The following is a 56,904-nucleotide window of genomic DNA, read 5'->3' as shown; positions in this document are numbered from 1 at the left end:
AACGGCCTGATGAAATCCGGCTCGATCTCGGGCGAGCTCACCGCCATGGACGCTGACAACGCCTTCACCGGCTACATTGCCAACATGATGTTCGATCTGGAGTTCATGCTGATCGAGAACAGCTACAAATCCGAGGAGACCCACCCCGATTACCGGATCGAGGTCAGCTCGCCCCGGGGCACACCGATCCGCGTCGGCTCGGCCTGGATGGCCAAAAGCAGCCGCACGGGCAATGACTACCTGTCACTGCTGATCAACACGCCCGATGGCGACCTGCGCGTCAACGCCGTGCAGAACGAAGAACAGCGCGGCGGGCAGACCTTCTCGATCATCCCGTTCATCGACAGCGGTGAGCAGCCGCAGGACGCGGGCGCGGGGCTCTCCTTGGTCGCCTAATCGGCGCGCGAGGGGGAGACGACCTGAACCGAAAGGGGAGCCGTGGGACCACGGTTCCCCTTTTTTCATGTCCGTTTGCGTAAAGGACGCCACCCGCTTGCGATCATGTGCAAATGCGATACAATAATATATTATCGCAACATCGAGGGCGGGCGCGTGGCGGCTAGATCAGGGACGGTTCTATGGTTTGACAACTTTGATGTTGAGGCAGAGGTTGCAGATCTCCTCGCCCATATCGAGCGCTGCACCGGATTTGCGCTACCCGCCCGACAGCGCGCCGTCATCATGTCCCATGCGACGGCGAAGCTCGACAAGAACCGGCAGGCGTATCTGGACCCCAAGGCAGCAGGAAAGTCGGTATCCACCTCGCGGCGTGCGTATCTGACCGACCTGCAGGACACGATCTTCATGGCGATCCCGGAGGAAAACCTCGCGCGGATGCCGCTGAGCGAGCAGGTTCTCAACGACCCGTCATTTTACGCTGACGCCATGCACAGCGCCGCTGCGATCAGCGAGGATGAGCTTTTCATGGCGCTGTCCTCTTCGCTGAAAGACATGACAGTCCAAGACGCCCGCGCGTTCGTCTCGAAGCTTTGGCACGGCACGATTGACGACAACGCCCGCAAATATGCGGAAGCCCTGAAGCGCCCCGAGCGTGAAATCATGCCTCTGCGGCCGGGGAACACTGTGTAAGATCGAAGCCATTCTCTTGGCTTGAGCCGTACCGAGGTTGGCTGCCTCAAACCCCCTTTCCCAAAGGTGGCACCCTGTGCAGCGCGCGAAAGCCGTTGAAGGCTCTGTGGGGACGTCTACTGTCGCCAACATGATTAACCGGGATCACATGCGCGCCTTCTTTCGGCGCACCGCAGCGCTTGTCGCTTTTGTCGCCGTGCTCTGGGCGATCCAGGTCGTCAACTGGATCACCGGCTACAGCCTGAACCCGGCGTTCGGGCTGATCCCGCGTTACCTCGGTGGCTTGGATGGTGTCATCGCAATGCCCCTTCTGCATGGAAGCTTCGGTCACCTGATGGCCAATACGCCGCCGCTGCTGGTAATGGGTGGGCTGCTGGTGGCCACGACCACGCGGGCCTTGCTGCCGGTGAACGCCGTGGTGATCGGCCTCGGCGGCGGACTCGTGTGGCTGTTCGGCGGCTCGGCGATCCATATCGGTGCGTCGGGGCTGGTCTTCGGCTGGTTCGGCTTCCTCGTCGTGCAGGGCCTCGTGGATCGCTCACTGATCACTTTGAGCGCTGCACTGGTGGTCGGTGCGCTTTATGGCTCCATCCTCTGGGGCGTTCTTCCGGGCCAACCCGGCGTGTCGTGGGAAGCGCACCTCTTCGGTGCCATCGCCGGCGCGGTCGCTGCGTTCCTGATCCGAACGCATGTCCATGCGCCGCGCTTGGGCGGCGTCGATCTGGACTGAAGCAATGCACTCGGCCAAAACCGGACATCGGTGACGGATACAGCGAAGGTCCGGAAGCGACCTTCTTGGACTTTCAGGGCCTCGGTGACGGCGTCTTCGTTCGTAACGGTGTCCCTTAGGGAAGTTGCGAAAAAATCGCCTACAGCGATCTTGTATCGCGCAAGGAAGATCCTATCTATGTCTTATCGGTATGCCGGGCTTCGGTTCGGTTCGGAATAAAATCGCTGTACTTAGGGTCGGTTCACCGATCCGTGGAGGGGCTAGTTCCCTCTGACGCCTACCCCCCAAGCGGCCCCTGTGGCGGCGGCGGGGCGGCGGCCCCCCGGGCGACCCCGGGGGGCCAGCATAAGGGATAAGGACGGTCTCTCCGTTCCTCGCGCTGGTGGCGACACCCTTCCGCAATCCTGCGGCAGGGCCAGCAGAGGAGGCCATAACATGGCTTACGACACCGACGAGATCAGCCAGCGTGGGACACGCGAGACAAAACGGAAGCGCAAGCCGACGTGGAAGTCTCGCCTGTTAAAGGGCGCATTCTGGGTAGCCTGGGGGATGGGGAAACTCTTTGACCTCATCGAATGGCTGTCCCGGTTGTCCGGCGACTAACCGCGCGACCCTTAATGTTCGCATTTGGCGAAAGGAGGACCGAGAATGCTAGGTGAAGCACTGAGATTGATCCGGGTCTTCCATGACCTGAAACAGAACGAGTTGGCGGAACGCCTCGATATTTCCCAATCGCACCTTTCTGATATCGAACGATGCCGGAAAGTGCCAAGTCAGGAAATCGTTGCACGATACGCCGAAGAGTTTGATCTGCCAGTCAGTTCGATCTGGTTTTTTGACGAGAAGCTGACAGAAGGCACGACGCCGGGCGCTATCGAGAAAGCGCGTGGGGTTGTCGCTGACAAGATACTTGATTTTCTGAGGATGATCGAGCGGAAGCGAGCGTCATCATGACGAAGCGCCGCGACAAGTCCTATGCCCTCGATCAATGTGCCCTTTATCGGTGCAGCACACGCAAAAAGTTGTTCAAACTATTACAGACCAGTTCTGAGAAGTTTGCTGAGTTGAAGGCCGCACCCGATCTCTACAAGCCTCTGCGCAAGAAGAAAAAAGACGGAACATTCCGTCCTGTCCTTGCACCACGGGGCGATCTGAAGCGTATTCAACGGCGGATCGGAGAGTTGCTGCTGCGGGTGAAAACTCCGGACTACCTGATGTCGCCAGTGCGCGGTCGCTCGAACATCGACAATGCCGCACGGCATCGCGGTGCAGCAGCGTTCCATCTTCTCGACATCGAAGATTTCTATCCGAGCTGCACAGCCAGCAAGGTAGCATGGTTCTTTGGAAAATATCTTGGGTGCCCTCCCGACGTAGTGAAAGTCCTCCTTGATCTCACAACGCTGAACGGGGTTCTGCCAGCCGGAAGCCCTGCCAGCCCATCGCTGGCCTTCTGGGCCTACGCCGACATGTGGGACGAGATTGATCAGCTGACCCGTGATGCAGGATGCCAAGTTAGCGTGTATGTCGATGACATAACAGTTTCTGGGCAAAACGTTCCCGGGGTGCTGGTTCATGCGATCAAGGAGCGGCTTGCTCACCATGGTCACAGCTTCAAAGCGTCAAAGGAAATCGGTCAGATTAATGCGCCGGTAGTCGTAACGGGCGTGGTGGTGCGAGATCAAACGCTTCTCATGCCAAACGTTCAGCACCTAGAACGTCATAAACTTAGGGCAGAGATCGCGAAACTTCCCGAGGGATACGAGAAGGCTAAGAAGATGGCCTCTCTCATGGGGCGTGAAGGCACCGAGCAGCAAATCCTGGCGCGCAACCAGGCAAACTGATTTTCAATGATGGGTTAACATGACGACGGTTTTCTTTTCCTACTGCCACGCTGACGAGGCACTACGAGACCAGCTGGAACGCCAGCTCAGAATCCTTCAGCGTCAAGGCCTGATAGAGACTTGGCACGACCGCCGGATTGAGGCGGGGCAGGACTTCGCCGGTGAGATCGACGCGCACATTGAAGCCGATGAGATCATCCTGCTGCTGGTAAGCCCGGATTTTCTAAACTCTGACTATTGTTATGAGATCGAGATGACTCGTGCACTGGAACGGCATAAGGTGGGAGAGGCCATCGTGATCCCGGTCATTCTGCGCGATTGCCTCTGGCATGGCGCACCCTTCGGCAAGCTGATGGCCACGCCAACGGACGGTCGTCCGGTCACGCAATGGCCGGACATCGACCATGCGTTCCGTCTCGTCGCCGAAGCCGTTCAGGCGGCAGCAAAGCGCATCGGTAGTCCACAATCGGTCACCAAGCAGTCAGCGGCACCTGCCATCATGCAAAACACGCAGTCAGTCAACAGATCGACACCGGCTCAAGTGATCCGGTCAAGTAATCTGCGGGTGGCCAAAACGTTCACAGACCGTGATCGTGATGCTTTCCAGACCGAGGCGTTTGAGTTCATGGCAAAATATTTCGAGAACTCGCTTTCTGAATTGTCGGCTCGCAATCCCGAGATTGACGGGTCGTTCCGCAGGCTTGACGCAAATCGCTTCAGCGCTGTTGCCTACCATAACGGTCAGTCTGCTAGCCGCTGCACCGTGTTCATGGGGGGGCGGCATATGGGGGGCATTGCTTACACTGCGACCGAAAATGCAGACACCAACGGGTTCAATGAGAACCTAACCGTCGAGGCCGATGAGCAAACCCTGTATCTGCGGAGTATGGGGATGGCACACTTTGGCCAAAACAGAGACCAGAAGCTGACGTTCGAGGGTGCGGCAGAAACTTATTGGCACATGTTTGTGAAGCCACTTCAGTAACCGCATCAGCAACTTTAGGGGTGTCTGGTTTTGTTTGACGATGCGTCCATCAAGGTTGCGAAATCTTCTTGGCAGAATGGCGGAAGATTACGGGCGCGAGACCAGTCTCGGGATCATTTTCGTTGAGGACAATTTTCCATGACCTAAATACTGCTTCGATGGGTGACCTGTCAGGCTTGGTGCCTGTCAGCGGACAGTTGACTTTGCTCTTCATGGGCCCCCGGGACTGAAATGCGCATAAGCCATAGGCACCGTTCCACATGATGATGTCGCCAATTTCAGGTGAGGCATAGCCTCCCATTTGGATATCCCCAGTGGGGTCGAGCACCAGTTTCCAGTCTTGGCCATACGAGAGGCAGAGGTCAGGTCTGTGATCTACATAGTGAATACTGAATAGGTCGTCGCCTTGGCCATTCAGTGTCGCGAAACCAAGGTCTTCATCGAGTTTTACAACAAGCATGGCGAGTTCTGCCCCTCTGCCAAAGTTACAGAGACCGATTTCTCCCACTTCCAAGTCGGCCATTGGCTTGAGATTTGTTGAGAACAGAACTTCCATGATACTACGTTACTTTCTATCTACATGCGGCATCTTGAGTCGATTCTTGAGACCAATTCATCCTACTGGCCGAACGCACGTAGAGAGAACTGACATAGTGCGAATGGTAGCCGACCAACTAAAAATGCGTGGCTTACCACCTACCCTCTATTGCCCCTATATCTCACGCCAATGCCTCGGCGGCTAGGTCTGATTCAGCGGATCCAAATCCTCGAGCGGGCGCCGCGTGAGAGGAGGTTGCCAGGTACTTGCGTTAAACAGACTCGCGCAGATCGCAACGAATGACCACAATTCGCCCATCACGTCGAATGCTTGGAAAAGTAATCCTTATAGTCGGCAGCGGCGTCGCCAGCACATCAACCTTGGCTTATGCCTTGCGGCCTCCCCAGCTCGGCTTCGCGTGTCGCAGGGGAGAACGGCCCTTCGGTCCGTCGCGCATTCGGCCATGCGGCCTCACCGCGGCGTTGCGCTTGGCGTCCCGGTTTGCCCGCCTCGCGAGCACGTCCCTCCCCGGCCGCTCCGCCGGATTGCGCTCTGGTCTGTTTTGCTTGAGAGCAAAACGATCCCGCCACTCCATCCGTCTCCCGCGTCCGGTCGGGCCGTTTGCCTGCTCGGGTCGGTCAAACCTACCGTCAAAACACACACACATGAGAGCGGAAGCATATCCTCCGGATGGCCCCCAAATCAGCCCGCGTCAAGGATCGCAAAACTTTTCGGCGAGGGCGGGGCCGGTGGCTTGGGGTGAACCCTTGCGTGAGCGCGCGCATGTGTGGGGTGTTGCGCGCGGAAAACTTTTGCGCCCGGCAAGCCGGCGGCTGCGCCGTCCCTGACCCGGGCAGATTCGGAAACCAGGCATTCGGCCATGCCCCCACACTCACGTGGTGGCCTTGGAACCGAACACTGGAGACCAAACATGGCTTACGACACCGCAAACACCTACGAGACCATCGAACTTTTCGGACTGACTGAAAAGGACGCGCAGCTGCCGATCCCGGAGGATCACGTTCTGACCGACCACATCGTCCGCGAGAGCTTCGAGGCTTTGCTCGGTCAGCTGCGCGGGACCGGGCTTGAAGCGGAAATCGAACCGCTGGCCCATGGGCTCGCGACGATCCTCCAGCGGCGCAAGGTGGCGCTTGGTAAGGAGGTCGACCGCACCGCCGACAAGATCGGCGCGCTGGCAAAATCCCATGACGGATCGGAGATCGCCGAGACCGCGATTGAGGAGGCGCAGGCGCGCTTTGTGCAGCTGCGCGAGATTGTCGGCGCCATCGAGGTGATGAGCGAGGCAGCGGCGGAATGCTACGAGATCGAGACGGGCCACGCCTTCATCCCGGCAGCCGGGTCCCGCGCAAGCGTCCGGGCGCAAGAGACCGGGGCGATCTTCGAGGCGCGGCAGCTCCTGGAGCAGCACGACCGCGAGACTGCCGAGAAATCGAAAGTCGAGGGGGTGCCCCTGATCGTCTCAGGCGCCACCGACTGGACCGATGTCGATGTGATCTTCAACACGCTCGACAAGGTTCGCGAACGGATCAAGCAGAACCGCAATCAGGAGATCTTCCTCTGCCACAAGGGTGGCAAGCACGGGGCGGAGATGATTGCGGCTCGGTGGGCGCGCGCACGGGGTGTCGCACAAGCGCGCTTCGATCCGCGCTGGTCCGCGCATGGGCGGGCGGCACCGTTCAAGTGCAATGACGAAATGCTGGACGACAAGTTCGCGGCGACGGGGGTTGTACTCTTCGGCGGCAACGGGGTCGCGCTGAACCTCGGGCAGAAGGCGGAAGCGAAAGGTCTGACGGTCATGCGGGTTGCGGACCCGGCGAAGAAGGCGTCGCAGGATTGAAGAGAGGGGGTCGCGCTTGGCGCGGCCCTTTCGTCATGTCTCATGGCGCGTGCGGTCGGTCACGCGTGATCGGGAGCTCGCGGCGGCCAGCACCGTTATCCCTCTACCAAGTCCGTCAGCGTGCGGCCCATCCGCATCGGTACGGGTTGGGGATGGTGCGCACCTCACGCACATCGTCAGCATCGCAAGACACGAAGGCTCGAAACGTCGCACTTGAGGCTGAAGACTTGTGCGTCCCTCGGGTGGTGTTTCGGAATATCGCATCCACGCGGGCGGGCTCCGTCAGCACCCCGGCCAGGCTCGGCGGGACGCGGACGCGGATGATGGCGGCTGCGTGATGGCAAAGATCATCCGGATCACTCCTTTTTGCTCATCGATGTGGATCGCACGGGGTCGGCCCGTCCGTGCCCTCAGCTCACGCTTCGGCAAGCACAAATACGGCTTCCACGGCGGAGCCGCGGACCCTCCGCATTTGCGCTTGCGACCGGGCCTCTTGCCCCCATGCCGGGTGATCCCCATCGCAACAAGGAGTAACCCAAATGACCAACCACTACGTCGCCACCGTCCCCGTCAAGTTCACCGACACCGATGGCCAGGAGCGCACCCGCTTCCAACGCGTGGGTGCGATGTTCCGCAACACTCGCAACGGGGACGGCTCGGAGTTCTTCAGCCTCAAGCTCGACTTCCCGGTCGCGGTCTCGGAGCTGGTCATGTTCCCGCCGAGTGCGAAAGATCCCCAGGACTAAATCCTCTGACGAGGATGGGCCGCCCCAGGATGATCTTGGGGCGGCCCGATCCCTGTTCCAGGGATGCCGTGTCCGGCGGTCAGATCGCCCGAGGCGACTTCACGAAGTTGCCGGTCGCTGCGCATTCATCAGACGCACCTCCCCCGGAATGATCAGGTAGCGACAGACCGGCCAGTCAGCCTCAAGGGGGCCATCCACAAAAACCTATCGGCCAGGGCCTCCCGGTTTTTGCGGCAGAGATTTGGGGGCCCAAATCTGGCCCTCCTTGACCCTGCCTGTCCGCCCTGTCGGTGGGGTTTGCGCCCGCCCGCGGTTCCGTCCGAACACGTGGTGTTCGGCCAGACCCTCGGGCGGGGCTGGTGGACGGGACCCCTAGGACAGGTGGGTCGCCCGGTGGTGAGGGCGGCAGAGCCGCGTCCCTGCGGGCCGCGGCGTGAAGCGGACACCAAGGCTGCCTGAGACTGAAAGCGACGGAAGTATATAATTGACAGCTAGGTATATTATCGTAAGGTAGGGGCAGCCTTGGTGGAAGGTGGCAGGAAATAGGGGGCCTTTCTTCGCATGTCGCGCTCAAAACGTCTCACAGATGCGGACCGCATGGAGATCGTTCGCGAAGCCGCGGAAGGCGTTTCCACTTCAGTGCTGGCGGAACGGTTTGGCGTGTCGGTGCGGGCGATCCAGTACACGCTCAAAGCCGATGCCGAGCGCCAGACGGATGCCGCAATTCCGGTCTCAGCGGTCAGTGTGAAGGTCACGGCGGCGGAGCTGGCGGCGCTCGACGAGGTGCTGGCGAAGGCGGGGATCGAGAGCCGGGCCGAGGGGCTGCGGCGGCTCATTCAGGCGGCAGGCGGGGTGTTCGTTCCGGACGCGCAGATGGCGGCCGAGATGGCGCGCTACCGCGCTTCACTGCACGAGGTCGGCAATGGGGTCACGCAAATCGCCAAGCAGATGACGCAGGCCAACCGGCGGGGGCAGGGGGCCGTGGGGGGCACGAGTGCCGAGTTCACCGAATTGCGCCTTGCCCAGATGCGCGGGTTGGCGCGGTTCATTCTGGATTCTGCTGACGAGATCGATCTGCTTCTGCGCCGCCGTCGTAACGCGATGCAGCTGCAGGCCACGGCCGCGCTGAGGGAGTTTGCGCATGCGGCTGAATGATGCCGTCCATGCCGTCACGGGCGAGGTCTTTCGGGATGGCTGGAGCCGCGTTCGGGGCTCGATGCAAGGGCTGCACGTGGCCAAGCAGACCCAGCTGACGCGCGCGGCAGCAGGGCACCGTCCGGCGGTCTTCAAGGCGATCCGGGGCGGGGGCACGCATACCAAATCGCAGCTCGCAAACCAGCTCGACTACCTTACCACCAAGTCCACACATATCGTGGACAGTAGCGGGTTCCTGGATGGCAAGACGAAGCTCGAGGCGGGTGACATCAAGGACCTGACCGAGCGCTTTGCCAAACGGTGGGATGCGGGCTTCAAGCCCAAGCTCGGACAGACCACCCACATGCTCATGTCCTTCCCCATCGGCACGCGTGGGGAGGATGTGCGCGACATCGCGACGGATGTGGCCGAGCGGTTCTTCCAGACCGAAGAGGGGCATTTCGATTACATCCTCGCGGTGCATGAGGACCGCGATCACCCCCATGCGCATCTGGTGCTGAACCGTCGCTCGCAGGAAGGCGAGTTCTTCTTTCTGGGGCACAACCATCGCTTCAACTATGACGACTTCCGCCTCGCCATGGTCGAGGAGGCGGAGAAGTACGGCGTGCGGCTGGAAGCCACGCGCCGGGTGGATCGCGGGGTTGTGCATTACCCAGCCCGGACCAGCGAGGTCTACGCGGCCAAGGACGAGGGTCGCGCGCCCCGAGAGCGCGAACGTGTGGGGCAGGACCTGGCGCGGACGCTGGCGGAGATCGCCAACACCAGAACCGTCTACCATTCGCTTGCCGCGGAAGCCTCCCGCGAGGCCCGCGAGGATATTGCCGCAGCCCTCTTCCGCGCGGGCGAGGTGCTGGCGCGGGGCGGGCAGGTGGATCGAACAGGAGATGTCTATATGGCCGAGGATCAAAGTTTCGAGGATCTGAGAAGCCTCTATGCGGAGAAGCTCGCACGGGTGCAGGGCATGATCGCCGAGAAGTCTGACGCCGAACGTCCCGTGCTGGAAAAACGCCTCATCGAGATCCAGACGCAGGTCCAGCACATGCAGCCACTCGGATTGCGATCATCCACGCTGTCAGAGACCCCCTCAGAGGGCGGGATCTATTCCGAGGCCAATATTGACGCCAGCCAGCGCGAGCGACTGGCAGAGCCCGATCTGAGATCGCGCATTGACGCGGCACTACACGGCACCGGGATCAGCACATCGGAAGTGGTGGCCCGGATCGAGACGGGCGCCTCAAATGCAGCGCTCGAGCATCAATGGATCGCCAATGATCTCTCCAAAGTGGCTGAGGCGCGCGATCTGAACCTCGAGCGCCGCGCCGATCTGGAACAGGCGCGCGACATTCTCAACGATGTGCATGTCGCGCTTGGCACGCTGCTGGAACGGGAGAACGTGCTGCGCCGGGATGGTGTCATGGAAGCGGAACCGGTCAGCGAGCAGTTCCATTATCATGAGGGCGCGGTCCGGGCGATGGAAGGGACAATCCGTCAGGAGATGCGCGCAGAGGGCCTGACAGCGCAGCAGATCGAGGACCGGGATCGGGAGGTTGTCTCAAGGGCGGAGCGCCGGATCGAGACCGAGCAGCGCGCGTATCTCGAAGCACACCCGGACTTGCTCGCACGCCCTGGCGATGTGATTGACCGGTCTGAGCCCTACAGGGAGACCATCACCGATGCGGCCCGCGCCAGTGAGATCACCCGCGAGGTCGACCGGATCATGGAGGGACGCGACGTCCGCACGCCCGTTGCAGATGCTGTCACGGATGACTTACGCGCGCGCTATCCGGACATGCCGTCCCACCTCGCCCGTGGGCTTGGCGCGACCTATGCGGCCGTCGTCGAGATCCGGGACACGGAGGCCATCAATCAGGTCCGCCGCGAAAACGAGATGCGCGACGGGCTTGCGTCTGGCACGCGCGACGCGCTCCTCGCAGCCCGCGGTGAAACTGCGCCGCAGTCTCACCGTGCCGACCGCCTTGCAGACGAGATTGCGCGTGTTCTGGACCATGAGCGGGCCGGGGAGTTGTCCGCGCCCTTCGAGACCGAGGCGGAGCGGGACGCCTTCCGTGGCGAGATCGCGCGGGTGCTGGACGTTCGCCAACTCGACCGGCTCACATCTGGCGATGCCGATGCGCTGGACAAGGTTCTCGAGGACCGCCTCGACCGGCTCTATGTCGCCAAGGTCTATCTGCAATCGGATGCAGCGACGGCCAACACGGAGGCCTTGCGCCAGGTGGTCGATGATCTTGCCGACACCGAATACGAAAAACACCGCGCGACAGATGTGGATGGCGAGACCGAGCGGGGTCAGGTCCATTGAGCGCCTCCATGGGAAAAGCGCGGATCGCCACGGGCGTCCTGCTTGTGACGCTGTTGACCGGGGCCATAGGCTATACCATCGCCTCGGCGGTGCTGACCTACCAGGATCTCGGCTTCGGGGCCGAGATCGACTTTGCATATATCGCGCAGAACTATCTGGCGATCCTGGACCGCCGCCCGGAGGACGCGCAACTTATTCACCTGATCATCGGCAGCTTCGCCGCCGCCGGCCTGATGCTGAGCCTCGCCCTCTCGGGGTCCGCCCTGACACGGTTTGGCCAGACCCATTGGCAGACCGCGCGCGAGATGAAGGCCAATGGGTTCTTCGGGGCGCCAGGGACCGGGTTCATCCTCGGCAAGCTGGGGCCGCCGGGCTCCCGCGCCAACTACATCTGCTCCAAGGTCTTCCCCCATGCGCTGATCGTGGCGCCCACGGGCCGCGGCAAGACTACGGGCTTCGTCATTCCGAACCTGCTGACTTGGCAAGGCTCCGCCGTGACGCTCGATGTGAAGGGCGAGTGCTTTGAGGCCACGGCCCGGCATCGCGCAGCCCAAGGTGACAAGGTCTATCGCTTTGCCCCCACCGATTGGGAGGGCAAGCGCACGCATCGCTACAACCCGCTCCTGCGCATCTTTGAGCTGAAAGATCCCGCGCGACAGCAGATGGAATTGCAGCTCCTGGCGACGCTCTTCCTGCAGAGCGACAATGACCGGGTGCAGGGTCTCCTCAAGGGCGGGATCGATCTCTTCGTGGCAGCAGGCCTGCTGGCCTTCCAGCGCAAGCGCCCCACCTTGGGCGAGATCTATCGCATCGCGGCCTCGGGCGGGAACAAGCAGAAGGAATACTTCGCGCGCGGCCACGAGGTCGACAACAGGGCCGCCAAGCTGATCTTCACCCGGCTGGCGTCCACCAACAATGACACGCTGACCTCTTATGTTTCGCTCCTGATGACCTCGGGGCTCGACCAATGGCAGAACCCGGCCATCGATGAAGCGACGGCAGTCTCGGACTTTGATTTCCGCACGATCCGGAAAAAGCCCTTATCGGTCTATCTCGTGGTCCAGCCGCTGATGGTAAAGCCACTCGCACCGCTGATCCGGCTGTTTTTCTCCGACCTGCTCTCGGCCATGCAGGAAAAGGACCCCGGGCCGGATGAGCCATGGCCCGTGATGATCATGCTCGACGAGTTCAATCGCCTCGGCAAAATGCCCATCGTGGTCGAAAGCATCGAGACACTGCGCACCTATCGTGGTCACCTGGCCGTGGTCACCCAAACCATCCCCGCCCTCGATGAAATCTATGGCGAGAACACCCGCCGCGCCCTGCAGGGCAATGCGGGCGTGAAGCTCTACCTCACGCCGTCAGACGAAAAAACCGTCGAGGAGCTGAGCAAGGCGGTCGGCAAGACCACGAAGACCGTGGTCACGCGGTCCCAGTCCATCGGCAAGAACCCCTTTGAAGGGCGCAGCCAATCCACACGGACCGAAGAAAGTTCGTTGTTGCCTGAGGATGAGGCGCGCCGCTTGCCGCTCGACGAGATCGTCATGGTGATCGATGCCCAGATGCCGGTCCGGGCAAAGCGGATCCAGTATTTTGACGATCGGCTGTTCAAGGCGATCCACGCGGCACAGACGGGCGAGTTGCCGTTTCCGGAGCCAGGGGGAGGGGGGTCGCAGGGCAATCTGCCGCTGAGTGTGCGGGCCATGCCGATGTCACCGCCTTCGAACGGACCAGGTGGGTCTGACGCCGTTGTGGAGACCGCACACCAAGATGCTGGCAGCCAAACGTCAAAGCAAACCGACGTCGCTCCAAAAAAGACCGCGCCTGTCGTTCAAACCGTTATCGCCGAGGAACAGCGCCAGATGGAGATGGATTTTGGAAGCCAGGTCGCCGATGCAGAGGCAGCGAGCGTAGCTGATGAGGCGCAGATGCGCTCTGCAGTCGATGGCTTGGAGGACATGGAAGCGATGCTGCGAGAGGAGGATGGTGAAAGGCTGGTTGCGCGATAGGGTGGCGGGCATGGCGACCTGCGCGTAGCTTCCGTAACGCTGAATGTCACAAACGATGCTTTTTGACGCCGAAAAAAGGGGCTGGTTTGCATGACCGTTCGATCTTTCGCTCGGAACGTCGTGGGCAGGGTCCAGCCATCTCCACCTTGTTCAGATTATGCCCCGAGACGGCGCAGCCGCTTGTCGATCTCGGCGGGGGGTAGGTAGACCGCCTCATCCGCCCGCCAGATTTGCAGGGCGGAGACAAGAAGCCCGACATCGCAGGCTTCGGCGGCGTGCAGCTCGTCGATGATCCAGAGGACGCCATGAACGCGCACCGCGCGAGCGGTGGCGACCTTGCGTAGAAGGTTGTCGCCGGTCAGGAGGATGCCGTTTTCCTGGCAGGTTGTCGTCACGAGGGCGAAGCAATCATTGGCCGACAGGCGGCTATGTTCCCGCTTTAGAGCGAAAACCCGCGCGACTTCTTCCCCCGGCAGATCGTAGGTGGCGAGGCCGCCGTCTTCGAGCATCCGCCATTCCTGCGCCGTGAAATCGAGCAGCTCCTCCTCACGGATGGGCAGGGGCACGATGAAGCGATAGGGCAGCCGCAGCAGGACGTGCAGCAACTCTCCCTTCTTCAAGTCGATCAGACAGGACGCATCATTGACGACAACACAGGTCACTGGTCACGAGGCCCCCTGATGTCGCGTTCGACAACGCTCAAGGGGAGCCCGAGCATCTGCGCCGCCCGCACGGGGGAAATCATCTCCTCGCCGAGCGCGCGCCAGACGAGGCGCTCGAAGCGCTGCGGCTTCTCGAAGGCCGCAAAGCCCTCGCCTGGACCGATAGGCTCCGGCTCCTCGCGCCGCCAGCTTCGCGCATAGGTCTTGAACGCATATTCCACAGCGCTCTTCGACAGGATGCCCACCTGGCCGAGCCGCACGAGCATCGCGGCGGCGGAGACGCCATAGGTGCGCTTGAGCCGCATGATCTCTATCCAGGTCATGCCGTGACGGTTTCGGCCAGCTTCCTCTTCCAGATGCTCACGCGGAATGAGGAACGCCCCCGCGAAGCGGTGCATCGAGGGCTCCTTTTTCAGTGCGGCATTGCCGGTTTCGGTGATGATCCGGTGCGCGAGTTCGTGGGCGAGGTTGAAGCGCTTGCGTTCGACATTGGTGTGCCGCGAGACGACGATCACCTCAGTCGGTGCGCCCTCCGCCCGTTCGACATGACAGGCCAGCCCGTTGATGCGTTCCGGGAGATCGGCCTCGATGACCTTGAGTCCCTTGTCTTCGAGCAGGGCGGTCATACTCGGGATCGGGTCGATCCCAAGCTGCCACTCGCGCCGCACGTCCCGCGCCTTGGCGTCGATGGCCTCTTCATCGGCCACCATGTCCACGCGCAGCGCGGCGAAGGGGTCTTCAGCGGGGTGCATATCGAGGATGTCCTCGATGGCGAGATAGTCTTCGAGCTTCTCGATGACGATGGATTCCGCCATCGCGCGATCCTGCGCCGAGGCGGTCGAGTTCTTTCGCCACTCGACGCTTTCCAGAGCTTCGACCTGACCGCCGAGCAGGAAGTCCAGTGACACGCCGAGCGCCTTGCCGAGGCCGACCAGCACCGACGAGGACGGCATCATCTTGTCCGCCTCGTATTTGCTGATGGCCTGCGCTGACACGCTTGGGGTTACGCGCTCCGCGAGCGCTTGCATGGATAGACCCGCCCGCTTGCGGGCAAGCCTGAGTCTTTGTCCGAACATGATCCTCTCCCGGCGGTTATTGTTGTGGTTGATAAACGCCATTTCTTCCTGTATATTTAAACACAAGGTTGTCGCATCGTCAACCGAAATCGACACGTGAGGCTTGAAATGTCTAAGAAAAATCAGCATGTTGTGCCGCATGAAAGCGGTTGGGCAGTGAAGGGGGCGGGTAACTCCCGCGCGTCTTCCGTCCACGGCACGCAGCGCGAGGCCATCACGGCCGCGCGGGAATCCGCCATTCGTCAGGGCAGCGAGATGCTGATCCACGGCGAGAACGGTCGCATCCGCGAGCGCAACACCTATGGCAAGGACCCGTATCCGCCGAAAGGCTGAAGGGCATAAGCGGAATGGATGTCAGGATGAGCAACGGTGGGAACAACAGGCAGATACGTCGCATCCTCTCCATCGACGGGGGCGGGATTAAGGGCACGATGCCCGCTGCATTCCTCGCGGGGCTCGAGGAAGATCTGGGCCAGCCCATTGGGCGCTATTTCGATCTCATCGCAGGCACATCGACGGGTGGCATCATCGCACTCGGCCTTGGCCTCGGCCGCACGGCAAAGGAACTGCTCGAGCTTTACGAGCGTCGCGGGCCTGTCATCTTCGGTCAGGACAATGCGGATGATGAACCGCTGGGGAGGATACGGCAGGCATGGCGCACCCTCACCGCCACAGGTCGGCACGTAGTCGGTCCAAAGCACGATGCGGCAATTCTTGCCCGTGAACTCAAGGCCGTTCTCAACAACGATCTGATCGGGCAATCACAGACCCGGTTGGTGATCCCGGCGTGGGATGCCGATCTCCGCAGCCCTTATATCTACAAGACCGCGCATCACACACGCCTGCAAACCGATTATCGCAAGACTGCGCTTGATGCCGCCCTGGCTACGGCAGCGGCACCTACGTATTTCAAGCGACATCGCACTGCTGATGATATTGGCCTGACCGATGGCGGGACATGGGCCAACAATCCCACAGCCATTGCTGTCGTCGAAGCCATCACTCTTCTGGGGTGGCATCCGTCAGACCTGCGCATTCTGAGCCTGGGGTGTCTGGACGAAGTCTACATGCTGCCCGAAAGTCCAGGGTTTGCCGGACTCGGCCTCAAAGTCCTCAACCTTTACGCGGATGGGCAATCACATGGCGCCCTCGGCATGGCAAAACTTCTGACGGGACATCCTTACGATGGGGATCGCATCTACCGCATTTCGCCGTCTGTCCCGAGCGGGTTTTTTACCTTGGATGACACCACGAAGATCGGCCGCCTCAAGGGCCTCGGTATGTCAGAAGCCCGAAAAGCAAAGCCCCACCTGACCCCGATCTTTTTCACCCAGCCTGCCGATACCTTCGTGCCGGTCTATCAACTCAAGGAGAAAGCGGCATGAATCAGATGTTGCGACAGCCGCTGACCGACAGTGATATTCGGCGGCGCACGCAGATATTCACCATCCTGGACGAGATAGGCGAGGATCTGGACCTCACCGAAACCCAGTTTGATCGTGCGCGCCAGAGCTATGGTGCCGTCGGAGACTGGCTGTCCGGTTCAACTGATCCCCTACTCGTCAGTGTTCTGGTCTATCTCCAAGGGTCCAGTGCGCTTGGAACGGCCGTGAAGCCAATCGGGCGGCGGGAATTCGATGTCGATCTGATCTGCTTTTGTGCAGGTATCGCGTCCGGCATCTCACCAGCGACCCTGAAGGCGGCGGTTGGAAACCGGCTCAAGGAACACGCCACCTATGTGCGCATTCTCGAAGAAAAAAAGCGTTGTTGGCGTCTCAACTATGCGGGGGACTTCCACCTCGACCTATCCCCGACGATAGCAAACCCGGTCTGCGGCAACCGGGGCGAATTGGTGCCCGACCGGGCTCTGAAGGAATGGCATCCGACAAACCCGCGGGCCTACAAGACCCTGTTCGATGAGCGCGCCGCACTCCGGCCTACCTTTGTGGGCAAGTTTATCGCCATGCAGCGGGACGAGGCGACGGTGGAGCCGTTCCCCGTCCGAGAAGCAGTGAAAGGCATCCTGCGCCGCATCGTGCAATTGCTCAAACGGCACCGCGACGTTTTTTATCAGAACAACACGCAAGACGTGGCCCCGATTTCCGTTATCATTACCACCCTTGCGATGCAGTCCTATGCCTATTGCGTGCGCAACCACGTCTTCCATGACGAAATGGATCTGTTGGTCGAAACGATCCGGATGATGCCGCACTTCATCGACCGCCCCATTCTGGACGGACGGCGGGGCTATGCCATCCTGAACGAGACAACCAACGGGGAAAACTTCGCCGACAATTGGAACAAGGATGAACGCCGGGCACCAGCATTCTATGCGTGGCACGCACAAACTCTGTCCGACTTTGAAGTCCTTCGCGATGCTGTTGGTCAGGACCGTGTGTCATTGAACATGGAGCGTTCGTTCGGTTCCGGTGTCACCGGACGGGTTCTCGGCAACCGCGTCAATGCGGTGTCGGATGGTCGCAAATCGGGTCTGCTTTCTGTCGCACCTGTGGTCGGGCTGACGACATCGAAGGTCGCAGCATCAACGACCGTGCCCACAAATACGTTCTTCGGTGATTGATGATAGGACGAGGCGGGCAATACGACCTGACCCTGTCGCAGCAGCTGCTGTTCCTGAAGGCAAGCCCGGCTATCAGTGGTGTGGGGCAGGTCCGCGCAAACAAATTGACATGGCAAGAGCCTATACAACCGACCGCCTTGGCGCGCTCCTACCTTGCCACTATCACGCTTCAGCCGGGTCAAACGCCCGGTGTTCAGATAGACGACCCGGATCTGGAGTTGCTGGCGGCAGGGCGTCCTTTGCCTCACGTCTACAGAGATCCGCTGCGCCTTTGTCTTTATCTTCCAGGTGCCAGGGAATGGGACGCGCGGAAGCGGATCGACCAAACCATCATTCCGTGGACTTACCTTTGGCTCTATTATTTCGAAGATTGGCTTTGGTCAGACGACTGGAAAGGTGAAGGGCAACACCCCGGCGAAGAGCCTGAGCCAGTTGGCAATCGGGCGATGCGCAGGGCCGTGGCACGGTGCTAAAATTGTCGATTCCGCCTGTGGCAGAAACGGTCGTGTTTGGCCACGTGCCTTGTGTCGCGAGGGATCAACCGTTTAGCAATGACAAAAACCCGCGGCGAAACCTTTGCAGTTTTGGCAAGTTTTTGGCACCTGGCTGTCACCGCCTGCCCAACCTACCAAGTCTCGAAAGCTGTGCCAGCATTCGGGCGCCTGTTCCGGTTGCGTCACCCGGACGAGCCGCAGTTGGCCCTCCAGCAGTATTTGGCCGGCTCGGCAAGGCTTGCACGCCGAAGAATTGTCGCGCTCGCAGGGCTGCGTATTCAGCCCCAGTTGCGCCACCGATGGCATAGCGATTGTAAACTTGTTGGCTACCTGCAAGCCCTCTGGCGAAGGCATAGCTTCCCCCGAACCCGGCTGAGAGTGCTGGCATCATGATGTTTCCGGAAATCGCCCGAACCAAGAAAGGCGTTGCTATGATGAAACCCTTTGCCATCAGCACCATCATGAAAAATGGGATAAGGGCCCCTATGTTCGAGGCTCCCTCCGGGTCGCCAAGCTCGGCAAGAAGCGCCCGAGAGACCCCCGTGATCGTCGCGAACACTCCGGCGACGACGATCGGATACATCGCGAATGAAATGAGCGCGGATAACCAGCGCGCGAAATAATCCTTGGTCACCTCGAACAGGGTCAAGAAGATCATCACTGGCGCAATGCCAATTAGCAGAGCGATCATGAGCCGGGACGCCACAACAATGAACGCCGCCAACCCGCCAAGAATCGAGAGCAGCAGAACCCCAAGTGTGTCAAGCAAGGCACCCGCCATCCAGTTCAGCTCAGATCCCGCAGCATTCAGATAGTCCCCGAGCGCTGCAATCAGTTCGTCAAATTCCTCTGCAAAGGTACCGGACGGACCAGGTGATCCGCCGCCGACAGAAGCCACAAGTGCCCCGGCAATGCTGTCAATTCCGTTCAGTATTGCTGAGGCAAGCGCATTGAACTGGACCCAGTTGGCCGCGAAGACCCCTATAAGTCCGACCTTCACGGCCAGCCAAAAGGCAGTTCGGCCGTCCATGGCGCGATACTGGTAGATCATGTTGATGAAGACCAGAATGACAACCAGTGTTGTGCCCAGAACCAGCAACGTGCCGACCGTTGCTGCGACCGCACCAAACTGAGTTTCGGCAGCGGTATCTAGATACCCTTCGGACGTTTCCACGAAGTAGGTGACGACACTCATGGATTGCTACCAGTTGCCAGCTGCTACGCAGATTGGCATGGCGGCGCGGCGCAGTTCATTTGCCTGTCGTCGGTATTCGGACGTCGCTTCTACAACGTCCCAGTATTTAGATGAAGCATAGCGCTCTGTGTAGAAGCGTACGGCGTCCTCCCAAGTTGGATACCGTGTGGGACAGTCGCAGTTTTGCGAGTCTACGACGCGCTCCATGCTTTGAGCCCGATATATCTGTTGGATCAAAAGGCGCTTATAGGATTCGCGCACATTGATGTTCTGCATCCACTTCGGCTCAGGTGGCTGGTCTGGGCAAACATTTGGGTGGTTGTCGAGCGTCGGGATCAGGTTCCGCTCGGCTACGCCAGCAGTTGTGCCAAAGATCAAGAGCAGGCCAGCGACTGCAATAGCCCGTGTCATTCCGATGCCGCCTTCATTGTACCAGTCTCACGCTTCAAGAAAGTGGTGTAGCCGTAGTCGCCGGCTTCGGCGGTGATAACCTCCCACCCTTCCGCGCCGCGCTCATTCAAAGCACGTCGCACCTCGTCGTAGTCCTTTTGCTTCTTCACCGGAAAGAACAGGATGTCATATTCAAAGGTTTTCATGGGGAAGTTCCAATCTCAGTTGCGCCGGGGAGGTAGAATTCGGTGATGCCGCGTTTGCCGTCATGGCGACCGGCCTGGATGATCACGTCAATGGAATTTTCGATGTACTGGATCATGTCGGCATAGGTCATCGGGATTTCGGTCTTGAGTGCAGCGATCGCGAGCCGCTGCACGGCCAATTGCGGGGTTTCGGCATGCAGCGTGGTCATGGACCCGCCATGGCCGGTGTTGATGGCTTCCAGAAAGGTCATGGCCTCCTTGCCGCGCACCTCGCCCAGGATGATCCGATCGGGGCGCATGCGGAGCGTCGCAGTGAGAAGCACATCGGCGGTTTGGAACTCCGCGTCGCGATTGGCGATGAGGGTCACGGCATTGGGCTGGGTCGGCAGAAGCTCGGAGGCTTCCTCAATGGTGACGATGCGTTCCTCGGCCGGAACGTGCGAGAGGATCTTGCGCGCGGCCACGGTCTTGCCGGTTGAGGTGCCACCCGAGACGATCATGTTGAGTTTGTTCTCGACGCAGAAGGCAAGCGCATCATCGATCAAACCCGCGGCCACCACGGCGCGCAAGGCGCGCTTCTTTTCCACGCGCAGGTCTTCGAGCTTGCGCTCTTTGCCATAGAGAAAATCGAGCGCAATGCCCTCGAGTGGCAGGCTTGAGAAGAACCGCAGGCTGATCGACATGGCCGAGAGCACTGCGGGCGGGGTGATGACCTGTGCGCGGATCGGGCGCCCCTTGTAGGTGATCGAGACCGAGACGATGGGGCGGTCCTTGCTCATTGTTGTATTGGCCGAAGAGGCGATCTGGTTGCCGAGGTCCCTGACCTGAACGCCCGTCAGCCTCTGGTCCAGCGCTCGCATGAAGTGATCGCCCTGGAATTCGCCCCAGCAGGTGCCATCAGGGTTGATGCAGATCTCGATGACATCGTCGCGAGCGGCGGCGTCGATCCGGTCGAGCGAGGTTTCAAGATAGCTCAGCGACATGGCCTCAGAATATCTCCAGATCGCGGTCGACCATGACCGTGACGCGTGCGCCCTGGTCGACATAGATGACGGGGCCGATGGAGAGGTAATCGCCAATGACGCTGTCCGTGGCATCTGCCAGATCATCGCCCACGTCTTCGAGAACGTCGGCTGCAGTCTCATCCTGGACCTCGGAGGCGGCGGCACTTGGTGCGGCCGAGATCAGCGAGATCAGGGCGGCCGACCCGAAACGCTCGGCAAAGCGTGTGTCCACAAAGCCGGTGACACCGGAGCGGCCCAATTCATCGCCCCCGAAGGAGCTGATCTGGACGGTCTGGCCCGCGGGCAGGATGATCCGGTCCCAGGCGATCGTGACGCGGCGCTGCGCGATATCGACGCCAGCGCGGTAGCGCCCGATGAGGCGGGAGCCGCGCGGGATCAGGAGGCGGGAGCCATCGACGCTGTAGACATCCTCGGACACCACGGCACGGGTCTGGCCGGGCAGTGAGCTGTCGAGGGCAGTTTCCATGACGGCCTGGATCATCGTGCCCTGTAGAATCGTGTTGGACGGGTTTGCGATGATCTCTGCCTGCGTCACGGACGTTGGCAGCGCGCCGTTCAGCACGAAATCCGTCACCTCGCCGAAGGTGCGTTCGGTCAGAGCCGTTTCATTCGCTCCGGACGTGCCGCCAAACGCGATGGTGGGCGAGGCGATGCGCCGCTCCTGGAAGGCGCGTTCCTCCGCGGCGCGGCGCTCCAGATCGGCCATGCGCCGGGCTTCTTCCTCCCGGCGCAGTCGCTCTTGCTCGCGTGCGCGCAGCTCATCTTCCGTGGGGCCCGCTGGGGCGGGTTGGGGTCGGCTGGCCTCGAGTTGGGCCAGTTCCAGATCCATGCGGAGTTGTTCAAGACTTCGATCCCGCGCCGTCAGTTCGTCCTGGAATCGTTGCTGTGCGGCTTCCGAGGCGGCTTGTAGCGCAGCGATCTGAGCGGTCAGCGCGTCAATTGCCTCTGCGGCGGCGGTGTCTTCCTCGACAACTGGTTCAGGGGCGTTGCGCAACTCCTCGATCTGGGCCTGCAGGGCGGTGATCTGCGCCAGAAGCTCCGCGTTGGGCTCGACGGGGTCTGGTCCGACGAACACAACCTCGGGCTCGGGCGGGGGCAAGGTCTCGATAGCGCCAAAGCCATCCCCTTCGTTTTGGAAGACGTCCGGAGTGGCCGTCGGCAAGGCTTCCTCTTCGTCGGGCTGTGAGAGGAGATAAAGCAGGGCACCACCCGCGCCGATGACGAGGACCACGACCAGCGCGAGAAGGGGCGACCGGCGCTGCGCCGCTATGGGCGCGCGGGCACTGCCTTTCTCAAGGGCGGCGAGGCGCCTTTCCAGCTCGGTGTTCCCGGTATCGCTCATGAGGTGGCCTCCGCGGGCGGGATCGCCTCGATGCAGACCACCTCTTCGCCAAGTCGCAGGACCCATTGGCGGTTCACGCCGCTGACGCGGATCACGCCGTCCTCAGGGGCTTGCGTGTTGACCGTGCGCTCACGGCCGCCCGCGTAGCGAAAGATCGCGGGCACAGGCGCGTTTCTTGGAAAAGCGAAATACGTGAACGTCCCGTCATCCCAGATGCGGGTTGGCGTGAACTCGGTCCGCGCGCTGGCACCGTAATTGTAGTTTGGTGCTTGGGCGGCGATGGCCCGGGTCGGGCGCGCATCGTCCTCCGGATAGCGGAACTGCACCACGTAGAAGGTCGGGCTGCGGACCTCCTCGACGTTGAAATAGTAGCTTCGCCTGTTCGTGTAGACCGTCACATTGGTATGGACACCGCGCGCGACGGGCTTGATCGCGAAGGCCTGCCCGCCCGGCACGCCATCGATCTCGAAGCCCTCGGTATCGCCCGCGATAATCGAGCGGATGCTTTCACCCTCTCCAAACTCGATGGTGGTGACATGGGTGAGCGAGACGCTGAGGCGGTAGACCTGGCCTTCCTGGTAGGTGGCCAGCCGCACACGACTGTCATTTGGACCACCGCGCGGGATCGCTTCGGCAAAGGCAAGGCCGGGCAGCAAAACAAATATGGCAGCAACAAAGACCCTATTGATCAAACTAATTCTCCAATCTGTCGGAGCGGATGGAATATTCGAGGACGGTGAAGCCGAATGGATTGGTCCAGACCTCATCGATGGAGCGGCGGGTCTCCGGGCGGAACTCGAAGAGAAGCGTCGCAGTGAAGAGGCCGGTCTGGGTGCCGTTAATGGACGTCAGGCGCTTGCGCAGGCGGACCGTCGCGCGGTTGGTTCCGATCCGGTTGACGCTGAGAATTTCCACGTCGAGCCTGGCGTTGGGGCCATAGACGGTCGGCGGATAGGTCTCATTTGCGCTGTTCCAGATCTGGCGCAGCCCGCTCTCGGCGGCCCCGTCCGAGCGGCGCAGAACGCTGCGGATGCGCAGATCGTTGTCGAGCTGATTGTAGACCTCCCGGTCGGTCACATAGCGGAAGACCTCCGCCTCGATGATCGCCTGGTTGGCGGTCACCGAGGAAGCGCCCACCGAGGCCTCGGGGAGTGCAAAGCCGGTGGCGGGATCATAGGGGACAACGACGGGGGGCGGGTCGACATCGAGGATTGCGACTGCTGCTGCGCTCAGACAGCCGATGATGCCGAAGACAAGACCTGTCAGGCCAAGGCGTTGCCAGAGCCGTTCACGGCGCAGGGCACCGTAGACCAGTTCTTCCTCGATGATCTCTTGTTCAGTCGTCACCATTCATGCCCCCACGATCAGTCTGCCCGGAGGTCTGGTAACGTGAAATCCATGAAGCGCTGCTCTTCGGCGATGGTGGCGGCATCGATCACGCCGCCGGTGCCATCGCCCACCGTTTGAATCGCTTCCAGCTGCCACATCGCCACGAGGGCGATGGCCAATTCAGCTGTCACGCGCGTGTTGAGATCGATGCTTTCCTTCAGTTCGTCCATGTCATCGATCAGCCCGACCAGCCGGTCGACGCGTTCCAGCGATTGCCCGGCGTCTTCATAGCTGTTCTGGGCAGCGGCCGAGACGAGTGCGCCGGTCGTGGCCTGGGTTGCGACACGGTTGGCGCCGGGATTGCCGCTGGTGGCCATTTCCGAGAGCGTGTCTTCATCGAAGCCGAGATCGGCCAGCACCCGGTCCATCTGGGTTTCGATTTCGCCTGCGCCGGAGCCCGAGAGGCCCGAGAAATCCCCAGTCTTGATCGCCTCAATCGTGGCGAGGATGTCCCCGAACTCCTGGTCGAGCAGGCCATTGAGTTCGTCTTCCATTTCCGTCCGGATGATTTCGGGAAGCTCGGCAAGTCGGGTGAGCGCTTCATAGGTTCTTTGCAGCTCCGCGAGTTGATCCGTGAGTGTGGCAAGCTGTTCGCGGAGCTGCGTCAGCTGCTCGTTTTGCAGAATCTCGTCTTCGATCATCTGCCGCAGCTGCTGGATGTTTTGCGCGATGTTCTGGGTGTCGACGACCGGTACACCTTGTGCTGCGGCAGGGGGTAGGGCGCTGAACTGCAAGCCAACGCCAAGTGTCGTGGCCAAAGCTGTCCTCAAGAGCAGATGTCCCATCATTCAATCTCCCTGATCGTAAAATCCATGAACGCGCCTTCGGCCATGCGGGCGCTGGCCTGGGCCAGCTCTTCGGCAGAAAGGACGCGGGTGCGTGCCGCCTGAAGTCGGATGCGTGCAGCGACGAGGCGCACGAGTTCGGCGCGGGCATAGGTGTTGAGCGCGACGCTCTCCTGCACATCCTCGGTCTCGGAAATCCGTTCGACGATATCCGCAATACGCAGGGCGGCTTGCCTGATCGCGGCGGGCGAGTTGTTGCCATAGAAGGCCGCCCCATGACCCGTGATTGAGAGGTTGGCATTGGCCAGAAGCGCGGGGTCGATCGTGCCAAGCGCTTCGATCCCGCCGATACGGCTTAGATAGAGATTGTAGCGTTCAGGGATGACCGACACGTAGTGCTGTGTCTCGCGGAAGGGGGGCACGCCGCCATACTCGAAGACCCGGCCGGGTCCGGCGTTATAGGCCGCGAGGGCGTTGATGATGTTGCCATCGAATGTGTTGAGCTGGGTCGCGAGATAGCGCGCGCCGCCATGCACCTGCAGATAGGGGCTGTCATAGTATTCCGGGTTGATGCCCAGATCGCTGGCCGTGCCCGGCATGATCTGGGTGAGACCATAGGCGCCGACGGGAGACCGTGCCCCAATGGTGAACCGGCTTTCCTGCCAGATGAGCGCTTGCAGCAACGCGCGCCACTGGACGGGTGAGAGCCCTGCGCGGCCAACTCCCGCAAAGCCGCTGGTCTCCTGAGCCACGCGGATGATGAGCTGCTCGATGGTCTCAGACGTATCCCCGAACATCTGCGCACCGCCGGGATTGGGATCGATCTCGCCCGTGCCATAGACCGCCTCGACTGACCGGGCCGGATCCCCGCTGCCGCTTTCCAGCCCCGAGACCATAGCTGGCAAGCCCTGACCGCCGAAGCTGGTCTGGGCATCAAGGATGCGTTGCAGGGTTTCCAGCTGCTCCCGTTCGATCTCGGCAATGAGTTCACGCACGGCAAGCTTGTCCGACTGAACGGCCAAGTCAGCCTCGCGATCGCCGGTCTCGACGATGTCACGCGCGGTCAGCCCACTGTCATTGGTCGGCACGCCTTGGGCGAAGCCGAGACCGGGCAGCATGCAAAATGCGAGGATATGAGGCAGGCTAGACTTCAACGTCGCCCTCCGGGGTGCCAAGGGGCGTGAAGTGGCAATCAGGCGCGACGGGTGCCGTGGACGCAAGGAATGTGAAGCAGTTCGCCTGCGGCTCCCGGTACTGGGTGCAGGAGGCCAGCGCGCCGAGCGCAGCCAAAGCGATAAGAATACGGATCATGAAAGCCTCCAGAAGTCCGGGCGGTTGCGGTAATCGGCGCCGACAAGCGCTTCGCCCTTTTCCATGCCACCAAGGATGGTGAGATTGGGTCCAAGCGCGCTCAGATCGGCATCGACGACGATTGAGCCCTGATCGTCGCGGATCAGCGCCAAGCGGCTGTTGCTGCCCGTGTTGAGAAGGACATCGAGTTCCTTCTCCGTGAGGTTCAGCATTGCGTAATCCGCAGGCTGCGCGCGGATATTGGGGAGCAGGATCTGCGTCGGCACCGCCTCGATGATGGTCTTGCCGGTCCGGGTGCGCTCGAGCTGGCTTGCGTATTGCGTCATCATCACCGCGACCGTGTTCTGTTTGCGCGCTGTCACCAGCCAGTTCGACAGCCGCTCCGCGAAATACGCGTTGTCGAGCGCCTTCCAGGCCTCGTCGATCACGATGATGGTGGGGCGGCGATCCTCGATCTCGCGTTCGACCCGGCGGAAAAGATAGGAGAGAACCGCCATCCGCTCCTTGTCGGCCTCGCTGTCGAGAATGCCGGTCAGATCGAAGCCCACCACATCGCCTTTGAGCGAGAACGTGTCCTCGAGGCTCTGTCCGAAAATCCAGCCATAGCGGCCGTCTTCGGTCCACTCGAGCAGGCGCTGGTGCAGATCGCCGCCATCATCGGTGGACACAAAAAGCGACGCGAAATCCCGCCAGTTCCGCAGGGCCGGATTGGTGGCCTGGGCATTCTGGCGCACGACCTCCTGGATGCGGTTGGTCTGCGCCGGGGTCAGGGGTTTGTCAGCGCGGTAGAGCAGGGTGGCAAGCCAGTCCGAGAGCCAGGCGGTGCCGCGGGCATCGGTCTCTGTCCAGAGCGGGTTGAGGCCCGTGGGCTGACCGGCGTTCAGAGACGCGTAGCGCCCGCCACTGGCGCGGACCGCCATCTCCATACCAAGACGGTAATCGAACACGAAGATCCGGGCACCTGCGCGACGGGCCTGGGTCATCAGGAAGGCCGACAGCACCGATTTGCCCGACCCGGGCCGTCCCATGATCAGGGTATGCCCGCTGGTCGGTTCTTTGTCGGGCGCGCCCTGCTCGTGATAGGAAAACCGGTAGGCGCTCTGCTCCGGCGTGGGCAAATAGGTGACGACCCGGCCCCAGGGGGTAAGTGCTGCAGGTTTGCCGAGCTGTGTCCGGTGGAAGGCCGCGAAATCCGCGAAGTTGCGATTGGTGACGGCGCTGGCACGCACGCGCTTGGGCTGGTTGCCGGGATGCTGGCTGAGGTAATGCGCCTTTGCGGCGACCCGCTCGCCGATCATCTTCACGCCTTCGGTTGCGGCGGCGTTCACGATCTCCGCGCTGAGGGTCTGCAGCTCTTCGAGCGTGTCGCAAAAGAGCGTCACGACCATGTGATGCTCGCCGAAGCTTTGGCGCTTGGCCTCGAGATCATCGGCGGCGATATCAAGGGCTTCCAGGAGGGAGAGGGCCGCATCCTGGCTGGCCTGCATCTGGCGCTTTTGCCGCTTGATGCGGCCCGCCATGAGGTTCGAATTGATCGGCGTGAAGGAGTGCGTCACGATCATGTCGACCGGCAGGTTCAGCATGTCGAACATGGTGCAGGAGGTGCCTTCCGAGTATTCTCCGATGGTGAAGCTCTTGCCGTAGCGGTGGCCCACGACGCCCTCGGAAAGCTCGAAATGGTCGCCGTGAAACGTCACGCGGGTATTGGCGACGTTGAAGGACAAAAAGCCGTAGGTGTTGGCCGGGTAGAGCGGCAGCTCTGTTCCTGTGTTGAGCGCGCCCAGAAACCCAACCAACTCCCCAGATGCGGCGGAGAGAAGCCGCGGCTTGAGCTCGGTAAGCCCCGAGAGGAAGACGTTCACGGCCTCGCCGAGGCGCTGCAGGCGTTTGCGGGTCTCCTCCTTCAGTCGGTCCGGCGCGCTGCGGCTCAGGAACGGCAGGAGACTTTTCGGAGGCGGGCGGTGAATGACGGTGAGCGTCAGTGTTTTGTCGCGCAGTCCGCTGGTCTCGAGTTTCGCGCGCCAGCGCCGGTCAACCTCGCCTGCGAAGCTGTCCTCGCGGATGGGGTCGAGATCAGGTTTGATGGCTTTGGAGACCTTGTGGACGTAATAGCTGAATTCCGGCCCGAGCTGCGCGACGATGCGGGCAAAAAGTGCCGTCACCTTGTCGAGATAGGCATCGTCGGTCGTGTAGCTGTTGATCCCCTCGAGCCGGATGCACCGGAAGAGTTCGTTCACCCGGGTCCGCACGGTCTGGTCGTCGACGAGGCTCACATAGGGCAGCATATGCGCGAGGCGGGTCTCGCGCGCATACCAGTCCGGCGTCATTGTGCGGGGATCGAGCGCAGCATCACGGGCGTCATCACGGGGCATAGCTGTCCCCGCCATGGATGCTGCGGTTTCGCGTGGGTGGCGTTTCCTGCAGCGCCGTCATCATCACGTCGATGAAACGCGGGTCCCAATCTGCGGCCTTCCACAGCACCGGATAGAGAAGGGCGGCCACGCCCAGCACCGCGATGTGCTGGACCCAGACGAAGAGAAGCACCGAACCGAAGAGCCAGACCATCGCGTACATGATGGGCAGGCCCAGAAGCTTCGGCGGGCGCACGAGGCCGAGAAAGAGAGGCGCGCGCTCAGCCACCGGCAAAGACCGCGGCAACGATGGTGGGGGCGGCGGCAACACCAGCGATGCCCACGAGGACCCAGAGCGCCTGGCGCAGATCGATGATGTTGAAGAACCAACTGAGAAAGACCCCGAGAACGGCAAGCGTCGCGATGACAACGCCAAGTGGGCCGGTCAGCGCATCGACGATGCCCTGCAACAGGCTCTGGATCGGGGAGAGATCAATGCTCTGGGCGAGGGCGGGTTCGGCAATCAGCAGGAATAGCGCCAGCGAGGCGACAAAGAGGTTTGAAATCTGTTTCATGAATTCGATCCTTCCAATCGGGCCACGACAGCCATGACGCGGGCCACGTGGTTCTGGGTTTCTCGGTAAGGGGGAATGCCACCGTGTTGGCGCACGGCGTCGGGACCGGCGTTGTAGGCCGCCAGCGCCAGATGCGGATCGCCGAAGCGCTCCAGCATCATCGCGAGGTAGCGGGCAGAGCCGTCGAGGTTCTGCAGCGGATCACGCGGGTCGACGCCCAGATCACGCGCCGTCGCTGGCATCAATTGACCAAGGCCAATGGCACCTGCACTTGAAATCGCATCCTGCCGGTAGGCGCTCTCAACCTCGATATTGGCCCGATAGAGAGCCAGCCAATCCGTCACGGAAAGCCCCGCGCGACGCAGGCCGGGATGGCCGGCATAGCGCAAGGCCGTGGTCTGAATCCCGGAGAGGACATCGGCGCGGGGCAGGGGAGTCGGGCGGGCAAGGGCCGCGACTTGGACGCCCTCTTGCTCGGCCTCTACCTCGCCGAAGATCGCGATCCCATCGGAGGCCGAACCCTGACCAATCCCGTCATTGTAGTTTCGAGCAAAGCTGCTTTGGGAGCGTGACGGGATCAGGGAGCCGTCGCTCTCCATGACCAGGACCATTTGAGCTGAGGCAGGTGCTGCGACCAGCCAGAGACAGACGAGGTTAGCTGCCAGCGTCCTTGTCTGATGGAGCGAGCTTGTGGCTCCGGCTTGTCCCCGCTTCAAGCGGCAGGTCGACATGCGCAAAACCAAGGCCAATGAAGAAAGACACCACGCCGGAGATCGTCTTGAACTCGCGGATCTTGATATCGTTGTAGGTCGTCCGCGTGCGGGCGGTGACGAGGAGCTTTTCCACGCCGTCATCAGAGACAACGCGCATGATCCAGACCCCGTAATAGCTGGGGCCTTTCTTATGTGCCGACTCCTGGCACAGGATTTCTGCGCTATAGCCGCTTTCCACGAGCTCGCGGAACCTGGCTTCCGTAACCACATTTGGTGCTTCGATGTCCCAGTTCATGGCCCGGCTCACGCTTTCTCCAATGGCGCGACCCCAGGCATTCCCACTTGAAGCCCAGAGTTACGATAGTATACTATCAACCGCAAGATGTAATATCGTGCTTTAGCTGTAGTTTGGTCACGCAAACACTAGTCACGGCCAGTGTCTGCGATCAAGGAGATAACAGGTTTGAGAAACCCAAGGTTGACATGCCTGCTCCCATTGCAAGCTATAGTCCTTCTAATCTGCGTTCCCGGGCCGGTTTTGGCGGAATCCTGCTTCGCCCCGGCCCGCCCCTTCCTACCAAGCGATTCGCAGGCGGCGCGGGACTATGCGGACATCATCCGTGGCGATTTCGAAAACTACATCCAGGATATCCAGAGCTACTTCCGTTGCCTCGACAGCGAACGCGCCCGCGCTTTCGAGGAAGCGCGCGAAGTCAGCGAGGACTATGGCCGATTTCTACAATTGGTAGGGGATTGATGGGCAACCTCGGGAGCATCAGACTTGCAGCCCATGGAAACCAGACGCCGATAACACCCTCATATATCTACTTTTTAGATAACAGATTTCATCCGCTAGCGACGTCACAAAAGGTATGTGACGCGTGGCAAAGACAATCAGAAGCAAAGGACAGGTGGCACTCTGCCAAGCATTGGTCGACGCCCGCATCAAGGCGGGACTCGGTCAGGAGGACTTGGCGATCAAGCTCAAGTGCCATCAATCCCTCGTGGCGCGCATTGAAAGCGGCCAGCGCCGGGTCGACGTCGTCGAACTGGTCGTCCTCGCCCGCGCCATCGGCTTTGACCCCTCCGAGATTCTGGCGATCGTTGAAGCCGCCACGGAGCCCGACCACCGGATTTGAGCCATTTCATCTTTCGAGAACACGGGAGCTGACTTCTCCCGGTGTGAATTCGTTACCGCGAGGACGAACAGTAACCGATTTTAACGAGGCCCGGCACACGGTTGCAGCAAACGCTTTGGATCTGAGCTGCTATCCGCAACGCCAAATTGCAGGAAGTCAGTAAACAGTGAACGAAAATGAGGTCGAAGGCGTCGCGATCGCCAATTTGATTGCAGCCGATGAAGAAACCATTGTCGGCTGGGTATATCGCTGGAACACAGGTGCTCTGGCAATCCGGTGGGACATCCATGGCCCGCAGCGTGTCTCAAAGATTTACCCGGAGCTCTGCGATGCGGATAAAGCCGAAATTGACTTCGCGTCTCTCATGCAGCTGCCCTGTCGCAACGACTGACATGGTAGAACATGGCCTTTATGGCCCTCGATTGTGTGAGTGTGCCTGCGTTGCAGGTTTGATTTCGTGCAAGGCTCTGCGCGACGTCGCGGCGCCTCAACAGTCAGTAATTGACCTGCTCGAAGCCGTAGTTCCCGCTATAGTCACGCCACTCTACGAAGACGGATCTGTGATAAATGTTCGGGCAGTGCTCGCCCCACCGCTCGAGACCGGCATGCGCAGCAGGAAGCGCTGCGGGTGACGACGCCCTCCAAGAAAAATCGCCCTGGATCCCGTAGGTGCCGAGGACAACGACGGCGCTGCGGTTGCAGTCGCCATCTCGCCCGGATTCGTGCTGGCGGGCATAACGAACGTCAAAGACGCGGATGGAGCGCACGAAATTGAATTCCGGCCCGCTGATATCGATATCGGCGCGGTCTTCTACGAGCTGGAGGGCGTAATCAGCCCGCACGAGGTTCCCCCAGACAGCGTCGGAGCCTTTCAGCCCGAGCATTCCGCCAGCCTTGGCTGCCTGATCGAAGAGCGGGGCTGAAGAGTTTGGTGGGGTTCCTGAACCACCATATAGGGCATCGAAGATCCGGTCCGTGGGGCGCGACCTGGCAGGCCCATCGTAAGACGCACCCATGGGGCAGCGCCAAATCTGCAGCGGCGGCTCCACCGGCCATGGTGTGATGCGCCGGATGAACTCGGCCCGCGCGCGTGCGCATGGCACGGAAGCCGGCCACCCACCGGACAAACACAGCAGGATGGCGCAATCGATCTGATAGGTTTGGGCGCGTGCTTGCGTCGGAACTGTTGGGCCGATCAAGGCGAGAGCTAAAAAGGCCACCAGAGGGAGATTTTTGAATTCGAAGCGCATGGCAAGGACCCTTGACGATCTTCACCCAGCATACATACGAAAATATACTATTGCAACATTGATGATGCGTGTTGCGGTTGCGGTGGTAGGCAAGATCGCGAGCCGACAGCCTCGCACTTCATCATCCGCCACCTTGCGCGCGGCGCCAGTCCCACGGCATGTCAAAGCGTCCGGACCAGATATTGCGCCGTGCGGATCTGGCTTCGGTCTCATCGCGGATGTAGTCGCGGCTGTATCGGCGATAAGCCACGGCCCACCCTTCACGCACAAGCCAAGCGTTCAGATCGGTACCGTCTTGATGACAGACCGCAATGAAGCGGCCATAGCGGTCGGTATCGCGAACGGTGCAACTGACCTGCCTGCGGCCGATCCTGTCGGCGAGAGACAGCGCCGCTCGCTGCCCGCATCGCCAGCGCTGACCCTCGGCTGTGGCACAAAGCTGCCGACTTTCGGGTGCGTCAATCCCATGCAGTCGGATGCGTTGCCCACGGATTTCCAGAGTATCGCCATCAATGACACTGGCAACGCCGGTCAACCGATCGGCATGTGCCTGTGGGACGGCAGCAAACCAGAACAGAAGGAAGCCGAGTAGACAGCGCATAAGACGAACCTGTTTTGAGAAAAGGTGACCAGACATAAACGGATCATCCTGCAGTGAACACTAAAGCCCTGTGAAGCCGCCGGTTGGCCACTGCAACAAGACAGGGAGGATTTTGAGCCAGGGCTGTGTGGGCAAGGTTGCTATTCGCCGGGCTGGACGCCCAATGCCTCGAGGGTTGCGCGATCTGGCGCGCCAGAGGCTGGCAAGCCCCTTTGCTCCTGGAATGCGCGCATCGCATTCCGCGAGCCGTTACCCCAGACCCCGTCCGGGGTGCCCGCTTCAAACCCGCCGGCGTTCAGGAGAGTCTGGATCGCGCGGTAGTCGTCGGGCGAGAGATCGAGCGTCGACCACCCGCAGGCACCAGCCACGGCCTCGATCGCATCCTGAATTCCGGCGAGATCAAATTCTGCATCGTACCGTCGGCCATTGCCGTCCGTGAGACGGATGAAGAAGGCTTCAGCATCGTAAAGGCCGCGCAGGAACCCCTCCGAGCCAGAGCCGAAGAGCCCGGCCCCCTTGTTATTGGTCAACTCGTTCCAGCGCGTAGATTGCGCAGGATTGCTGTCGATCCGGTAGGTGATGTCGAACGAATCCCGTCGGATGGCACTCATCAAGAAATCGTCTTGGATAAACACCACCGACGTCACGCCCTCACGGCATTGCGCGAGTAGGGCTGTAGGACCCCCAAAGCTGCGCGCGTCATAGGCAGAGTAGTTGACGGCCACCACCGACGGGCTGTCGTCGATTGCTGCACGCTCTTCATTGATCACCCACCAGCCTGCGATCCGGTCCCCTTCATTATGCGCCTGCTCGAAAGGCGTGAGGCTGTAGTCGATGTCCGGGTGGTCCGGGTCGGCCCAAGGTAGTGCGGTCTCAGCGACCTCGTCGCCTTGGATCAAGGCAGCGGGCGCAGTTGGGTCGGTTATGGGCGGCGCTGAATTCGTACCGGTCGGTGTCACCGGGAAGGCGATGCCGTAACGGGCCTGCAGATAGGCCATTTGCAGTTGAGCGAGCGTGAGCTTTTCCGTTTCCACACGGCTGAGGGCCACCGCCTGAATCAATCCCCCTGCCGAGGCCGCTTCTCGCTCCGCGGTCTCGACACGATTCTGTTGTGCGGCCATTTCTCCTAGAAGCTGCTCGGCGCGCTCTGGATCTGGCTCTACCGCCGGTACGGTGACCTCGATCATCGCGCCAGCGGCTTCCGCCGCCTGTCGTGCCTCCACGACCGTGCGCAAGAGAAGCAGAGCCTCGCGGCGGCTCTCGGCCAGCATACGGATCAATCCCCCATCATAGCGGGAGATCGTCGCATCGACTTCGGAAATCTGGCTGTCGATCGCTGCAATTTCTGCGTCCAGCGGAGAGCTTTCTTGTGCGACGGCGCCTGCCGTCAGGCAGGTGCTGATCAACAGGGATGCGGTGAGCGTACGAATTTTCGTCATGCAAAAGCTCCTTTTCCCTTCCAGTGAGCGGTGCGGGAGGGTAATGCTGGGGCGAGCCCCCAAGTTTGTGATACGTCTAATAACGCGACGGGCTTGTCACGAATCGACTTCCTGACACTTCAAGAGTCATATGGTCTGATTTGTGAGTCAATCTAAAAACTGGACGCGTGTAACTTTGCGACATATATATGAGGGCACTAAGTGACTCGCAAGAAGGGCAAGCAGCTGAACTGGGGTGTCGAACGTCGATATGAGTTCATCGAGTTTCGCCTGTTCTGGCAGGGGCGGATAAACCGAGGGGATTTGATGGACGCGTTCGGGGTTTCAACACAGCAGGCATCGCTGGACCTGAACGCCTATATCGATCAGGCCAAGCGGAACCTCGTCTATGACAAGAGCCTGCGCACCTACCTGCGCGGCAAACAATTCAAGCCCAAATATCTCAAGCCCGATGCGGAGGAGTACTTCGCGCAGCTGCGGGCCGTCGATCAGGGGTTGGTGAGCGCGGAGCAAAGCTGGATCAGCGTCTTTCCGGGCTTTGGAGCAACGCCGACACCTGCCCGAGGCGTGGCACCTGAAACGCTGCGCGATGTTCTCGCGGCGATCCGTTTGCCGGCCGCCTTGCAGGTGACCTATCAGTCGATGTCGCGCCCTGAGCCAAGCGCGCGCTGGATCGAGCCCCATGCTCTTGCCTTTGACGGCTTCCGTTGGCATGCCCGCGCGTTTTGCCAGAATGACCAGGCTTTCAAGGATTTCCTGCTCTCTCGCATCGTGGAGGTCGGGGACCAAGGGCCTGTTACATCGGACCCTAGCTCCGATGGCGCTTGGCACACAGACGTCTTGCTCGAGATTGGGCCGCATCCGGACCTCTCCGACAACCAACGCCGCGCGATAGAGATGGATTATGGCATGGAGGCGGGCCACGCGCAGATCGTAGTCCGCCGCGCGCTGTTGTTCTACGCGCTCAAGAGGCTGGGGCTTGATACCGACCCCGCCGCTCGAAGACCGCAGGACCAGCAGATCGTGCTGTTGAATCGAGACGAGGTCGTTGGATGACCATGGCAGCACGGAAAGCAGACTTCGGAGCAAACCACCAGCCCTACAAAATGTCCTTCACCTCTGGGGGGCTGTTTCTGAACGAGAGCGTGATCGTCGCCGAACTGCACGTAGCTGGTGAAGATTGGAAAGTAACGCTTTCACGCGCGCTCGAAGAGGGGGCGACGTCTTTGCCGAAGGCGGCTTCAAACCGGCGCACCCTCCGCGAAATCGTCAACCGCCTGATGACGCTGACCGAAGACGAAATCCGGTTTTTCGTCAGTGAGCCCGGTCGACAAGAACAACAGCACCTACTGTGGATCGCCACATGTCGGGCTTACAGGTTCGTGCGTGAGTTCGCTGTTGAGGTCATTTGTGATCGGTATCTCGCCTATCAGCTGGACCTGCCGCTCGAGAGCTTCGACATATTCTTTGATGCCAAAGCCGATTGGAATGAGGGGCTGGCCTCGATCAGCGACAGCACCCGCAACAAGCTTCGGCAGATCCTATTCCGCATGATGCGGGAAGCTGGCGTTATCTCTGGCGATAACCGGATCCAGTCGACGTATCTCTCGGCGCAGTTGCGGCAGATAATCGAGGCGACCGACCCCACCGATCTTGCGGTGTTCCCTAGCGTTGCGATCGAGGGAGGCTCATCATGATCCCGCAGTTGTCACGCAAGGAACGCGCCGAGCACCTCTACCGGGTCGTCACCAGCGAACGGTTCCTGACCAAGCAAGGGCTCGGCAACGAAGTGCCATTTTTCATCTGCCCGTTCCCGGCGGAAGAAGGCGTCACCATGATCGAGGACCGGCGCGACCTGATCGAGCGGATCGCGCATGCGGGCGTGACAGCGCTCGACCTAAGCCTCTACGATATCTCCCTTGGGCTTCTTGAGGAACGTGGCATCCTCGAAGACGTCCTTGCCGCAGAGCCTGACATGGAGAAGTCAGAGCTGCGCGAGCTCTTGCAGGGCGTTCTTGATGTCCATGAGCACCTGATTCCAAAGATTGGTGCGGCCATCGCCGCTCAGCCGCATGACGTGATCTTTCTCTCCGGTGTGGGCGAGGTCTATCCGTATATCCGTTCGCACAATGTGCTGAACAATCTCCAGAGTACGGCCAAGGACAGGCCGACCGTCCTGTTCTTCCCGGGCAGCTATACGCACTCCACGGCAACCGGAGGGTCCCTTGATCTCTTCGGGCTGCTGCATGACGACAAGTATTACCGTGCATTCAACATTTTGAACTACGAGGTCTGATCCGATGACCACCGCTCTGAGAAGCATTTTTGCAAAGCCTGTCGACCGCCCGATTGATGGTGTGATCAAAGCGGACGACGAGGCGAGCCTGCGCGTCGAACTCGACGAGTATGTTATCACCGATGAAATCGGAAAACGTCTTGAGACCTTCCTCGACGCTTATAACAACTACGACACTGCCAATGGGGTCTGGATCTCAGGCTTTTTCGGATCGGGTAAGTCGCACCTCTTGAAGATGCTCGCCCTTCTCATGGAAAACCGGGAAGTGGATGGGGTCCGGGCATTCGACATCTTCGAAGAGAAGCTGGCCGATCAGCCCATGCTTCAAGGATCTCTGCGCAAGGCTGTTTCCGTGCCATCGAGATCGATCCTGTTCAATATCGACCAGAAGGCCGACGTCATTTCCAAAGCCGACGTCGACGCGCTTCTCTCAGTGTTCCAGAAGGTTTTCGACGAAGCCTGCGGATACTATGGAAAGCTGCCACATATAGCGCAGTTTGAACGAGACCTCGATGATCGCGGCCAGCTGGCTGCGTTCAAGGACGCTTATGAGACCGCTGCAGGCAAACCCTGGGAGCGAGGCCGTGAGCAAGCAGCGCTTGAGCGGAAGAACATTGCGACCGCATTTGCCGTGGTCACGGGCGGGGACCCGGCGGATGCCGCGGATATTCTGGGCCAGTACCGGGCGGATACGCGCGTCTCAATCGAGGATTTTGCGATCAAGGTGAAGGCCTGGATCGACAAACAGGGGCCAAAGTTCCGGTTGAACTTCTACGTGGACGAGGTCGGCCAGTACATCGCCGAGAACGTCAAATTGATGACGAACCTGCAGACCATCGCCGAAAGCCTGAATACGAAATGCAAGGGTCAGGCCTGGGTCATCGTCACGTCGCAACAGGACATGGAAGCCATCATCGGGGACGGTAAAGCATTCCAGTCGCAGGACTTCTCAAAGATTATGGCGCGCTTCGGCGTGAAGATGCCGCTGAACTCGGCCGACGTGGCAGAGGTCATCCAGCGTCGCCTATTATCCAAGACCGACGAAGGTCAGGTCAGGCTTGGCAACCTGCATGATCGCGAAGAAAACAACCTCAAGACCCTTTTCGATTTCACGGACGGGTCGATAAAGCTGAAAAATTTTGACGGGCGCGCCCACTTCGTCTCAAGCTATCCGTTCCCGCCCTACCAATACATGCTGTTCCAGATGGCAATCACGTCGCTGTCTCAGCACAACGCTTTCGAGGGCAAGCACAGCTCAGTCGGCGAACGCTCGATGCTGGGTGTGTTCCAGGAGGTCGCCAAAAAGATGGCGAACCAGCCTGTGGGCGACCTTGCTACGTTCGATCTTATGTTCGAGGGCATCCGCACCGCCCTGAAGTCCGCCGTCCAACAGTCGATCCAGATTGCCGAAAAAGAAATCCAGGACATCGACCCTTTTGCAATCCGGGTGCTGAAAGCGCTCTTCCTTGTCAAATACGTCAAGGAGTTCAAGCCAACGGTGCGCAACATCAGCGTCCTTTTGCTCTCTGAGTTCGATACTGATCAGATCAAACAACGCCGCAAGATTGAAGAGGCGCTGTCCTTCCTCGAACGAAACACGCTTATCCAGCGCAATGGCGAGGTCTACGAGTTCCTGACAAACGAGGAGAAGGATGTCGAGGCTGAGATCAAGGCGCTCGATGTCGACCCGTCCGAGCTGTCGAAGGAAATGGAGACGCTGGCATTTGATACGATCTTGCGCCATCGCAAGATCAAGCATCTGACCACCGGCAATGAATACAGCTTCAGCCGAAAACTGGACGATCACCTCTTGGGCCGGGAGCATGAGCTCTCGATCAATCTGATCAGCCCTTTCAACGACGATGTCGCCTCGCCCGAGGCTGTGCGAATGCGGAATGTGAGCCGTGAGGAACTAGCGGTCGTATTGCAAGCTGATGTGCGATTCATTCGTGATCTGACGCTTTTCAAGCAGACCGACAAGTTCATCCGGCAAGCCCGAGCAGGCTCGGAGCAGCCGGGGCGCGACCGCATTGTCGCGGAGAAAGGGGATCAGAACAGCCGCCGCTACAAGGACCTCGAACTGCGCTTGCGCAAGCTGATGGCAGAGGCGCGGATGTTCGTGCGCGGCGATGAGCTTGATATCGGCGGCGAAGAGCCACAAGAGCGGATCGTGAAAGGCTTCCAGGGCCTCGTCGACAAAGTCTATGTCAACCTCCCGATGTTGCGGGGGGTGACCTATTCCGAGGCCGACATTCTGAAGGCCGCAACGCCTGAAAGCGGACTATTTGGCGACAACGGCGAAGGTCTGACCGAGGCCGAGCAGGACGTGTTGAACTACGTCCAGTCTCAGGCCCGGATCGGCGTGAAGGTCTCCGTCAAGTACCTTACAGAACGGTTTGGCGGTAAACCTTATGGGTGGCCTGTCACCGCAGTTCTATGCCTCGCCGCCAGCCTATCCGGTAAAGGGAAGCTGGAGGCTCGCTCGGACAGCATGGTGCTTGAGCGCGCCGAACTCGCGAAGGCGCTCAATAACAGCCATGCCTTGGCCAATGTCCTTCTGACTCCGCAGACCGAGTTCACCTCCGCCCAAATTCGGAAGGCGAAGGAGCTCTACAAAGAGCTGTTTGATCTCCCCACGGACGGCACCGACGCCCGCACGATTGGGGCGGAATGGCTGGAAAGCACTCGGACACTGTCGGAAGAACTGGGAAAGCTGCTGGCCCAGAAAGCCCAGTATCCGTTTGTCGTGGCGCTTGAGCCGTTGGCGGCGAAAATCTCGGCTATGGTGGGCAAACCCGCCACTTGGTACATAACTGAACCTGCGGCGCAGGAAGACGACTTGCTCGACGCCAAGGAAGACGTGCTCGACAAGGTCCGCAGTTTCATGGGCGGCGCACAGCGCGAGATCTATGACGATGCGCGCGATTTTCTGCGCGATCAGGAAGCGAATATTTCCTACGTCGATGCGGTTGCGGGCGAGGCCTTGGCCCGCACGTTGGCAGATCCTGCCTGTTACAGGGGCACGGCTATTCAATCCCTCAAGACGGAACTTTACGGACTGAAGGACCGCGTGGAATTGACCGTGCTCGAGGAGCGCAAGGCCGTGATCACGGCCATCGATGAGTGTTCGGCCAAAGTTGCGCAGACGCCAGAATTCCAGGCACTCTCAGCAGATGACCAAGCGCACATCAAGCGTAACATCGACAGCCACAAAGCCGGGCTCGACAGCGTCAAGATGATCCCGATCCTGCGCGACAGAGCAAACGGCGCGAAGCTCGATCTGCTACCGCGCATTCTGGTGGAGGTCGAACGGCTCAGCCGACCGGCCCCGCAGCCGCAGCCCAACCCCGGTATAAATGTGCCCCCGGCGCCTGCCCCGCAGCCCACCTATGTCAACGCTTCGGAAATCAAGGTGGGCTTCGCCAAGCCCTACCTGACCGAAGAGGCGGACGTCGAACAATATGTCGACGCAATGAAGAAGACCCTGTTGGAGCAGATCCGCGCGGGCAAGAAGGTGATCGTCTGATGTTGACCAAGATCGAGTTCGAGAACTTCACTGCGTTCGAGAAGTTGGAACTCTCCCTGTCCCCGAAAGTCAATGTCATTATCGGTTCCAACGGGACGGGTAAGACCCATCTGCTGAAGGCCATCTATGGTCTGGGCCTGATCGCGGACCGCAAATATCCTGATCGCGCAGACGAGGGTTTCGCAGCCTCTGCGTCAGGAAAGTTCCTGCGCATATTTTCAACCGAGGACAACAGGGTAGGAACCCTATCTTCCAAAGGAGCTAAATCGCCGACACGGCTACGGTTGGTGAACAGCGATGAGGTCTCCTTAGAGGTGGTTTTCGGTGCGAGGTCTCAATATTTGGAATTCACCTCAGGTGCTGTTGACCCTCAGCCTACAAACTCGCCGGTCTACATCCCGACCAAGGAAGTGCTTTCCTTGGTTCACGGCATTCGCAACCCGAAACATGACCGCGCTACTGTCGAGATGATTTTCGATGGTGGCTATGTAAACTTGGCGGAACTTCTTGTGCAGTCCGGCTCTGACGAAGCGATACCCGACTCCATGGAGGACCCACGGCTGTCTACCGTCATTCGCAAACTGGTTGGTCTTGTTGGGGGCAGGTATCGTTTGAAGGACGGCGGCGGCTTCGATTTTGAGCCGGGGCGATATGAAGAGAAGCTGAAGGCTGATCCATCACGGTCCGAGTCGCAAACTGCGAAGGCATATCAAGATTCGACACAAACCCGCTTTGTTTCCAGCGATAGCCAGCCATTCCCAACTGGAATGACAGCCGAAGGATATCGGAAGATTGGCGTCCTTCATCGGTTACTAAGCAACGGCTCAATAAATCCCGGAGAAACCGGCGTTCTTCTCTGGGACGAGCCGGAAGCGAACCTGAACCCAAAGCTGATGAAGGAAGTGGTTGAAGTCCTTTTGGAGCTTTCGCGAAATGGTCAGCAAATTGTTGTCGCCACCCACGACTACGTGCTTCTGAAGTGGCTGGATCTGCTAATGGACAAGAAAGGCAAGGAGGACCATGTCCGATATCACGTGCTGCAAAGGCGCGATGAAGACGGAAGGATGTCTGTCTATTCGACAGATGACTACGGACAGCTTGTGACAACGGGCATATCGAAGACCTTCGGAGAACTTTACGAGGCGGAAATTGAGCGGTCGCTGAAGGGTATTGAGTTATGACGACGGTGCAGGAATTCGACCTGGAGCTCTCTTTTCCCGAGGCACAAGTAGTAATCCATTTCGATGACAGCGATTACCATGCAAGCAGTACGGTCCAGCGCGTCGATTTCATCGCAGAATACGAGGCGCATTACCTGTTCGTTGAGATCAAGGACCCTGACATTCCGGGGGCTGAAAACCCTGCTGCTTTTGTCACCAAATTGAACTCCGGAAAGCTGGTTCAAAGCCTCGCGGGCAAATTTCGGGATACCCTTTTCTTCCGATCAGCGCAGGGCAAGAATGACCGTAAAGTCCTCTATCTTGTCCTGCTCTCAATGCAGAACCTAGACAATGCTTTGCTGCTTGCAAAACAAGATGAACTGCGGAAGGCCATTCCGATCAGGCATGCGGACTGGGCGGACGATTGCGCCGCAAGCTGCATCATCCTGAATTTTGAACAATGGAAAAGACAATTCGGAGAGCAGTCACTTCGCCGAATTAGCGAGGGGGCGGCCTGATGGACACCACGAAACTCAAGAAGTTTGCTCAGTTCGCGCGTCGCGCGCTCATTGAACAGGTCGCTGCGAAACTCGAGGCGGTGTCCGCTGAAGGCTCTGCCGCTCAGCGCGAACATCCGGCTGCCTTCAAGAAGCTTGAGGCCAGCATTGCCCAGCACGGCGAAGAAGAAGTTGTGGAGCGGGTCGCCTACATCTGGTTCAATCGCTTCACCGCCCTGCGATTCCTTGATGTGAACGAGATCAGCGCGGTTCGCGTCGTCTCTCCCTTGCCCGGGCAATTCCAGCCCGAGATCCTTGCGGATGCGAAGGCCGGAAACATCAACGAACAGCTCGTGCCCGAGGCGACCCGCCGCAAGGTCAGTGACCTGCTGGAGGGGCTGACCCCCAGCCAGGATCCTCAGGCCGAGGCGTATCGGCTGCTTCTCGTCGCCATCTGCAATTCCTGGCAGACCAGCATGCCGTTTCTTTTCAAGCGGATCGATGATTACACCGAGCTCCTGCTGCCCGCCGACTTGCTGTCCAATGCCTCTATCCTTGCCTACCTACGTGAGGCTATGACGCCGGATGCCTGCCAAGACGTTGAGATAATCGGCTGGCTCTATCAGTTCTACATCTCCGAAAAGAAAGACCAGGTCTTCGCCTGGCTCAAGAAGAACAAGAAGATCGAGGCCGACAATATCCCCGCCGCGACGCAGCTCTTCACCCCGCACTGGATCGTCCGCTACCTGGTCGAGAACTCGCTGGGCCGACTGTGGCTGCTGAACCGACCGGGGTCAAAGCTGGCCGAGAAGATGGATTACTACATCGCGCCGGAAGAGCCCGAGGCGGACTTCCTGAAGATCGGCAAGCCCGAAGAGATCAAGATCTGTGATCCGGCCTGTGGGTCGGGGCACATGCTGACCTACGCTTTCGACCTGCTCTACGCCATCTACGAGGAAGAGGGTTACGAAGCGACCGAGATCCCCGCGCTGATCCTGACGCACAACTTGACTGGTGTGGAGATTGACGACCGCGCGGGGGCGCTCGCTGCCTTTGCGCTGGCGATGAAGGCAGCGGCGCGGCTGGGGCGGCGACGGTTTTTGCGGATGGACGCGAAACCCGACATCTGCGTGTTGCAGGACGTACGGTTCAAAGACGACGAGATTCCCACCTACATCAGTAAGATCGGGCGCGATCTGTTCACCGATGGCCTCATTGAGACCATGAAGCAGTTCGATCAGGCCAAGAACTTCGGCTCGCTGATCGTGCCGAAGCTAAAGTCGGTCGAGGAAGTCCAAAAGCGGATTTCTGGTGCGGATCTGCAGGGCAACCTATTCATCCGCGACGTGCATGAACGCGTGCAGAAGGTGCTCGAGATGACCGAAGCCCTCTCGCCAAGATACCATATCGTGGTGGCCAACCCGCCGTATATGGGCGGGAAAGGAATGAACGCGAAACTCGTGTCTTTTGCGAAGGAACAGTTCCCAGACAGCAAGGCTGATCTGTATTCGATGTTCATGGAGCGCGCACTAATGATGTGTCGACCGTCTGGCATGATGGCTATGATTAACATGCAATCTTGGATGTTCCTTTCCCATTTTGAGAAGATCCGCACAAAACTGCTGTCGAACGCGACGCTGCTATCGGTTGCTCATCTGGGTGAAAGGGCGTTCGACACAATTGGTGGCGCAGTTGTTTCAACGACAGCATTTGTATTTGAGAATTCACACAGTGCATCGCACAAAGGAGAATATCTCAGACTAATCGATGGCCGCTCCGAAGCGGAGAAGGCCGAAATGATGAAAGCTGCCATTGCCGACCCAGACTGTAGTTGGCGATACAAAGCAGCTTCTGACGACTTCTTAAAGATTCCTGGAAACCCTATCGCCTATTGGGTGAGTGAGCGGGTATTGGATTTGTTTCAAGAACTGCAGCCATTGTCCTCGATAGCAAAACCGAGGCAAGGGCTTGCTACATCTGACAATGACCGCTTTCTCAAACAATGGCATGAGGTCTCAAGCGGTAACTTCGCAACCTCGATGGACAGCCATGAAGCGGCTCTTTCCTCCGGAAAACGTTGGTTCCCCTGTCAGAAAGGTGGCACATTTCGTAAGTGGTTCGGAAACAACAATATTGTTGTGAATTGGGAGAACGACGGAAAAGAACTTATGGAGTTCGCGGCCCAGCTCTACGGATCACCAACGCGAACGATCAAGAACATTCCGTTTTATTTCCGCGAAGGAATGACTTGGTCGACAATATCCTCGAGTGCTTTGGCTATGCGCTACAGTCCGGTCGGGTTCATTTCCGAAACCAAGGGTGCCGTTTGCTTTGCGGATTCACAAGACCAGTTGTTCGGCCTGTTAGGCTTTAGCAACTCGCCATTGGTAAACCACTTTTTACTAACGATGTCACCGACGCTGGATTATCATGAAGGACCGGTTGGCAAGCTACCTGTTCTGTCTGACATCCCTATTTCGTCTCAATCGACTGCGAGATCGTGCGTAGATATTGCCCGCTCCGACTGGGACGCCTACGAAACCTCTTGGGATTTCACGACGCTCTCACTGCTCCAACCCGATCACCGCGGCGACACGCTAGAGGACAGCTATGCGCGGCTCCGCACCCACTGGCAGGGCATGACCGACGAGATGCAGCAGCTGGAGGAAGAGAACAACCGCATCTTCATCGACGCATATGGCCTGCAAGACGAGCTGACCCCCGAGGTGCCGCTCAATGAGATCACCCTCACCTGCAACCCCGCCTATCGCTATGGCGTGAGGGGCACCGAGGCCGACCGCGAAACCCGCCTGCGCGCCGACACCATGGCCGAGTTCCTCTCCTACGCCGTGGGCTGCATGTTCGGCCGCTACAGCCTCGATGCGCCGGGCCTGATCCTCGCCAATCAGGGCGAGCGGCTGGAGGATTACCTCGCCCGCATCCCCGAGCCGACCTTCACACCCGACGCTGACAATGTGATCCCCGTACTCGACGAAAACTGGTTCGCCGATGACATCACCGAACGCTTCCGCCTGTTCCTGCGCGTGACCTTTGGCGAGGCGCATTTCCGCGAGAACCTGCGCTATATCGAGGACGCCCTTGGCAAGGACATCCGCAAATACTTCACCAAGGATTTCTACGCCGACCATGTGAAGCGCTACAAGAAGCGCCCGATCTACTGGATGTTCTCCAGCCCCAAGGGCACGTTCAACGCGCTGATCTACATGCACCGGTATCGCGGCGACACCGTGTCGGTGCTGCTCAACGACTACCTGCGCGAGTTCATCAGCAAGCTGGAGGGAGAGCGCGGCCGGCTTGAGAAGCTGTCAGATGACATGAGCGCCAGCCAAGGCCAGCGCACAAAGGCGCTGAAAGACATGGCCGTGATCGCCAAACAGATCGACGAGCTGAACGAGTGGGAGCGCGATGTTGTCTTCCCGTTGGCGCAGGCAAAGATCGAGATCGATCTCGATGACGGTGTGAAGGCCAACTATCCGAAGTTTGGCGCGGCGCTAAAGAAGATCCCCGGACTAGAGGCCAAGGATGACTGACCGGATCACCGCCAGCCTCGGACGGCTCTTTGACGAGCATCGCATCGTCTTCTGGTATGACGCAGCGCGCGACATGCGGGGAGAGTTCGATGCACTCGATCTGCCTAGTGTGACCAAGGTGGAGATCACCAACAACCAGTTCGGCCTCAAATACCGGATGCTACGCCAGGAACCGAAGGCAAAGTTTCTGGTGTTCCATGACGGGCCAGAGCCTTTGAGCGCGGCGAACTGGCTGCTGGACCTGCAGTTGGCGACGGCGGTGTTCAAGGCGGACCAGGCGGCGAGCTGGCTGGGCGAGCTGGGCCTGCCGCCGCAGTTTGAAAACGTCGTGCGCGACCATATGGAGTTCTACCGCTCCAAAGCGCGGGTGGCGGAATTGAAACGGCTTTTGCATGCCGCGGATACCCAATCGCAGGTTCGGCTGCGCATGCTTGCGGTCTGTGCTGGCGCCGAAGGTGGGCTTGATACTGTGGTCGAAGCGCTGTTGGGCGAGCTGGCTGAGGGTCGCGATGATGCAATGCGGCTCATCGAGCGTTCGGGCCTGATGGAGGTGTTCTGGAAGCAGGTCGGAAATGCCTATGGTTATCAGCCCGACGAGCCCGATTTCGAGGACTTTGCGATCGCGCTCTTCCAGTCGGCGTATCTGCGGGCGCTCGGCGAAGATGGCAAGCTGAACGCCGAGGCGCTGCTGGTCTTCCGCCGCTGGAAGAACAACCGCCACTGGGAAGGAGCTTTTGAGACGCTGGCCGCCCGCTATCAGGGCCTGCTGAAGATCCCGGAAGATCTGTCCAAGCGCGATTTCCGGTCGGTAATGGCGGTCGACCATTTCGAGGAAATCGATCGCCACGTCATCCGACAGCTTGTTCATGCGATGTCGACCCAGACCGTGAGCGCATCCGAGGTGCTGAAATGGGTCCGCGAGCGCCGGCAGAGCCATTGGTATGGCAGCTACGAGGATATCTATCAGGCGATCGGCTTTGCGACCGAATTCCAGCAGGCGCTGGCTGAGGCCAATCTGGGGATGACGAGCCCAGCCGAGGGGGTGAAGCGGTATGTCAGCAGCTGGTACAAGCTCGACCAGCTCTATCGCAAATTCGTCTACCACATGCAGCGCAGCGGCCATGCCTCACTACTCTCGGAACTCTACGAGGCGGTCGAGAACAGATACACCAACAGCTACCTCTTGAAACTGAACGATGCCTGGCAGGATCAGGTCGCAGGGCTGACCGATTGGGCCATTCCCGGATACGCACGCCAAAGCGCCTTCTATTTCGAGCAGGCCGCAGAGTTCCGCCGCAAGGACCAGAAGGTTGCGGTCATCATCTCGGATGCTTTGCGCTTTGAGGTAGCCGAGGAATGCCTGCGCCGCATACGAGCGCTGAACCGATTTGATGCCGAGCTGAAACCCATGATCAGCGCGCTTCCGAGCTATACACAGCTCGGTATGGCAGCGCTTCTGCCAAACCGGGACCTGTGCTTTGCGACCGATGGGCAGGGTTCAGTCCTGTCAGGTGGGGAGAGTACCCAAGGCCTCGCCGCGCGCGAAAAGCTTCTGGCAACCGGACGCGCAGGGGATCGTACCAAGGCCCTATTGGCGCGCGATGTACTGGATATGCGTGTCGACGAGGGCAAAGAGCTCTTCCGCGACAACGACGTGGTCTACATCTATCACAACCTGATCGACGCGATCGGGGACAAGCTGCAGACCGAGGATCAGCTGCCCAAGGCTGCCGAAGACGCGATCGAAGAGTTGACCAAGCTCGTTCGAAAGCTGACCTCGGCAAACTTTTCGAACATCCTGATCACGGCGGATCATGGCTTCCTCTACCAGCACCGAGCGCTTGACGAGAGCGACTTCGCAGTTGCGGATCCCAAAGGCGACGAAATCCTGATGCGGAACCGTCGGTTCGTCGTCGGTCGTGGCCTTCATGAGACCGCAGGCATGAAGAAGTTCTCTTCGGTCAACCTGGGCCTCACTGGCGACCTCGATGTCCTGATCCCGAACTCTATCAACCGTCTTCGGGTCAAAGGCGCGGGAAGTCGGTTTGTCCATGGTGGCGCGTCGCTGCAGGAAATCGTCATCCCTGTCATCCGTGTTGGCAAACAACGCGAGGCGGATGTGAACCAGGTCGAGGTGCAGATCATTGTGTCCGGCCGGAGCCAGATCACCTCCGGGCAGACCGCGGTGATCTTCTACCAAGCGCAACCCGTCTCCGAGAAAATGCAGGCCCGCGAGTTGGTCGCGGGAATCTACGCCGCCGACGGCACGCTAATTTCAGACGAGCATGTTCTGCAGTTCGACTTCACCTCGGACAATGCCCGAGAACGTGAAATGCCGCGAAAATTCCTGCTGTCGCGTCAGGCGGATAACTTCAACAATCAGGACGTATTCCTGAAACTGCGCGAGCGGGTTGGCAAAACCAGCCATTACCAGGACTACACAAGCCACCGCTTCCAGTTGAAACGTGGCATCACAACAGATTTTGACTTTTGAGGAGCGGCCCCATGAGTGATCTCGACGCCAGGATCAATGAACACTTCGCGGGTTTCGTCGTGCGCAAGGACTTGGTCAAGGCGGTCAAGGGAAACGCCATTGTTCCAACCTATGTGCTCGAGTACCTCCTCGGCCAGTATTGCGCCACCGATGACGAAGCATCGATCGCCACGGGCATCGAAACCGTCAAAGAAATCCTGCGCAAGCATTACGTCCACCGTAGCGAAGCCGGGCTCATTCAGTCGACGATCAAGGAAAAGGGGCGCTACAAGGTCATCGACCAGATCAGCGTGTCGCTGAATGAGAAGACCGACAGCTATGAAGCCACCTTCGACAACCTCGGCATCAAGAAGGTCGCGGTCGACAGCGGCACGATCAAGGCGCACCCCAAGCTTCTTGTGACGGGCGTCTGGTGCATCGCGGATGTGCAATACGAGTTTTCCGAGGATGCCCGCATCTCGCCCTGGATCCTCGAAACCATCAAGCCCATTCAGATCGCCAAGGTCGACTATGAGAGTTACCGCGCAGCGCGTGAGAATTTCGGCACTGACGATTGGATCGACCTGCTGATGCAGAGTATCGGCTTCAGCCCGGAAGCCTTTGGGCGTCGTGCCAAGCTGTTGCAGCTCATGCGCCTGATTCCCTTCGTGGAGCGTAACTACAACATCATCGAGCTTGGGCCCAAAGGGACGGGCAAGTCGCACATCTACTCCGAGTTCTCCCCGCATGGCCAGCTGATCTCTGGCGGTGAGGTATCGATCCCGAAACTCTTCGTGAACAACTCGAACGGGCGCATTGGCCTTGTAGGCTACTGGGACGTCGTGGCCTTCGATGAGTTTGCCGGTCGTGAAAAGACCGCGAACAAGGCTCTCGTCGACATCATGAAAAACTACATGGCCAACAAAACCTTCTCCAGGGGCGTGAACCCCATGGGGGCGGAGGCCAGTTTCGCCTTCGTCGGCAACACCGACCACAATGTGCCTTTCATGCTAAAAAACAGCGACCTCTTTGAGGCACTGCCACCCCAGTTCCATGACTCGGCCTTCATCGACCGCCTGCATGCCTATTTGCCCGGCTGGGAAATCGACGTGATCCGCAGCGAGATGTTCACCAAGGGGTACGGCTTCATTGTCGACTATCTGGCCGAAATCTTACGTCACCTGCGCCAGGAGGATTTTTCACATCGGCCAGACCTGCATTTCAAGATCAGCGAGAAAATTTCGACGCGAGATCGGGATGCAATCTACAAGACCATGTCCGGGCTTCTAAAGCTGATCTTCCCAAATGGCGGCGAGACAGCGGAAGATGTCGAAGAACTACTTCGGCTTGCCATGGAAAGCCGCAAGCGCGTGAAAGACCAGCTAGCTCGCATCGACAGCACCTATCCCGAGGTCGATTTTTACTACCTCGGATCCGACGGCACCAAGCGGCGTGTAACAACGGTCGAGGAAGAAGAATACCCGCAGTTCTACTATCTCAAGCCAGCGCTGGATCCCAAGGAACAGGAACAGACCGAGACGTCGACTGTTGGTGGCGATGCCGCTTCGGACGCTGGTGGAGCGGGATCAGCTTCCGGCACCGCGGCAGAGCCCATTCTTGCGGCCAAGACAGACGTAAAACCTGCTCTGGAAGAAGGGCATCACGTCTTCACTGAGGATCGCAAGGGGATTAGTTACGATCGCCTCTTTGGCCCATACATTGCGGGCGCATCCAAGATTATCGTGACGGACCCCTATGTGCGGTTCTTCTACCAAATCCGAAACATGATGGAATTCGTTGAAATGGTCATTCGGCGCAAGTCGCCCGAGGACCAGATCAGCGTTCATCTCGTAACCGGTCCTGATGATGGTAACGTTGCAAAACAACGTGAATTGCTGGATTCAATCGCAGACGCCTGCGTCGGCTCTGGCGTTGCGTTCACATGGGCCTTTGATGGCACAGGGACCGCGCATGCGCGCGATATCGTTACCGACACCGGCTGGAAAATCGTGCTGGATCGCGGTCTCGATATTTTCCAAGCACCCATCAGAAAGGATGGGTTTTCACTTGGGGACCGTTTGCAAGAGCACCGAATTATCAAGGGCTTCTACGTGACCTATGTGCGAAATGGTGAGGGGTAAGGCGTATGTTTCGCATTGATAAAGATGACAACTCGATCAAGCCACTCAAGGCATGCAGGAAACCATTGGCAAACCGACAGACCCCTTAGTGGCTTTTTAGCCAGATCATGCCATCAAAGGCACCAAGCTTCGCCTTATCTTGGGTATCGTAGAGGCGGCGGGCCTGAGTTGAGACCCCAGTGCTTAACCGGGTGATCTTTCCGCTCCATCCGCTGTCTTTCGGAAAGACTACAATGTGGAACCCGTCCGTTTTCAGGTAATGATTTCCACTTTGCGAGATTTTCCATTTTCGTGTCAGCCAGCGCCCTCGCCTTTGAGCCAAATTCTTACTATCAGATTCCCGTTTGGACGCGGCCGCGTAGTCTTCCTCCATCTTACCGGCACAAACACAACCGCACTCCAGAATATTCGGATAGTCGGGGTGCTGCATCTGGTGAACATACCGGATGTCCTGGTTTTCGCACATTTCACATTGGGTGGAGGGTTCACCAAGGTCCTCAAATCCGATGCAAGTCCAGCCTTTCTTAGGAACACCTTGTTGCGACCATTTCCCAAACGATGGCATTTCAGACTCCCTCGCCCTCTGACGCAGGCAGTTTGATCAGGTAACCGCGCGCCAGCTTCTGTTTGACTATATCAGAAAAGGCAGTCTCAGCCTCGGTTTGTGTCCAGTACCAATCGTGGCAATGCCGCCCCCAAGTACCAAAGCGGCCCCACTGTCGGTGGACGCCGTGTTGGCCAAACAGGTCTTTGGTCAGCCCCACGGAATAGAACCGGTTCATGTTGAGGGAGGGATCTATGCGACGCATATCAATTTGCATCGATCTCCTCCTCGCTCATCGGAATATAGTCGATAGAGACCCGTTCTAGACGAGGCTCCTTTTGCTCAAGACCCCATCGGCGTATCGTGTAGAACTCAAGTGCTTTCCGGGTTCTGGCCTCAAGCACGTCTGAGGTGAACCCAAATTCAATGCGGACCACGCGTTGCTGCGCCTCAGTCAATCTTGAATGCGGCTTAAGTTTCAGGATGGCCCAGGTGAACCAATCGTCATCTCGGGGTACCGCACCAGCTGGTTTGGTTATTGCGAACGACTGATCCGGGTCAATGCGAGCAGGATGGAAGTCACGGAAACCCTCACGTTCAAAACACCAGGCTCGTACGTGAAGCCTAACGCCATCAGAAGCGAACCGAACAGGTGCAATCCAGCGAGTCATCGGTTCAGGATCTCGCATCGATTGATAAACGATCCTCGTTGCCTCTTTGGCCCTGAAGGCACGGTAGAGCGGCCTTAAAACACGCAAGTCCTGAGTGCGTTGCAAATCTGGCAATCTATCGAATGCGGGAGATTGTGCGCCGACCAAGAGTTGCTCCAATTCCATCGAGGACGCCTTGCCACTGAGCCGTTCAAAGCTGTCATGGGCAAGGTATTGGCGCGACGACGCATCATAGTGCAGTGCGTCTTTTGGCGCTTCGGCGAGGTAAGCCCGAAAATCGAGAGCGGCCTGTGCATTCGAAATACCAAAACGCTTGGTCAAAGAAGCGCGAGTCGCTGCCCCGTCCCAGAAAAACAATCTGTCGAGGTGCTCTAGGCGCGCACGCTGGGCGTGTTTGAGGTCTTCGAAGGGCATTGGGGAAGGATACCTTGACTCCCTACCATTGTCCATATAGTTTTTACATGTGTATTAACTGACGGTGCGACATGAGACTACTTCATACGGCAGATCTGCACCTGGGGCGCCAGTTCATGGGGTTGAGCCTCGAGGAGGATCATGAGGTTATCCTGGGTCAGATCCTTGAAACGCTTGTGGTCGAACGAGCCGATGTTCTTGTCATCGCGGGGGACGTTTTTGACCGTGCCTCTCCGCCCAATTCATCGATCCGGCAGTTCAATCGCTTCCTCAAGCGTGTAGCAGAGGAGACCGAAGCCGCTGTGGTGATGATCTCTGGAAACCACGATTCTGGCGACAGGATCGAGGCTATGTCTGTCTTTTCCACCGCGTCTCGTGTGCTGGTGCGCGGGATTGCCGATGCGGTTGAAGCGCCGTTGGTGCTGTATGACGCGCAGGGCGAGGTCGCCTTTTCCGCACTGCCCTTTTCCTATGAATACGCCGCACGCGAGGTGTTCGGGGATGAAAGCATTAATGCGCCGGCGGAGGTAGTTGCCGCCCAGATCGCTGCGGCGAGGAGGCAGGTGCCTGATGGAGCGCGTTGGGTCGTCGTGGCTCATGCTTTCGTCGCGGGGGGTGCGGTCGGCGAGACCGAGCGCGCCCTGACGCGAGTCGGAGGCATAGAAACTGTTCCCGCCAATGTCTTCGATGGGGCAGACTATGTTGCACTGGGGCATTTGCACAAGCCGCAGGAAGTGGGCGCGAGCCATATTCGGTACTCCGGCGCACCGCTTGCTTTCGGTTTCGACGAGGCGGGAAACGAAAAATCCATGACTGTCGTCGATCTGAAAGCTGAAGGGGTCGAGATCCGCATCGTACCGTTCCGACCGATCCGGCAGGTTCGCTCGCTTACCGGGGCATTCTCGGATCTTCTGGAAGGAACGCCGTCTGACGATTTCATCCAGGCTATCCTGACGGATGAAAACCCTCTGATCGATCCGATGAAACGGCTACGCGCGACCTATCCCAATGCTTGCCATCTGGCCTATGCCCGGCAGGCGTGCGCACCGGAGACCAAGGCGCTCGGCAGCGGGCGGGCCGCGGTCACGCCGATCGAGATGATTGGCGACTTCGTGAAGGTTGTGCGCGGCCGGGAACCAAACGCCACCGAAGTCGCGATCGTCGCGGAAAAGCTCCACACAGTAGCCTCCGGGGTGGATCAGACATGAGACCCATTCGCCTATCGCTTCAAGCCTTCGGGCCATTTGCGACAATCGAGGTAGTCGATTTCCGGTCCGCGCTGGAGACGGGTCTGTTTGGAATTTATGGTCAGACCGGCGCGGGAAAGTCGACGCTGTTTTCGGCGATGTCCTTCGCGCTATTCGGGGCGCCGACCAAGACTGATCAGGAACCACGTTCACTACGCTCGGATCACGCCGCGGCGGATCTACCTACCGAAGTCGAATTTGTCTTTGAGCTGGGCGCCAAGACCTACCTGATCCGTCGTCGTCCGGCGCAGGAACGTCCGAAGGCACGCGGTGAAGGGACCACTGAGGACGCGGCGGAAGCCTCGTTATTCGACGTCACCGGGATTCCGGTGGACACTCTTGGTCCGAGTCAGTCTGGCCGTGTCATTGCGGAAAAGAAGGTCTCGCTAGTAGGGCAGCAAGTCGAGGCGCTGCTTGGCTACGGGGCAGATCAGTTTCGACAGATCGTGCTCTTACCGCAAGGTAAGTTCGAGACGTTCCTGGCCGCAAAAACGGATGCGCGGGTCGAGATATTACGGGATCTCTTCGACGTGAAGATCTATCGCGATCTCGCCGCACGGCTGAAGGAAGAAGCCTCAGAGGCAGAACGATCGTTGCGCGACCAGCGGGCTCTCTACGTGGCTCGACTCGAGGAACGTGGCTTCGAAAGCGCCGAAGCGCTGGAACTCGGAATTGCCACAGCCGAAGCCGAAGTCGAAGAAAAGCAGGGCATTCAGCGCGGCGCGGAGATGGCCAACGAAGCCGCGCGCAAAGCTCTGACCGAAGGCGAGCAAATCGAAAAGGCATTTTCTGCTGTCGATACGGCACAGCGGGCTGTCGATGATCTAGAAAAGAAAACGGGCGAGGTCGAAGAACTGGCCAAGCGGATTGAGGCTGTCCGGAATGCCATGCAGGCCCGTGATCTTGAGACGGCTTTGCGCGATGCGGAGCAGGAAAGCCGGAATGCGGTGGAGGCTGTCACAAAGGTCGAGGCGGAACTAGACATCGCCAATGACGCGAAGGAAGTGGCGGGAAAAAAACTTGTTGAGGCACAGTCGGGTGAGGACCGGCGGCAGCAAGTTCAGGCTGACCTGACAAGGTTGGAGGCGATCGAGAACCAGGTCGGTCAGGCATCGGCTCTTAGAAGCGCGTTTGACGACGCTGCGAAGGACGAAGCTTCAGCGAAGAAGGCTCTGACCGAGGCCATAGATGCCCGAGAGAAGCTCAAGTCTCAGCGCGATGCGACCGATCTGGCGCTTGATCAAGCGCGAAAGACCGAAACGGAGCGAGGCCAGCTGACCGGTGAGCTGGCCGAGGCCAACCGAGAAAGGGTCAAGGCTGCGGCGTATGCTAAGGCGCAAGAAGCTGTCGCGGATGCTCAACGAAATGTCGATGAGGCATCGAGCGAACTGGCGACAAGAACTGACGCTGCACGAGCCGCTGACGCGGGCTTGCTAGAAGCCGAGGCACGGCTTTCGCGCACGCAAGCGATCATTCTGGCCGAAAAGTTGATCGAAGGAGCGCCCTGCCCTGTCTGTGGTTCCCATGATCATCCCGCGCCTGCCCATGGTACGCCCGAACAATCTGGTTTGACCGAAGCGTTTCGGAGCGCGCAGGTTCTGGCGAGAACCGCCTCCGAAGCCAGAGTTCGGGCCGAAAGCGAACTCGGCAATTTTCGAATGCGGCTCGACGAAAAGAAGCGGACGCTGGAGGAACAGGAAAGTCCTGAGCGCACGTTGGTGGAACTCGAAGCTGAAATCGCACGGCTTGAAGGCGACGTCGCCGCGCTTGGAGAAGCGGTCGATTTAGACGCGGTGACGGAGCAGTTGGCCCAACTCAAGCTGAAACTGACTGAGGCTGAAGCTGCCGAGGCTACGGCGCGCACCGCTGCGGGAAAGGCCGAGACCGATCTTGCCGGCGCGCGTGCCAAGCTGGACACAGTGATCGAGGCCCTGCCGGAAAGTCTGCGCACGCCCGAGGCGGTTGTCGCTCGCCGGGAGGCTTTACAGAGAGAGCAAAGGCAACTGTCCGAGGCGCTGGAAGTGGCGACGCAACAGGACCGAGCCGCCAGTGAAATGCTCACCCGTGCGCAAGAGCAGCTTGAAGCAGCAAAGCGGGCGCGCGACGCGCAGCAACAGCGCGTAAAAAAGGCGCAAGATGATTTTGGTGCTCGGCTTGCCGAGGTCGGGCTGGGTAAAGCGGGATATGATGCTTGCAAGGCGCATTTCCCGACCCTCGATGCCGACCAGAAGACGGTATCCGATCATCGTGAGGGCCTGATCGCGGCTCGCACGACATTGCAGAACGCCACAGCCGCTTGCGCAGATCGTGAACGCCCGGATCTTGCCCCGCTTCAGCTGGCTTTGGCAGACGCCACCCAGACCTTGAACGCGGCCAACGCTGCACTTGCCACAGCGAGAACGGATGTATCGTCGCTGACCAAATTCAAGGAATCGCTTGCCGCGGCTCTGACCGAAACCGAGCGGCTAGAAACCGAGACTGGTCCGCTCCGGGGGCTGGCCGATCTGGCTAACGGCAAGAACGATTTCAAGATGACACTCGAGACCTTCGCGATCGGAGCAATGTTCGACCAGGTTCTCGAGGCGGCGAATATGAGGCTCGACCCTATGACGCGTGGTCGCTACCGGCTAACGCGTGGGGTCGAGGCATCTGGCGGTCGCGGCAAGCGTGGGCTTGAAATCGAGGTCTTCGACATCAACACCGGCAAGGCGCGCCCGACAGCAACGCTGTCAGGCGGCGAAACCTTTATCGCGGCACTGGCCCTCGCGCTTGGGCTAGCTGATGTGGTCGAGAGCCTTTCGGGCAAGATCCGGATGGACACAATTTTTATCGATGAAGGCTTCGGGAGCCTCGACACCGAGAATGGGGCGGGCACGTTGGATCAGGTGATCCAAGTTCTTGCTGCGCTGACAGAGGGCAGCCGGGCCGTCGGCCTGATCTCGCACGTCGGGCTGGTGCAGGAGGCTATTCCACAAGGCTTTTACGTGCGCTCGACCCCAAGCGGCAGCCGGGTCGAGGAAAGAACGGGTATGGGATGACGGACCGCTGGTATTACCGGAAGGCACACACCCGCCGTCTGTCGTCAGGGCGCACGGTATCCGTCCGCGGCGGTTGGGCAGTTCGGGGCGATCGTGAAAGCAAGAGGGGCGCATCGTTCAGGCGGACTTGTCCAATATGTGGGGCGCTGATCGTAAGCGTGGGCATGCCCAGAGGAGGGTGGGTCCATTTTGAGGGCGGCAAAGGCCTGACACAAGTTAAGCACCCTTGTCTGCATCTTGGCGAGGGTCTGAGCAGGCGGCGCGACGAGGACACACCGGATCTTTTCGAAAGGCTGCCGTAGCTCGTTGCCGGATCACACAGAGCGATTCTGACCAAGACACCTGGGTCGATATTCAAACCACCCTTTGGCGACATCGATGAACGTAAGCATTGGCGGCAAGCGCTCCTCCCTCAATGAACCGAGAAAGTCCCTGTCGCTGGATCTGATCACAACGGTCTAGTCCTTGATCCGCCACATCCTGAATCGTCCTTGTTGCGTCACTTCTCGGATCAGGCCTCGCTCTTCCATCCATGCGAGGTTCCTTTGAACAGCCGCGCGACTTGCGCCTGTTAGGGCCTCCGCCATTGGGGCCGACACCAAAGGCCACTCTGTCAACACAGATCGAAGAGCGGCCGGAGTTCTGCCCGAAAGCTGAGACATGGCTCCATCCGCCCGAACACTCCATGTTTGGGTGCCATCTAGATGGCGCATCGCCGTTAGAATTGCGCTGTTCATCCCATCCAGCCAGCGGGCCAAACGTTCGGGCGGCAAGCCCGATGCACGCAGCCCCCCTGCCCCGCCCATAGCGAGCGGTGCGAAAATGGCGCCGCTTCCGTCACTGGCCGCGATCCTAGACGCGGTGACGGCGGCTTCCATCTGGTCGCCGTGCTGTCCGAGGCCCGCCAGGTTCCAGAGATGAAAGCCCATGCAAGCCCGCGTGATTGGGTGGAGATCGGCCGCGGCTGCCATTACGTCCAACCATCCGCCCGCGCGATCTTCGAAACGCTCAGCGCTGTCTTCAATGCTGTCGGGATCGCGGCGATCCAGGAAGGCGGCCAAGTCACCTTTTGGTCCAGGACCGCCTGTCAGTCGCCGAACAGCCCATCCAACTCTTGCCAGGGCATTTGGGTCATCCTGTGCGCCCGAGAGCCGCATCGATACCCAGAGCGCCAGACGATCAGCACTCACCCGATCTCCTGCGAACCAGCTAAGATCCGCCGCCTCGATCAGCGCGAGCCGATGCCGCCAACCTTCCGGGCCACGCAGCAGTCGGTCATCCAGAGCTCCCAGGCGTCCAGCCACTCTTGCCAGTCGCGCAGCGTGAACCCCCTCTGCCTTTGCCCAGTCGTCGATGACAGCAGTGTCGGGCGGTTCCGCCCGTGGCCCAGGAGGCAAATCATCCGGTTCTTCTTCGAGTGGCCCAGGCAGAAACCAGAGATCCTCTTCGTTAGCCTCTTCATCCTCCTCGATGGTGATGAGTGGCTCGTCGAAATCATCAGTGAAGGCGGATGCTTGGGGTTTCATATGTGCAAAATACTGTTTTTTT

Annotated in this window: 53 protein-coding genes (1 of these 53 only partly in view); 29 read left to right on the top strand and 24 right to left on the bottom strand. The window is 59.6% G+C overall.

Annotated elements, in window-relative coordinates; genetic code table 11:
* The 7 genes from VWY60_RS01335 to VWY60_RS01305 all read left to right on the top strand — a co-directional run.
* On the top strand, positions 1 to 396 hold the 3' portion of the coding sequence (locus VWY60_RS01335; RefSeq protein WP_416592437.1) for a DUF736 family protein. It extends 333 nt beyond the left edge of the window; only the last 396 of its 729 coding nucleotides appear in the window; the start codon falls outside the window, past its left edge; the stop codon is at positions 394 to 396.
* A gap of 156 nt (positions 397 to 552) precedes the next feature.
* Positions 553 to 1,089 carry a hypothetical protein gene (locus VWY60_RS01330; RefSeq protein ID WP_416592436.1) on the top strand — a complete coding sequence of 179 codons (537 nt, stop codon included), beginning with the start codon at positions 553 to 555 and terminating at the stop codon, positions 1,087 to 1,089.
* A gap of 148 nt (positions 1,090 to 1,237) precedes the next feature.
* Positions 1,238 to 1,819: a rhomboid family intramembrane serine protease gene (locus tag VWY60_RS01325; protein ID WP_416592435.1), complete on the top strand. Its 582-nt coding sequence runs from the start codon at positions 1,238 to 1,240 to the stop codon at positions 1,817 to 1,819.
* A gap of 435 nt (positions 1,820 to 2,254) precedes the next feature.
* Positions 2,255 to 2,422: a hypothetical protein gene (locus tag VWY60_RS01320; protein ID WP_156108168.1), complete on the top strand. Its 168-nt coding sequence runs from the start codon at positions 2,255 to 2,257 to the stop codon at positions 2,420 to 2,422.
* A 45-nt stretch (positions 2,423 to 2,467) separates the two neighbouring features.
* Positions 2,468 to 2,773: a helix-turn-helix transcriptional regulator gene (locus VWY60_RS01315; protein WP_037240913.1), complete on the top strand. Its 306-nt coding sequence runs from the start codon at positions 2,468 to 2,470 to the stop codon at positions 2,771 to 2,773.
* The gene (locus tag VWY60_RS01310; RefSeq protein ID WP_416592434.1) at positions 2,770 to 3,660 is read left to right on the top strand and encodes a reverse transcriptase family protein; all 891 of its coding nucleotides are present in this window, start codon (positions 2,770 to 2,772) and stop codon (positions 3,658 to 3,660) included. The genes VWY60_RS01315 and VWY60_RS01310 overlap by 4 nt, the downstream gene beginning before the upstream one ends.
* A 19-nt stretch (positions 3,661 to 3,679) precedes the next feature.
* Positions 3,680 to 4,645, top strand: coding sequence for a toll/interleukin-1 receptor domain-containing protein (locus VWY60_RS01305; RefSeq protein WP_093362908.1), 966 nt, complete (start codon positions 3,680 to 3,682; stop codon positions 4,643 to 4,645).
* Between the two features lie 49 nt (positions 4,646 to 4,694).
* On the opposite strand, the gene VWY60_RS01300 is transcribed toward VWY60_RS01305, so the two are convergent.
* Positions 4,695 to 5,201: a hypothetical protein gene (locus VWY60_RS01300; protein WP_416592433.1), complete on the bottom strand. Its 507-nt coding sequence runs from the start codon at positions 5,199 to 5,201 to the stop codon at positions 4,695 to 4,697.
* A gap of 913 nt (positions 5,202 to 6,114) precedes the next feature.
* Here VWY60_RS01300 and VWY60_RS01295 point away from each other — a divergent pair.
* The 5 genes from VWY60_RS01295 (at position 6,115) to VWY60_RS01275 (ending at position 13,274) form a co-directional block, all read left to right on the top strand.
* Positions 6,115 to 7,044 carry a DUF2493 domain-containing protein gene (locus tag VWY60_RS01295; protein WP_416592432.1) on the top strand — a complete coding sequence of 310 codons (930 nt, stop codon included), beginning with the start codon at positions 6,115 to 6,117 and terminating at the stop codon, positions 7,042 to 7,044.
* Positions 7,045 to 7,583: 539 nt separating this feature from the next.
* Positions 7,584 to 7,790 carry a hypothetical protein gene (locus tag VWY60_RS01290; RefSeq protein WP_007120662.1) on the top strand — a complete coding sequence of 69 codons (207 nt, stop codon included), beginning with the start codon at positions 7,584 to 7,586 and terminating at the stop codon, positions 7,788 to 7,790.
* Between the two features lie 561 nt (positions 7,791 to 8,351).
* Positions 8,352 to 8,945 carry a helix-turn-helix domain-containing protein gene (locus tag VWY60_RS01285; RefSeq protein ID WP_416592431.1) on the top strand — a complete coding sequence of 198 codons (594 nt, stop codon included), beginning with the start codon at positions 8,352 to 8,354 and terminating at the stop codon, positions 8,943 to 8,945.
* A complete protein-coding gene (locus VWY60_RS01280) occupies positions 8,932 to 11,265 on the top strand; it encodes a relaxase/mobilization nuclease domain-containing protein (RefSeq protein WP_416592430.1) in 2,334 nt (777 codons plus the stop codon). Before VWY60_RS01285 ends, VWY60_RS01280 begins: the two co-directional genes overlap by 14 nt.
* 8 nt (positions 11,266 to 11,273) lie before the next feature.
* Positions 11,274 to 13,274 (top strand): type IV secretory system conjugative DNA transfer family protein, encoded by a 2,001-nt coding sequence (locus VWY60_RS01275; protein ID WP_416592429.1) that lies wholly within the window; start codon positions 11,274 to 11,276, stop codon positions 13,272 to 13,274.
* Between the two features lie 155 nt (positions 13,275 to 13,429).
* Here VWY60_RS01275 and VWY60_RS01270 read toward each other — a convergent pair whose 3' ends face one another.
* Complete coding sequence (locus tag VWY60_RS01270) at positions 13,430 to 13,936, bottom strand: type II toxin-antitoxin system VapC family toxin (RefSeq protein WP_416592428.1); 507 nt, start codon at positions 13,934 to 13,936, stop codon at positions 13,430 to 13,432.
* The gene (locus tag VWY60_RS01265; RefSeq protein WP_058123664.1) at positions 13,933 to 15,054 is read right to left on the bottom strand and encodes an XRE family transcriptional regulator; all 1,122 of its coding nucleotides are present in this window, start codon (positions 15,052 to 15,054) and stop codon (positions 13,933 to 13,935) included. Before VWY60_RS01265 ends, VWY60_RS01270 begins: the two co-directional genes overlap by 4 nt.
* A 66-nt stretch (positions 15,055 to 15,120) precedes the next feature.
* Here VWY60_RS01265 and VWY60_RS01260 point away from each other — a divergent pair, with 66 nt between their 5' ends.
* The 3 genes from VWY60_RS01260 to VWY60_RS01250 are packed head-to-tail and all read left to right on the top strand — an operon-like array spanning position 15,121 to position 17,593.
* Positions 15,121 to 15,345: a DUF2188 domain-containing protein gene (locus tag VWY60_RS01260; RefSeq protein WP_009815559.1), complete on the top strand. Its 225-nt coding sequence runs from the start codon at positions 15,121 to 15,123 to the stop codon at positions 15,343 to 15,345.
* Positions 15,346 to 15,371: 26 nt separating this feature from the next.
* Complete coding sequence (locus VWY60_RS01255; RefSeq protein ID WP_233486458.1) at positions 15,372 to 16,397, top strand: CBASS cGAMP-activated phospholipase; 1,026 nt, start codon at positions 15,372 to 15,374, stop codon at positions 16,395 to 16,397.
* Positions 16,394 to 17,593, top strand: coding sequence for a nucleotidyltransferase (locus VWY60_RS01250; protein ID WP_416592427.1), 1,200 nt, complete (start codon positions 16,394 to 16,396; stop codon positions 17,591 to 17,593). Before VWY60_RS01255 ends, VWY60_RS01250 begins: the two co-directional genes overlap by 4 nt.
* A 609-nt stretch (positions 17,594 to 18,202) precedes the next feature.
* Here the strand turns inward: VWY60_RS01250 and VWY60_RS01245 are convergent.
* The 14 genes from VWY60_RS01245 to VWY60_RS01180 form a co-directional block, all read right to left on the bottom strand.
* A complete protein-coding gene (locus VWY60_RS01245) occupies positions 18,203 to 19,282 on the bottom strand; it encodes a type IV secretion system protein (protein WP_009815563.1) in 1,080 nt (359 codons plus the stop codon).
* Between the two features lie 407 nt (positions 19,283 to 19,689).
* Positions 19,690 to 19,878 carry a hypothetical protein gene (locus tag VWY60_RS01240; protein ID WP_009820227.1) on the bottom strand — a complete coding sequence of 63 codons (189 nt, stop codon included), beginning with the start codon at positions 19,876 to 19,878 and terminating at the stop codon, positions 19,690 to 19,692.
* Positions 19,875 to 20,861, bottom strand: coding sequence for an ATPase, T2SS/T4P/T4SS family (locus tag VWY60_RS01235; protein ID WP_416592426.1), 987 nt, complete (start codon positions 20,859 to 20,861; stop codon positions 19,875 to 19,877). Before VWY60_RS01235 ends, VWY60_RS01240 begins: the two co-directional genes overlap by 4 nt.
* Before the next feature lie 4 nt (positions 20,862 to 20,865).
* Positions 20,866 to 22,245: a TrbI/VirB10 family protein gene (locus VWY60_RS01230; protein WP_416592425.1), complete on the bottom strand. Its 1,380-nt coding sequence runs from the start codon at positions 22,243 to 22,245 to the stop codon at positions 20,866 to 20,868.
* Positions 22,242 to 22,937 carry a TrbG/VirB9 family P-type conjugative transfer protein gene (locus VWY60_RS01225; RefSeq protein WP_416592424.1) on the bottom strand — a complete coding sequence of 232 codons (696 nt, stop codon included), beginning with the start codon at positions 22,935 to 22,937 and terminating at the stop codon, positions 22,242 to 22,244. The genes VWY60_RS01230 and VWY60_RS01225 overlap by 4 nt, the downstream gene beginning before the upstream one ends.
* A 1-nt stretch (position 22,938) precedes the next feature.
* Positions 22,939 to 23,595, bottom strand: a complete 657-nt coding sequence (locus tag VWY60_RS01220) for a virB8 family protein (protein WP_416592423.1) — start codon at positions 23,593 to 23,595, stop codon at positions 22,939 to 22,941.
* A 14-nt stretch (positions 23,596 to 23,609) separates the two neighbouring features.
* A complete protein-coding gene (locus VWY60_RS01215; protein ID WP_416592456.1) occupies positions 23,610 to 24,419 on the bottom strand; it encodes a type IV secretion system protein in 810 nt (269 codons plus the stop codon).
* Positions 24,419 to 25,537 (bottom strand): lytic transglycosylase domain-containing protein, encoded by a 1,119-nt coding sequence (locus tag VWY60_RS01210; protein ID WP_416592455.1) that lies wholly within the window; start codon positions 25,535 to 25,537, stop codon positions 24,419 to 24,421. The genes VWY60_RS01215 and VWY60_RS01210 overlap by 1 nt, the downstream gene beginning before the upstream one ends.
* A 25-nt stretch (positions 25,538 to 25,562) precedes the next feature.
* A complete protein-coding gene (locus VWY60_RS01205; RefSeq protein ID WP_198512017.1) occupies positions 25,563 to 25,730 on the bottom strand; it encodes a hypothetical protein in 168 nt (55 codons plus the stop codon).
* Entirely contained in the window at positions 25,727 to 28,102 is a 2,376-nt protein-coding gene (locus tag VWY60_RS01200) for a type IV secretion system protein B4 (protein WP_416592422.1), read from the bottom strand. The genes VWY60_RS01205 and VWY60_RS01200 overlap by 4 nt, the downstream gene beginning before the upstream one ends.
* Positions 28,092 to 28,370, bottom strand: coding sequence for a type IV secretion system protein VirB3 (locus VWY60_RS01195; RefSeq protein WP_012187324.1), 279 nt, complete (start codon positions 28,368 to 28,370; stop codon positions 28,092 to 28,094). The genes VWY60_RS01200 and VWY60_RS01195 overlap by 11 nt, the downstream gene beginning before the upstream one ends.
* Positions 28,363 to 28,656 (bottom strand): TrbC/VirB2 family protein, encoded by a 294-nt coding sequence (locus VWY60_RS01190; protein ID WP_009503803.1) that lies wholly within the window; start codon positions 28,654 to 28,656, stop codon positions 28,363 to 28,365. Before VWY60_RS01190 ends, VWY60_RS01195 begins: the two co-directional genes overlap by 8 nt.
* Positions 28,653 to 29,267 carry a lytic transglycosylase domain-containing protein gene (locus VWY60_RS01185; RefSeq protein WP_416592421.1) on the bottom strand — a complete coding sequence of 205 codons (615 nt, stop codon included), beginning with the start codon at positions 29,265 to 29,267 and terminating at the stop codon, positions 28,653 to 28,655. Before VWY60_RS01185 ends, VWY60_RS01190 begins: the two co-directional genes overlap by 4 nt.
* Positions 29,268 to 29,310: 43 nt before the next feature.
* Positions 29,311 to 29,664: a hypothetical protein gene (locus VWY60_RS01180; protein ID WP_037240102.1), complete on the bottom strand. Its 354-nt coding sequence runs from the start codon at positions 29,662 to 29,664 to the stop codon at positions 29,311 to 29,313.
* A 210-nt stretch (positions 29,665 to 29,874) separates the two neighbouring features.
* Between VWY60_RS01180 and VWY60_RS01175 the strand changes: the two genes are divergently transcribed.
* The 3 genes from VWY60_RS01175 (at position 29,875) to VWY60_RS01165 (ending at position 30,899) form a co-directional block, all read left to right on the top strand.
* On the top strand, positions 29,875 to 30,126 hold the full coding sequence (locus VWY60_RS01175) for a hypothetical protein (protein ID WP_072794323.1): 252 nt from the start codon (positions 29,875 to 29,877) through the stop codon (positions 30,124 to 30,126).
* Between the two features lie 124 nt (positions 30,127 to 30,250).
* Positions 30,251 to 30,508, top strand: coding sequence for a helix-turn-helix domain-containing protein (locus VWY60_RS01170; protein WP_416592419.1), 258 nt, complete (start codon positions 30,251 to 30,253; stop codon positions 30,506 to 30,508).
* Between the two features lie 166 nt (positions 30,509 to 30,674).
* On the top strand, positions 30,675 to 30,899 hold the full coding sequence (locus tag VWY60_RS01165; protein WP_199258169.1) for a hypothetical protein: 225 nt from the start codon (positions 30,675 to 30,677) through the stop codon (positions 30,897 to 30,899).
* 103 nt (positions 30,900 to 31,002) lie between these two features.
* Here VWY60_RS01165 and VWY60_RS01160 read toward each other — a convergent pair whose 3' ends face one another.
* The 3 genes from VWY60_RS01160 to VWY60_RS01150 form a co-directional block, all read right to left on the bottom strand.
* The gene (locus tag VWY60_RS01160) at positions 31,003 to 31,758 is read right to left on the bottom strand and encodes a hypothetical protein (RefSeq protein ID WP_416592418.1); all 756 of its coding nucleotides are present in this window, start codon (positions 31,756 to 31,758) and stop codon (positions 31,003 to 31,005) included.
* Between the two features lie 121 nt (positions 31,759 to 31,879).
* Entirely contained in the window at positions 31,880 to 32,359 is a 480-nt protein-coding gene (locus VWY60_RS01155; protein WP_199258204.1) for a thermonuclease family protein, read from the bottom strand.
* Between the two features lie 140 nt (positions 32,360 to 32,499).
* Positions 32,500 to 33,798 (bottom strand): peptidoglycan-binding domain-containing protein, encoded by a 1,299-nt coding sequence (locus VWY60_RS01150; RefSeq protein ID WP_199258168.1) that lies wholly within the window; start codon positions 33,796 to 33,798, stop codon positions 32,500 to 32,502.
* A 201-nt stretch (positions 33,799 to 33,999) separates the two neighbouring features.
* On the opposite strand from VWY60_RS01150, the gene VWY60_RS01145 reads away from it, so the two are divergent.
* The 9 genes from VWY60_RS01145 to brxL are packed head-to-tail and all read left to right on the top strand — an operon-like array spanning position 34,000 to position 49,442.
* A complete protein-coding gene (locus VWY60_RS01145) occupies positions 34,000 to 34,854 on the top strand; it encodes a WYL domain-containing protein (protein ID WP_416592417.1) in 855 nt (284 codons plus the stop codon).
* Complete coding sequence (locus tag VWY60_RS01140; protein ID WP_416592416.1) at positions 34,851 to 35,495, top strand: DUF1819 family protein; 645 nt, start codon at positions 34,851 to 34,853, stop codon at positions 35,493 to 35,495. Before VWY60_RS01145 ends, VWY60_RS01140 begins: the two co-directional genes overlap by 4 nt.
* Positions 35,492 to 36,094, top strand: a complete 603-nt coding sequence (locus VWY60_RS01135; protein WP_416592415.1) for a DUF1788 domain-containing protein — start codon at positions 35,492 to 35,494, stop codon at positions 36,092 to 36,094. The genes VWY60_RS01140 and VWY60_RS01135 overlap by 4 nt, the downstream gene beginning before the upstream one ends.
* A 4-nt stretch (positions 36,095 to 36,098) precedes the next feature.
* A complete protein-coding gene (gene brxC, locus VWY60_RS01130; protein ID WP_416592414.1) occupies positions 36,099 to 39,620 on the top strand; it encodes a BREX system P-loop protein BrxC in 3,522 nt (1,173 codons plus the stop codon).
* Positions 39,620 to 40,801 carry an AAA family ATPase gene (locus VWY60_RS01125; protein ID WP_416592413.1) on the top strand — a complete coding sequence of 394 codons (1,182 nt, stop codon included), beginning with the start codon at positions 39,620 to 39,622 and terminating at the stop codon, positions 40,799 to 40,801. Before brxC ends, VWY60_RS01125 begins: the two co-directional genes overlap by 1 nt.
* Complete coding sequence (locus VWY60_RS01120) at positions 40,798 to 41,298, top strand: hypothetical protein (protein WP_199258163.1); 501 nt, start codon at positions 40,798 to 40,800, stop codon at positions 41,296 to 41,298. Before VWY60_RS01125 ends, VWY60_RS01120 begins: the two co-directional genes overlap by 4 nt.
* Positions 41,298 to 44,828: a BREX-1 system adenine-specific DNA-methyltransferase PglX gene (pglX, locus tag VWY60_RS01115; RefSeq protein ID WP_416592412.1), complete on the top strand. Its 3,531-nt coding sequence runs from the start codon at positions 41,298 to 41,300 to the stop codon at positions 44,826 to 44,828. The genes VWY60_RS01120 and pglX overlap by 1 nt, the downstream gene beginning before the upstream one ends.
* Positions 44,821 to 47,322, top strand: coding sequence for a BREX-1 system phosphatase PglZ type A (pglZ, locus tag VWY60_RS01110; protein WP_416592411.1), 2,502 nt, complete (start codon positions 44,821 to 44,823; stop codon positions 47,320 to 47,322). Before pglX ends, pglZ begins: the two co-directional genes overlap by 8 nt.
* Positions 47,323 to 47,333: 11 nt before the next feature.
* Entirely contained in the window at positions 47,334 to 49,442 is a 2,109-nt protein-coding gene (gene brxL / locus VWY60_RS01105; RefSeq protein ID WP_416592410.1) for a BREX system Lon protease-like protein BrxL, read from the top strand.
* 85 nt (positions 49,443 to 49,527) lie between these two features.
* Here brxL and VWY60_RS01100 read toward each other — a convergent pair whose 3' ends face one another.
* From VWY60_RS01100 to VWY60_RS01090, 3 genes are read right to left on the bottom strand one after another with little or no spacing between them, the layout of a single operon-like run.
* Entirely contained in the window at positions 49,528 to 50,007 is a 480-nt protein-coding gene (locus tag VWY60_RS01100; RefSeq protein WP_416592409.1) for a hypothetical protein, read from the bottom strand.
* A gap of 1 nt (position 50,008) precedes the next feature.
* Positions 50,009 to 50,263 carry a WGR domain-containing protein gene (locus tag VWY60_RS01095; protein ID WP_416592408.1) on the bottom strand — a complete coding sequence of 85 codons (255 nt, stop codon included), beginning with the start codon at positions 50,261 to 50,263 and terminating at the stop codon, positions 50,009 to 50,011.
* Positions 50,253 to 51,071 (bottom strand): WYL domain-containing protein, encoded by an 819-nt coding sequence (locus tag VWY60_RS01090; protein ID WP_416592407.1) that lies wholly within the window; start codon positions 51,069 to 51,071, stop codon positions 50,253 to 50,255. Before VWY60_RS01090 ends, VWY60_RS01095 begins: the two co-directional genes overlap by 11 nt.
* Positions 51,072 to 51,142: 71 nt before the next feature.
* On the opposite strand from VWY60_RS01090, the gene VWY60_RS01085 reads away from it, so the two are divergent.
* Together VWY60_RS01085 and VWY60_RS01080 are read left to right on the top strand one after the other, a co-directional pair.
* The gene (locus VWY60_RS01085) at positions 51,143 to 52,279 is read left to right on the top strand and encodes an exonuclease SbcCD subunit D (protein WP_416592406.1); all 1,137 of its coding nucleotides are present in this window, start codon (positions 51,143 to 51,145) and stop codon (positions 52,277 to 52,279) included.
* Positions 52,276 to 55,356 (top strand): AAA family ATPase, encoded by a 3,081-nt coding sequence (locus VWY60_RS01080; RefSeq protein WP_416592405.1) that lies wholly within the window; start codon positions 52,276 to 52,278, stop codon positions 55,354 to 55,356. Before VWY60_RS01085 ends, VWY60_RS01080 begins: the two co-directional genes overlap by 4 nt.
* Positions 55,357 to 55,814: 458 nt before the next feature.
* Here VWY60_RS01080 and VWY60_RS01075 read toward each other — a convergent pair whose 3' ends face one another.
* Positions 55,815 to 56,882 (bottom strand): hypothetical protein, encoded by a 1,068-nt coding sequence (locus tag VWY60_RS01075; protein ID WP_416592454.1) that lies wholly within the window; start codon positions 56,880 to 56,882, stop codon positions 55,815 to 55,817.
* Between the last annotated feature and the right edge of the window lie 22 nt (positions 56,883 to 56,904).

It is taken from the genome of Phaeobacter sp. JH20_26 (assembly GCF_048056275.1).
GTDB lineage: Bacteria > Pseudomonadota > Alphaproteobacteria > Rhodobacterales > Rhodobacteraceae > Phaeobacter > Phaeobacter bryozoorum.
The sequence above is the reverse complement of the archived record's forward strand: the minus strand, read 5'-3'. Positions and strand labels throughout refer to the sequence as shown.

What these genes read in the sequence shown, in the direction of transcription:
- pglX (WP_416592412.1), top strand. Translation starts at nt 41,298, where the DNA reads ATGGACACCACGAAACTCAAGAAGTTTGCTCAGTTCGCGCGTCGCGCG.
- VWY60_RS01260 (WP_009815559.1), top strand. Translation starts at nt 15,121, where the DNA reads ATGTCTAAGAAAAATCAGCATGTTGTGCCGCATGAAAGCGGTTGGGCA.
- VWY60_RS01085 (WP_416592406.1), top strand. Translation starts at nt 51,143, where the DNA reads ATGAGACTACTTCATACGGCAGATCTGCACCTGGGGCGCCAGTTCATG.
- VWY60_RS01240 (WP_009820227.1), bottom strand. Translation starts at nt 19,878, where the DNA reads ATGAAAACCTTTGAATATGACATCCTGTTCTTTCCGGTGAAGAAGCAA.
- pglZ (WP_416592411.1), top strand. Translation starts at nt 44,821, where the DNA reads ATGACTGACCGGATCACCGCCAGCCTCGGACGGCTCTTTGACGAGCAT.
- VWY60_RS01315 (WP_037240913.1), top strand. Translation starts at nt 2,468, where the DNA reads ATGCTAGGTGAAGCACTGAGATTGATCCGGGTCTTCCATGACCTGAAA.
- VWY60_RS01120 (WP_199258163.1), top strand. Translation starts at nt 40,798, where the DNA reads ATGACGACGGTGCAGGAATTCGACCTGGAGCTCTCTTTTCCCGAGGCA.
- VWY60_RS01305 (WP_093362908.1), top strand. Translation starts at nt 3,680, where the DNA reads ATGACGACGGTTTTCTTTTCCTACTGCCACGCTGACGAGGCACTACGA.
- VWY60_RS01235 (WP_416592426.1), bottom strand. Translation starts at nt 20,861, where the DNA reads ATGTCGCTGAGCTATCTTGAAACCTCGCTCGACCGGATCGACGCCGCC.
- VWY60_RS01125 (WP_416592413.1), top strand. Translation starts at nt 39,620, where the DNA reads ATGTTGACCAAGATCGAGTTCGAGAACTTCACTGCGTTCGAGAAGTTG.
- VWY60_RS01290 (WP_007120662.1), top strand. Translation starts at nt 7,584, where the DNA reads ATGACCAACCACTACGTCGCCACCGTCCCCGTCAAGTTCACCGACACC.
- VWY60_RS01265 (WP_058123664.1), bottom strand. Translation starts at nt 15,054, where the DNA reads ATGGCGTTTATCAACCACAACAATAACCGCCGGGAGAGGATCATGTTC.
- VWY60_RS01275 (WP_416592429.1), top strand. Translation starts at nt 11,274, where the DNA reads ATGGGAAAAGCGCGGATCGCCACGGGCGTCCTGCTTGTGACGCTGTTG.
- VWY60_RS01200 (WP_416592422.1), bottom strand. Translation starts at nt 28,102, where the DNA reads ATGCCCCGTGATGACGCCCGTGATGCTGCGCTCGATCCCCGCACAATG.
- VWY60_RS01320 (WP_156108168.1), top strand. Translation starts at nt 2,255, where the DNA reads ATGGCTTACGACACCGACGAGATCAGCCAGCGTGGGACACGCGAGACA.
- VWY60_RS01325 (WP_416592435.1), top strand. Translation starts at nt 1,238, where the DNA reads ATGCGCGCCTTCTTTCGGCGCACCGCAGCGCTTGTCGCTTTTGTCGCC.
- VWY60_RS01215 (WP_416592456.1), bottom strand. Translation starts at nt 24,419, where the DNA reads ATGGGACATCTGCTCTTGAGGACAGCTTTGGCCACGACACTTGGCGTT.
- VWY60_RS01135 (WP_416592415.1), top strand. Translation starts at nt 35,492, where the DNA reads ATGATCCCGCAGTTGTCACGCAAGGAACGCGCCGAGCACCTCTACCGG.
- VWY60_RS01185 (WP_416592421.1), bottom strand. Translation starts at nt 29,267, where the DNA reads ATGGTCCTGGTCATGGAGAGCGACGGCTCCCTGATCCCGTCACGCTCC.
- brxC (WP_416592414.1), top strand. Translation starts at nt 36,099, where the DNA reads ATGACCACCGCTCTGAGAAGCATTTTTGCAAAGCCTGTCGACCGCCCG.
- VWY60_RS01295 (WP_416592432.1), top strand. Translation starts at nt 6,115, where the DNA reads ATGGCTTACGACACCGCAAACACCTACGAGACCATCGAACTTTTCGGA.
- VWY60_RS01300 (WP_416592433.1), bottom strand. Translation starts at nt 5,201, where the DNA reads ATGGAAGTTCTGTTCTCAACAAATCTCAAGCCAATGGCCGACTTGGAA.
- VWY60_RS01310 (WP_416592434.1), top strand. Translation starts at nt 2,770, where the DNA reads ATGACGAAGCGCCGCGACAAGTCCTATGCCCTCGATCAATGTGCCCTT.
- VWY60_RS01255 (WP_233486458.1), top strand. Translation starts at nt 15,372, where the DNA reads ATGAGCAACGGTGGGAACAACAGGCAGATACGTCGCATCCTCTCCATC.
- VWY60_RS01285 (WP_416592431.1), top strand. Translation starts at nt 8,352, where the DNA reads ATGTCGCGCTCAAAACGTCTCACAGATGCGGACCGCATGGAGATCGTT.
- brxL (WP_416592410.1), top strand. Translation starts at nt 47,334, where the DNA reads ATGAGTGATCTCGACGCCAGGATCAATGAACACTTCGCGGGTTTCGTC.
- VWY60_RS01140 (WP_416592416.1), top strand. Translation starts at nt 34,851, where the DNA reads ATGACCATGGCAGCACGGAAAGCAGACTTCGGAGCAAACCACCAGCCC.
- VWY60_RS01155 (WP_199258204.1), bottom strand. Translation starts at nt 32,359, where the DNA reads ATGCGCTGTCTACTCGGCTTCCTTCTGTTCTGGTTTGCTGCCGTCCCA.
- VWY60_RS01190 (WP_009503803.1), bottom strand. Translation starts at nt 28,656, where the DNA reads ATGAAACAGATTTCAAACCTCTTTGTCGCCTCGCTGGCGCTATTCCTG.
- VWY60_RS01100 (WP_416592409.1), bottom strand. Translation starts at nt 50,007, where the DNA reads ATGCCATCGTTTGGGAAATGGTCGCAACAAGGTGTTCCTAAGAAAGGC.
- VWY60_RS01245 (WP_009815563.1), bottom strand. Translation starts at nt 19,282, where the DNA reads ATGAGTGTCGTCACCTACTTCGTGGAAACGTCCGAAGGGTATCTAGAT.
- VWY60_RS01150 (WP_199258168.1), bottom strand. Translation starts at nt 33,798, where the DNA reads ATGACGAAAATTCGTACGCTCACCGCATCCCTGTTGATCAGCACCTGC.
- VWY60_RS01210 (WP_416592455.1), bottom strand. Translation starts at nt 25,537, where the DNA reads ATGCTGCCCGGTCTCGGCTTCGCCCAAGGCGTGCCGACCAATGACAGT.
- VWY60_RS01220 (WP_416592423.1), bottom strand. Translation starts at nt 23,595, where the DNA reads ATGGTGACGACTGAACAAGAGATCATCGAGGAAGAACTGGTCTACGGT.
- VWY60_RS01080 (WP_416592405.1), top strand. Translation starts at nt 52,276, where the DNA reads ATGAGACCCATTCGCCTATCGCTTCAAGCCTTCGGGCCATTTGCGACA.
- VWY60_RS01230 (WP_416592425.1), bottom strand. Translation starts at nt 22,245, where the DNA reads ATGAGCGATACCGGGAACACCGAGCTGGAAAGGCGCCTCGCCGCCCTT.
- VWY60_RS01205 (WP_198512017.1), bottom strand. Translation starts at nt 25,730, where the DNA reads ATGATCCGTATTCTTATCGCTTTGGCTGCGCTCGGCGCGCTGGCCTCC.
- VWY60_RS01090 (WP_416592407.1), bottom strand. Translation starts at nt 51,071, where the DNA reads ATGCCCTTCGAAGACCTCAAACACGCCCAGCGTGCGCGCCTAGAGCAC.
- VWY60_RS01280 (WP_416592430.1), top strand. Translation starts at nt 8,932, where the DNA reads ATGCGGCTGAATGATGCCGTCCATGCCGTCACGGGCGAGGTCTTTCGG.
- VWY60_RS01160 (WP_416592418.1), bottom strand. Translation starts at nt 31,758, where the DNA reads ATGCGCTTCGAATTCAAAAATCTCCCTCTGGTGGCCTTTTTAGCTCTC.
- VWY60_RS01180 (WP_037240102.1), bottom strand. Translation starts at nt 29,664, where the DNA reads ATGAACTGGGACATCGAAGCACCAAATGTGGTTACGGAAGCCAGGTTC.
- VWY60_RS01095 (WP_416592408.1), bottom strand. Translation starts at nt 50,263, where the DNA reads ATGCAAATTGATATGCGTCGCATAGATCCCTCCCTCAACATGAACCGG.
- VWY60_RS01250 (WP_416592427.1), top strand. Translation starts at nt 16,394, where the DNA reads ATGAATCAGATGTTGCGACAGCCGCTGACCGACAGTGATATTCGGCGG.
- VWY60_RS01075 (WP_416592454.1), bottom strand. Translation starts at nt 56,882, where the DNA reads ATGAAACCCCAAGCATCCGCCTTCACTGATGATTTCGACGAGCCACTC.